Below are 56,570 nucleotides of genomic sequence, written 5' to 3' on the forward strand. Positions count from 1 at the left end.
AACCAGCGGGTAACGAAGAGTTATCCACACCGGAATAGATGTACTACGCTGTCTCGGGGTGGGTCAGATTTAGATGAAATCGGTGGGTTAAGACTCGGTGGAAATCAACACCATGTTCCTTTCCTCGTTGTTTTCCTACGCGTTTTGGGTCCTGCGGAACACGACAACGTTCGCTCCCGCCGTCACGTTGTCGAGGCCTGCGGCATCGTTGCCATAGATCCTTGTGAGCGCTTCACGAATCGCTTGCTCCGACGCATCAGGCCGCTCGCTCGCCAAATGAGGACGGCGACCGACCACGCGTGCTGCACCAAACTCGTTGACCTCAACGAAGTCGCCGGGGCACGCTCCAATTGAGGCGAGCGTCTTTACGATTGCATCGCTGAAAGGCGATTTCACCATGCCTGTCGTCGGCGCTGCGACGCCATGTCCGAGCTTGAATACGCCGCTCGGTTCCGGCTTGCCGACGAGAGCCTTCGCCCACTTGAACATCAAACTGAGCTTCATTGCCGTTTTCCGTGTCACTCCTCGACGTCGCCGCTCGTGGACGACAGGCGCAAATGAGGGAAGCGCTCCAGCACGGTGATCTCGTTGATCGCAGCGGGATCTACCGTATATTCCGCTTCGCCAAGCCAATTGCTATGACGCCCTGGGCCAGCGATGATCGCCGACGCATCGACGGTGGCTGAAAGAAGGAGACCGCCGCCTTCGTAGAGGGCGTTTAGCCCGCGGCCAAACCTCGTACCCGTGTCCCTTTGCGAAGTCCAGCATAACCCGATCCGCCCGGCCGTAAAACGCTCAGTGCTTTCGCCCCGAAACAGCGTCATCGAACTGCCCGTGTAAGGCGGAAGAATCGCTCGAAGGAACTCTGATAGCAGGACATCGTTGCCTACGCCCTCGCGTATTCGAGCGCCGTGTGTTACCCAACGAGTATGACAAGCTTCGCGATTCGCCTCATTCTTCTGGCATTCAGCGGCGGTCAGGCGGAAGGCCTCGTGCCATTCCCCACTGGTTATCGGCCGAGACAAGCAGTCAAACATGGCATTGTCGTCAGTCAGGAAGGCTGCAACGATTGGATTTTGCTTCATGCGCCAGGTTTCCGATTCATGCAGAACCGCCCACTCCGGCTTCTAAAAGGCCGAGGGCTTCGACACTCGATTCGAGGTACCCAAAAAGATTCATCGCGATGTACTCGGGCAGTGCATCCGTGCGACATTCGCCGTTGCGAAACGTAGATAAGATCTCGCAGGACTTTGTTCTATCGACAAACCGAAAGTCCAGCACAAACGTGGATTCGCTTGACGCCCCAATCTCATCCTGACTCAAGGTAGGTGCCTCGTCAACGACTGTGTGATAGGGGTGTCGCGCCGGCAAGTCCACTACAAATCTCGGATCCGTGGTTCGCTGCATATCCGATCCGTCCCAATGTGTCTTGCTGTACTTGCTCAAACAAGACAGAAGCTGCAAAAACTTATCGAGTGGCCAGTGCGCAATGCGACGATCCCCGTCAAACATCGCGTACTTGATGCACACCCCGACGATCGAACCTTTCAGCGAGATGAAGCCGGTCTCGAAACTGGAGACGAGGTTGGGTTCGTCGCTAGCGAGGCGTTGTGTTCCGCGCTTTTGGATTTCCATTTCTTGTTTTCCGTTATCCGTGCGGCACCTTGCTCACGCCGAGACGGTAGTTGTTGTCGATCCACAGCCTCGCCCACTCGATGCCGCGCTCGTACGCTTGCCACCGATAGACCCGATTTCCCAGGTCAGTGAAAATGAACCGCTCGCTCCCACGAGAGACGATCACACCCGATGCGAAGAGTCGTTGCTTAGCAAAGCGAGTCGGCGAGGCCTCGATTTGCCAGCCCTCATGCTCCGCGAATCGGCTAATGCGTTTCATTGCTTCGTCCGCTCGTTTTCCGTCGTCTCACTGAAACGATTCGTGGAGCCGCGCTCGAGCGGCGATTTCGTCAGTGGTAAGCTGTCGAACGTCCTGCCCGTCGATCCGCCACTGGGTTTCATCGAAGAGGCGCGCGGTAAGCACGCCTTCACGCCCCAGCACCGCGAAACCTCGCGTTGCCTCTACGACTTCGGCAGCACTCGGATTGACCTCTCGGATCGCGGCATCGGCCTGTTCGATCCACTGTTTGTTTGGCTGTATCAGATTCATGCCGTTTTCCTATTCATCGGCGGCCGCGCGATCGAAAATCTCTTCTTCTATCGCTTGCTCACGCCCCGACAAGCTTGCGCGAGACAGCCCAAAGTGAGAACGATAGTCACGCGCGAGAGTCAGCGCCATCTTCGCTATGCGCCAAGCACGGGATTCAAGTACTAGGAGCCCTTCTTCGGTGCCAGTGTGGTAGCCGTCATTGGCTATTTCATCAATGTTTCGGTTCGCAGCTTCTATCTCGCGCGCTAAATCGCTGTATCGGCTCTCAAAGTCCAATGAGACACTGTCGTCACCAGTGGGGCGGCAGGGAGGAATCTTCGGCAACTGCAAGCTAACCTCGAACTCTTTAGTATTCGCTTTAACGAGGTGATAGCAGTCAATCGCAAAATCTTCCAACTGTTCGGCGTTTTGACGCACACTTCGTACCGCGCGCGCGCGCACTTCCTGATTACCTGTGTCCCCTCTTCCAGCGGTCAATTCGTTAGCGATGAATTGCTCATGCGCTGCTTTGAACTGCTTGAGCAACGCTGCGGTGTATTTGACCATGTCGCGATCAATCTCACGGCTATGGGCTACGCATAGCCAGATACCGTTACTGATGTCTCGCCGCTGTTCTTGCGACATGGAAGCATCGTACCGCCGCCCCCCCGGCGACGCGGCATGAATATGAGCGGCTTCGCCCACGTTTATATGAGCGGTCGGTGACTCATCGCTCGGTCCAGCTGTTATCGCGCGGCAACTCGGCAAGGAGCAACGATATCCCGCACGAAGGCCAAGAGATTTTTTTGTAGCGTCCGAGAATTCGGCCCCTTCTCGATTGTTAGCCACAGTCATATGTTTTCCGACTCAAATTAGCAAGTGAATTTGTGCGTTTCCACGTCGTGGCACTCTTCCTCGTAGGCATGGTCAAGCCACTTCAAGAATGACTGTTTCCCGCCTTCGAGTGCCAACGTCGCGGGCGTTTCCTTCTCGGAAGGAGCAACCGCTTGTCCTTGCGGCGTCATGTCATAGCCAATATCGACATAGTTTTCGTCCTCCCCACGCTTCGTTCCAATCCAGTAGGTAATGCTCACTGCGCGGGGCTCGCCCGTGGCTCCGTCATACCCGATGTCGTCTCCGCCCACGAGTGCCCGGTACTTGAACTTCGCGGGCCGTTTGGCCTGCACATAGACCAGAACTTGCGAAACCGTCGAACCGTCCGCGGTCTTGTGGATGTTCACGGTCTGCGCCCATGCCGCGGCTATATCGGGAGTCAATTCCTTAGCCTTGGCCGGTGCGGTGGTCGCCTGCGCCGTGGTTTGTCCGGTCGCATGGCTTTCCTTGTCGCCGCACGCGGACAGGAAGACCGCTGAAACTGCGACGCAAATGAAGAATGGCTTGCGTTGCATCAGATGTGGGAGAAATTTGCGCAGGTTGGTTTTCCGATCTCAGCAAACCGCATAGGCGTGCAGTGCGTCGCTGGCCGCGCGTTCGTACATCCACGCCTTATCGGGGCCGTCTCCGCACGTTCGGGCAATGACATTGGCTAGATGCGATACTGCACTACGCCCTGGCTCGCCCATTTCGGCCGCCATGAGTTCGACCAGAACTGCGGCGGCCGAATGCTCGTAATCTTGCGAGGGGATCGCGTTGCCGCGCGCATCCCCCGGCTTGTCTGGCTGTTCGCCGCAAGCTACGCAGATTGCCCGCGCTACAGCCTCCCGGGCACGTTTTCGCGGATCATCCACGAGATCTTTCCTGTACAGGGAATTTTGCTCGAACAACGGCCGCGAGCCGTTCATGCGACGCCCTATTGGCCGGAAAATTGCAGCCTGGAGGGGCAATCGCCCCTGCAGCGAAAAATTCACTCACTCCACATGATCGCAGCCGCTCCTTTGCCTTATTGCCCAAGGCAGCGACTATGGCGTTCGGGAACATAGCCAGCTGCGCGTGCAGGAAACGCGCTCCACACTCGCGTACAACACTGATCGGCACCGATCCGCCTTCCTTGCTTGCGGAACATAATACCGAGTCAGTGATCCATGTCCACTGCATCTGGGTATTAAAATCCGTATCTGGCCAGCACGCGTCGAGCAGCTCGCGCACGCGTCGGTGAAACAAATCCTTACCCGTCTCAAAAGCCTCCCAAGCATACCGAGCAGCCGATTCTTGACGCCCACGAGCAGAGCCGTCATCCATATGCGACTCGGAGTGGTGAGGATCACCCGGCTCTGCCATCACGAGCACGAGGCGGACCTCAGCCAGCTCCCCGATTGCTCCACAGTATCCACGCGGCACATGCCCGCGCTCCGGCGCCCAGGAGACCTTGTCTCGGCATCCACCCGCCAACCCCGCACACGGCTCATAAGCGGGCGCCAAGCGGTCTAAGAGATCCGAGGACGGCAGGACGCGGTTGGCACTCAGGGTCGACGGCATATAGATCTTTTCCTTTGTCTAGTTCGTCGCCGGCCGTCACAGAAGCGGGACGTTCAAGCTCGTCCCTTTAATATGCAGTTCGGTACTCCCGTAATCGACGAAGCCGGCGGTCGCATGTTCGAAGCCGTTTTCGCGAAACCAAGCAGCTGCTGCGTCCTGCATGCGGTTCATAAGATCGACGACCTTGTCCCATTCCGATGGACACGGTTGCTCATCGTTAAGGGGAAAGCCGTCTGAAATATTGGCGGCAGCTATCTTCTCCAAAATCTCTCGGGCTCCGTTGCTGTCAACCACGTGCCCGCTCTCTTCGCCGTCGCTCATTCCTTCAATCATTCTTTTCAACGCGACTGGTGCAAGAAAGCGGACAAAATATGCGGGGGGTTCCGTGGTGACGCTGGCCGTCTCGAACTGTGTCAATCCGTCGGCGAATGCAGCGTCAATGGCTGCTTGCCGGGAGGGAAAGCCCGACACCCACTTGCCAGCGGCGTTCTTAAAGACGTATGTCGCTTCCTTCATGGCGTTTTCCTATCGCTTCCAAACCCATATCACAAGGGCGGCAAGTGGACCGCAGTTCACCACTGCCCAAATTGCGACGAACCCCATCTTGCCCCGAAGCGTGCCGCATTCGTTGCGCATCCCGATCACGAGGATTGGCCCGCTGACCAGAATCCAAATCAAAAACGCGGCGATCGGGAGGATCATCGTTTTCCTATTAGAGACCGTATTTCGCCGTCAGCTCCGCGATACGTTGAGTGTCGGCTCGGTGTTTCGCGAGCGCTTCCGGCGAAACTTCATCGAGCCGGACTTTCCCGCATGCGATCGTCGTATCCCATTCGGTCGCACGTTTCACGCGCTGCATCAGTTCGCTCAGCTCTCTGCGCATCGTATCGAACATCGTCTGCTCCTGCTTTTCATGAGCCGGCCGGGCCGGCAAATCTTCCATTGGACCGATACCGGTTGATCAGAGCGGTATGATCGGGATGTTCCAGCCGAGAAACGCTGCCCGGCCGGGCGCCTCCGCAACACCGTGAGGCAGACGATCGTCGAAGATGAACCAGTCACCCGCCTTCGGCTTGTGGCGGACCGTTCCTTGTCGGAAGGTCAGACCGTCGTTATGCAGTACAACCATCAGCACCAGGCCCTCGTCGTCCGTGTGCATGTCTACGGCTGCGGTCGCTACGAACTGTTCATCACGGCCCCGGTAGCCGCTGTCAGCGTGGCAGTAGCCGAGCGCAGCGAGATTCGGAAGCCACGGGGCGCCGTCGCGCTTGGCCCAGGACGGGATTGCGAAGGTCTCGACCTGATCGCTGAAGTCGCTTTCCTCGGCGGCGGTGTAGAACTCGCCAGCCAACTGATCAGAGAGACGAATGACGTGCGCAGGCACTTGGACCGTGCCGAGAACGGCGCCGAGCGGCCGGGTGCCGGTGGAGGAGCGTGCCGGCGGCCTGCGCAGATCGGCGTCAGCGAGTCGCATGGTGTCTTTCCTGTTCGTCATGCACTCAAGCGCAGAACGTGAACTGCAGCGCTGGGTAAGCGGGAGTACACCGCATCGTGGACAAACTCGGCAAAGCGGCGGATATCGCCGTCGAATCGGCCCGTCGCGCTATCTATGGCCCGTTGGAGTGGCGAACCCTTTCCAACGGCCGAGAGATTGCAGCCACTCAGACGATCGAACTCGGCGACCAACTCCGGCGTTCCCGCGGCTTCCATCAAACAGCGCGAGAATGCCGGATCGGTGCACGCTGCCGGGAATGGCAGTCGCACGTCCGGCAGCGACTCCAACTCAGCGATGACTTGTTGCTTGTGCATTTAGCGTTTTTTCCTACTCGATTATCGTCTGCAGCCGAGCGAGCGCATCCTCAACGACCTCCGCCGGGGCGCGCTCGATCTTGCGTGCACCGCGCGCTTCCAGATCGAGCATGCGCACCATGTTCACCAGGGCCACGCCCTGCGTCTCGGTACCCGAACCTGAGAGCGGCACGGCGAATCCTGCGAAGCGCGCAAACTCTCCTCCTTGAGTAATCGGCGCAACGAGCGCTACACCTAACGTATTGAACGCGGCCGGAGACAACACGAGCGCGGGACGGAAATCGCCCTGCTGTTCACGCCCGATGGTCGGGTTCAGGCTCACGCGCACGATGTCGCCCCGCTCAAACTTGACCCGCCTCACCATGCTTCACGCCCCACCGGCATGACCTCGCCCCATGCAGCCATGTCGGCGGGAACAGGAGCTTTCACATCGCATTGAGCGACTAGATCTTCCAGTGCGTACTTGCGGCGTGCAGGGGTCAGCAAAACACCGTCAGGGCGGACGTCCGCGTTAAGAGAGCCGCCCACAGAGGCATGCATCTGCTCAAGCAACACTGCGGGCAGACGAACCGCAGCGCTATTGCCCCATTTCTGAATTTTAAGTTCCATAACACGCTCCAAATGTTGATCCATTGTAGAAACATCTCAGCAAGACGTCAAGGAATTGCGTATCTACTTTGGATCAACATGGTTCACGATGTTGGATACTGCGTCCACACTGACTTATCGACCTGGTGGAGCTAATCTTGAGGGGAATCAGTGGGCGCCCGCGAAGGGCATTGACGCTGCAAACGCTGTCAAATCGCGCTCTCCAGAATGCGGCGGAGAACCGCCCCATCTACCTCGATATAGCGACGCGTATCGTCGATCGACTCGTGGCCAAGCAACAGTTTCACCTGCTCAATCGTCGCACCCCGACCGAGCAACCGGGTTGCGAACGTGCGTCGACCGCTGTGGCTGGACGCCCTGAGCCCAGCGGCTTTGTAGAGGCTCGTCACGTACGCTTGAAGAGAATCCGCCGCCCAGTAGTCCATCGGCTCTCCGTCAGCCGAGATCCGTATCTTGCGATTCAGCGCATACGGATAGCCCTTGCGGCTGAGGATCAGTGGAATGTCAGGATTCAGTCCACGAAAGCGAGACCTGTCTAGAGTGGCCCCCAGCTCGTGCGCGACTCGGTACTCCAGGTACCGCTCAATCGCATCGACCAGCTTGCGGGCAGAAAAATAGACGGCGCGCTGGCGACAGCCCTTGGTAATTGCCGCTCGAAGAGAGACCTCCGTGCGGAGCGCACCACTGCGGAACATGACGTCGGCCACCGTAATTTGGGCGACCTCAGTGATCCGCATGCCGACGCTTAGTCCAAGCAGAAGAATCACGGCGTCGCGCGCCGGATGCCTGCTGGTCGCTTCAGTGACGCGCAATAGATGACGGATCTGGCCGGGCGACAGAACGGCGGCTCGTTTTATGACGTTGGGCATGATGGCTCTCTGAACAAGATGGAAATCGGGATCATTCAGAGAGAAAACCGTGCAGGCTCTTTTTCAAACCTACCACACCGTCCTACAAGGCAACCTCGGAAAATTCGGCGCGGCGCCGACCATCCATTACCATTCCGTCCTATTGCAATTACTCGAAAACGATCGTGACCGCTGAACTACCCGACCTACAGGCTCAACTCCGCGAATTGAATATTCGACTCGCGGACGTGAAGAAGGACGAGAAGCAGGCGTATTTGGCCGGCGTCCAGGAGCGCGTTGCGCTCTACGGCATCACCGAAGATGAACTGCTGCGCGCGGCGGGCCTCCGGAAATCGCGCAAACCCCGGGCTCAAGCGAAGTACTACGACCCCTCTTCTGGTAAGCAGTGGTCCGGATTCGGGCCGCGACCGAAATGGCTGGAAGGTAAAAATCTCGACGACTACCTAATCGAGCGTGCGGCGAAACCGTGGTGGCCCGGAGAGAACGCCTGATGTCTCGTCCCCGCGACGATCTTGCGGGGAAGATGTTCGGCGGTCGGCCGAACGTCGCGACAGCGCTGGGCCCCTGCTCAAAACTTGCGGTACCCTGTCCCGGAACGGTTGCTTATGGGGGACGGCAATGTGCTATTCCGCAAAGATCCAAGCCAACTATCGAGAGTACGTGCGGCGCTATGGTGCCGACATGGACATCGAGACGTTCAGGCGCATCTTCTTCGCGCGCGCATCCGGAGCCGACATCAAGATCCCGAAGGCGGTCGACGCCGCGTTCGCCGGTGTCGACGACGAAATCTCGGCCGCTATCGCCGCGTATCGGAGCCACTGGACACGGAAGCTGGAGACCGATCTGTTCGAGCAGCGAGCGCGGCTCGTCGCGGCCGAGAAAAAGCTCGCCGTGAAGATTACGAAGAAGGCCAGTGAGGACGTCCGGATCGCCACGAACAAGATCGATGCGGCAACGCGCGGGCTCGACGATCTTCGCCGGCAGGACCTGCAGGAGCGTGATTCGCGAATCTTCCCCGGCTGGTATGCGCCCGTGCTGATCGAACTCGACGGCAAGCGTCTGGTCGTGCCGATGCGATACCGATGCAGGCTGCCGGGCTGGACCGAGGCGGACGAGAAGCAGAAGCCGGGAGTTTATAACGCCAGAAAAACAAGCCTCGCCACGGTTTGGCGTCAGGTGTTTGGCTTCACGCACGGCATCGTGCTCGCCGACACGTTCTTCGAGCACGTCGACCGAGACGGGAAGGACGTCATATTGCGTTTCGATCCAACGCCACCGCAGCAGATGCAGCTCGCGTGCTTGTGGACGCGCACCGAGATTCCCGGTGCCGATGACCTCTGGTCGTTTGCGGCGATCACCGACGATCCGCCGCCCGAAGTCGCGGCTGCAGGGCACGACCGGTGTGTGATTCCGCTGAAATCCTCGAACGTCGACGCCTGGCTGGCGCCGGATCCATCCCGGCGTGCGCAGCTGCGCGAGATCCTGGCCGACCACGAGCGGCCGTACTACGAGCACCAGCTCGCAGCGTAAACGCGGGGGTTGGAGGGACGGTTATCTCTGTCATATACTGTACAAATATACAGTATTTTGCGTAACTGACCCCATGCACCCCGCCCTCGCTCATCCAGAAGCAATCCACTCGGGTTTATGGCGAGCCAGCCAACTGGCTCGCTCAAGCATCCGCGGCATCGACACGGGCCATCCGGAACTGACCGCCGAACTGCCCGGCGGCGGCTGGCCGGTCGGCGCGCTGATCGAGCTGCTCGCGCCGCAGCCTGGAATCGGCGAGCTGCGGCTGCTGGCGCCGGTGCTCGCGCGCGCGGCCGGCAAGTCGATCATGCTGATCCAGCCGCCGCATGCGCTGCAACCGCTGGCGCTCGCGTACTGGGGCATCGACCCGTCTGGGTTCGTGACGCTGCCGGCGCCGCGCACGGCTGATGCGCTGTGGGCCGCCGAACAGGCGCTGCGCGCCGGCACATGCGCTGCCGTGCTGCTCTGGCAGCCGCACGTCCGAGCGGACGCATTACGGCGGCTCAATCTGGCCGCGCAGAGCGGCCAAGCGCTTTTCTATCTCTTCCGGCCGGTCGCCGCCTCGCGCGACGCGTCGCCCGCACCCTTGCGGCTCGCGCTGGCGCCCAAGCGCGACGGCATCGACGTCACGTTCGTGAAGCGCCGCGGACCGGCACGCGACACGCCGCTGTTCGTTCCCCTGTCCCCTTCGCCGATTTTGTTGAACCGCCATGCAAGTCTGGATCGGCGTGCATCTGCCGCACCTCAACCTCGAAGTGTTCCGGCCGCGATCGCCGGCGCCGTCGCCTGACGATGTGCGCGGGCTCGTCGTGCTCGAGGGCGGCCGAGTCGTGGCGCTCGATCGCGCCGCGCGTGCACTCGGCGTCGTCGCCGGCATGCGCCGCGGTGGCGTGCTATCGCTCGCGCCGGACGCGCAGATCCGCGAGCGCGACGCCGCGCGCGAGCGCGAGCTCGTGCTCGGCGTTGCCTATGCGCTCCTGCAGTTCACGCCGAACGTCGTCGACGCCGAGGAGGCCGTGGTGGTGCTCGACGTGACGGCGAGCCTGCGCCTCTTCCACGGCATCCGCGCGCTGCGCCAGCGCGTGCGCGACGTGGTCGCGTCGTTCGGTGTCACCGCGGCGATATCCGTGGCGTCGTCGGGCCCGGCCGCGTGGATGGTTGCCCGCGGCCTGCGCGGCGGCCTCGCGCTGTCCGCGCGATCGCTGCGCCGCGCGCTCGCGCGCGTGCCGCTCGTTGTGGCGCCGGACGCCCGGCGCTACGCGAACTGGTTTGAGGATCTCGGCTGCGAAACGCTGGCCGATCTGCAGCGCTTGCCGCGCGCCGGGCTGAAAAAGCGCTGCGGCACGCAGCTGCTCGACTGGCTCGACCGAGTCGCCGGCACCGCGCCGGCCGCCTACGACTGGCTCGAAATGCCGCCGTCGTTCGACACGCGCGTCGAACTGATGGACCGCGTCGAGCACGCCGAGGCGCTGCTGTTCGTCGCGCGCCGGCTGATCCTGCAGCTGACCGGCTGGCTCACCGCGAAGCAGCTGGACGTCGCCGCGTTCGCACTGCTGCTCGAGCACGAGCGCGGTCGGGACGCAATCGCGCCGACCGAGATTGAAATCGCGTTGGGTGCGCCCACTCGTTTCGAGGAACACCTCACGCGGCTGGTCAAGGAACGGCTCGGCCACGTCGAGCTCGCCGGGCCGGTGATTGCGGTGCGCCTGGTTGCTCGCAGCGTGCAGGAAGCGGCCACGCCGAGCGATTCGCTCTTTCCGGAGCCCGGCGGCACGCCGCAGGATCACGCGCGGCTGCTCGAACTGCTGACTGCGCGGCTCGGCGCCGAGAACGTGCTCGTCCCGGCTCCCATGGCCGACTACCGTCCGGAACCGGCCGCACGATGGGTGCCGATGCGCGGCGCGCCGAAGCCGGCGCCGCTGCCGGCGGATCTGCCGCGCCCGGCCTGGTTGCTTGCCAAGCCTGTGCCGCTGCTCACGCGCAAGCATCGGCCGTTCTACGGCACGCCGCTGCGCATGGTATCGCCCGGCGAGCGCATCGAAGGCGGCTGGCAGGACGGGCAGACCGTGACGCGCGACTACTTCGTCGCCGAGGACGACAACGGCGTCTGCTACTGGATCTACAAGGAGCGGCCGACGGCCAGCGACGAGAGCGAAGCGCGCTTCTTCCTGCACGGCCTGTTCGGTTGATCCACCATGAACGCCGGCAATTTCGGCGCCCTGCCCGCCTACGCTGAACTCCAGGTCGCCAGCGACTTCTCCTTCCTGCACGGTGCGTCGCGCGCGGAGGAATACGTGGCGCGCGCGGCGCAGCTCGGGTACAGCGCGATCGCAATCACAGACGAATGCTCGCTCGCGGGCGTCGTGCGCGCGCACGTCGAAGCGAAGGCGGCGAACATGCCGCTGATCATCGGCTCGCACTTCCGGCTGACGGCCGCCGACGGCTGGCCAGCGCTCGCCTTCACTGCGCTGGCGATGAATCGCGACGGTTATGGCAACCTCTGCGAGTTCATTTCGCTCGGTCGCATGCGCAGCAAGAAAGGCAAGTACCGGCTGGCGCCACTCGATCTCGAACACCCGGAAGCGCCGTACACCCACCTCCGCAGCCTGCCCGACTGCATTGCGATCCTGTCGCCCGACTTCCCGGCCAACGAGCAGCGCCTCGACGCGCAGGTCGAATGGTTCGCGCGCGTGTTCGGCGGTCGCGCATGGGTCGCGCTGACCCTGCACGCACGCGCGATGGACGACATCCACCGCGGCGTGGTCGAGCGCGTCGCCGCGCGCCACGGCGTGCCGGTGGTGGCCACCAGCTGGCCGCTCATGCACGTGCGATCGCGCAAACCGCTGCAGGACGTGCTGACGGGGATCCGGGTCGGCCGGCCGGTAACGGAGTGCGGGTACGAACTCGCGCCGAACGCGGAGCGTCACCTGCGATCGCGTCTGCGGCTCGCCAACCTCTATCCCGCCGGCGCGCTCGAGGAAACCGTACGCGTCGCGCGGGGCTGCACGTTCTCGCTCGACGACCTGAAGTACGAGTATCCGGATGAACTGGTACCGGCCGGCACCGACCCGGCGACGTACCTGCGCGAGCAGACCTACATCGGCGCGCGCCGGCGCTTTCCCGCCGGCATCCCAGTGGACGTCCAGGCGCAGATCGAACACGAGCTGCAGCTGATCGCCGACCTGAAATACGAGGCGTATTTCCTGACCGTCTACGACATCGTGCAGTTCGCGCGCGAGCAAGGCATCTTGTGCCAGGGACGCGGCTCGGCTGCGAACTCGTCCGTCTGCTACTGCCTTGGTGTGACCGAGGTCGACCCGTCGCGGCAGTCGATGCTGTTCGAACGGTTCATCTCCAAGGAGCGCAACGAGCCGCCGGACATCGACGTCGATTTTGAGCACCAGCGTCGCGAAGAGGTCATGCAGTACATCTATCGCAAGTACGGCCGCGATCGCGCAGCGCTGACGGCCGCCGTCACGACATACCGGCCGCGCAGCGCGCTGCGCGAAGCCGGCAAGGCGCTCGGCGTGGATCCGGCGATCGTCGATCGCGTCGCGAAGCAGCACCACTGGTTCGATTCGCGCGCGGATCTGCTGCAGCGGTTTGCCGAGGCCGGCCTCGACCCCGACGCGCCGCTGAATCAGCAGTGGGCCGCATTTGCCGCGCAGTTGCTCGGCTATCCCCGTCACCTGTCGCAGCACTCGGGCGGCTTCGTGATCAGCCGCGGCAAACTCACGCGGCTCGTACCGGTCGAGAACGCAGCGATGGAGGATCGCTCGATCATTCAGTGGGACAAGGACGACATCGAGGCGCTCGGCATTCTGAAGATCGACGTCCTGGCGCTCGGCATGCTGTCGATGGTGCGCCGCGCGCTCGACATGATCTCGGAGAAGCGCGGCGAGACATTCGAGTTGCAGGACATCCCGCCCGAGGACAAGGCAACCTACGACATGCTGTGCGACGGCGACAGCATGGGCGTGTTCCAGGTGGAATCTCGCGCGCAGATGTCGATGCTGCCGCGCCTGCGGCCGCAGTGCTTCTACGATCTGGTGATCGAAGTCGCGATCGTGCGGCCGGGCCCGGTGCAAGGCGGAATGGTGCATCCGTTTCTCCGCCGGCGCCAAGGGCTCGAGCCCGTCACCTTTCCGTCGGAAGGCATGGAGAAGGCACTGGCGCGCACGCTCGGCGTGCCGATCTTCCAGGAACAGGTGATGCAGGTCGCGATGCTGGCCGCCGGCTTCTCCGCCGGAGAGGCCGACCAGCTGCGCCGCGCGATGGCGGCATGGAAGCGCAAGGGTGGACTGGAGCCGTACCACGAACGTCTGGTCAGCGGCATGCTCGAGCGCGGCTACGACCGCGAGTTCGCCGAATCGATCTTCGCGCAGATCAAGGGCTTCGGCGAATACGGCTTCCCGGAGAGCCACGCGGCCAGCTTCGCTCTGCTCGTCTACTCGAGCGCATGGCTGCGGCGACACGAACCGGCCGTATTTCTGGCCGCGCTGCTCAACAGCCAGCCGATGGGCTTCTACACGCCGTCACAGTTGCTGCAGGATGCGCGACGCCGCGGCGTTGAAGTGCTGCCGGTCGACGTCAATGTGAGCACATGGGATTCTGCGATCGAAGGGCCGACGACATCGGCGCCCGTGCGCCTCGGCTTCTCGCTGCTGCGCGGCATGCGCGAGGACGTCGCCGGCCGCATCGAACTCGCGCGCGCAGCGCGACCATTCGTCGACGTCGCGGACCTCGCGCGCCGCGCGCGGCTCGATCGGCACGACCTGCAGGTGCTCGCGCGCGCGAACGCCCTTCGCTCACTCGCCGGCGGCAACCGACGCGCGGCGCTTTGGCTCGCGGCCGCTGCCGTGCCTGATCGAGATCTGCTACGCGGCACCGAACGCGACGACGCGGTGCCGGCGTTGCCTCAAGCATCGGAGGGTCACGAGATCGTGACGGACTATCGCGCGATGGGATTCACGCTCGGCCGACATCCGCTGGCGCTGCTGCGCGATCGCCTCGCACTCGATCGCCTGCAGTCGGCCGAGCAACTGGCGACGTTGCGCAGCGGCCAGCTCGCGCGCGCGTGCGGAGTGGTCACGGTACGGCAGCGGCCGGGCACGGCGAACGGGGTGTTGTTCATGACGCTCGAAGACGAGACGGGCCAAGTCAACGTAATCCTCTGGCCCGGTCTGTTGGAGAAGTTTCGGAAGGAAGCGCTCGGCGCCGCGTTGCTCGCGGTCTACGGCGTGTGGCAGGCCGAAGGCAAAGTGCGCCATCTGATTGCGAGCAAACTCGTTGACCGGACCGAGCTGCTCGGGGCATTGCCAACAACTGCGCGGGAGTTCTGCTGACTATCGTCGAGGGGGTTGAGCGTCAATCGAATCACATTTGAGCGAGACGCTCTACCACCTTGCATCCCATCAGTACGGAGGAGTTCCGCTCGCCTCGTACCGTAAGCGCTTCCATTGCTGCTTTGCACTGATGCGCTCAAGAATTGCGCACGACGGGCACCAGTGCCCTCCATTCCTCACACTTGCCGGCCGCGCCTGCCAGACGTGGCCGCGGTGGCACTGCCACGTCAGTTTAGTTTCTTTATCGACATACTCGGTCGACAAACATACGCCGCCTCGCTGCGCCGCCAGCGTGCGCATGTCTTCGATCGTCAGCCGGCGAGCGTCCACCGCGCAGCGCCTGCACCAAGTGCCATTAAGCACGTTCTGCCCCGAGGTTTGCCACTCATGGCCTACCGCGCACCGGAAGCGATACTTTGCCGCCTGCCCTCGATAGTCCGAAGTCAGGCACTCCCCATTGCGATTCCGTGCAGCCGCCTGGAGTCGTAGCAAGCCATCCGGATCAGTTTGGGCCTCCGCGCGCGCCGAGCGGGCGCATGTCAGACACCACCTCCCGCGCATGACCTCATGCCCTTCTGCTTTCCAACGGTGTCCGTGTGCACATTCGAATGGATACCGGTCGCGACCAATCGTGTACCGTTTGGCGAGACACTTTCCACCTTGGGCCTCCGCGATTGCCTGCAACTGGGCGAGGCCATCGGCCTTGCGCTGGCGTTGTGCGGAGGCTTCGTGGGCGCAGGCCGGACACCAACTCCCCTCGCTGACTTTCCGGCCTTGTACCTCCCATACATGTCCGGCATGGCACCGAAGCCGATATCGTGACTGCAAACCGGTGAAGGGACCGTTCAGTAATTCCCCGCCTCGCTCGGCAACCGTCGTGAGCCATCGGTCGCGCAAGGCATCGGCTTCGCACGAGGCACAGACTACCCGCGTCGCTTCTCGATACAGCAGCGGCGAGGCCGATCGCTCAAAACGATGTCCGTTCTCGCAGGCAAACCAGTAACGAGCCTGATAGCCGACCCATTCTTCCGACAGGCATTGCCATCCTAAGCTCGCGGCGACTTGCTTTAATTTTTCGAGTCCGGACGGCTCGCTAGTGGTTGTCATTGCCGCACCTCGTTCAGTTGACTTCCCGGTAAAGGCGAGCATTCGTCAGATTCGGCGAACCGACCCAGCTTGTCCCACGCCTGAAGATAGCGGTATTTCGGAACGCCTGCGACGAGCGCATCCATCCTCAGGAGCAACTGTTCGATCGGCCCCAACCGATCGGTCGGCAGACTCCATTCCAGCTCACTCGTCGCAGAGTCGATACTCTGTTGCAGGAGCGCTTCGGCCGCGAGAAAAAGTGCCAAGTCACTGTCAGAAACATCGGGCTCAACAATAAAGTAGCCGAGGTACAGCACCCGCAGCAACGCAATCATCGTCTCCGACGTGCCATGCCCGCTTCGGATAGTCGCAAGCGCGAGATGATTCTCTAGCGAAATGGCGCGGACATGGGCGGCCGACAGAGGAAGTAACTCTGCCTTCGTTCTCACCCGACGCGCCGAGCGTTGATGCGGCATAAATTTTCGATCGTTTATTGTTGAATCGTCGCGCCCTTCATCAGGCCACCGACGAACTGCGCGCTTGCTTTCTCAAGCGCCAACGCTTGCAGCTGCTGGCGAATCGTCGCCTGAGCCTGATTGAAGGACGGCACTTGGGTCGGTCGCTTCGCATCGAGCTTCACGATTGCGCGTGTCCCATCGACCGGGATCGATTCTGGCGTAACCGCGCCGGCAGGAAGTTTTTCGAGCGCCTGCGCGATTGCGGCCGGCAGACCAGACGTTTTGCCCTCCGTTGCCGGCGTCTTGAAGCTCACCCACGGCAGTTCACCGCCGGCATCGCGACTCGACGCGATGCTGTATTGTCGCGCGAGGCTATCAAACGATTTGCCCGCTTTGAGTTCGCTCAGCACCGTCGCGGCCGTCGCTGCATCGCGGACCACGATCAAGCGAGGTTTGTACTCGTCCTTTCCAAGCGAGGCCACGATCTCGTCGTAGCGCGCCTTGACCTGCGCATCCGTGACCGGCTCCGGCTTCACGTTGTCCTTCAGATACAGCTGCGTCTCGGCATTCGCCTTTGCCACCTGCATTGCAGTCTGGACCTCCGGCTTGCTGCCGTAGCCGGCCTTCTCGGCGGCCTGCTGGATCAGCACGCGCGCGATCAGCTGATTCTTGATCGCCTGGCGTACCTGCGGCGTATCCGGCTGGCGCGAGGCCCGTAGCACCGCATCGACTTCCGCCTGCGTGATCGCGGTGCCGTTAACGGTTGCTACGGTGCCGGCCGGCGACGTCGACGAAGCAGGTGTTTGAGCTTGCGCGACGCAGGCGATGCCGAGGTAAAGCGCCGACGCGGCGATAAAGGTTTTCCAGTTCGAGTGGCTCATCTACATTGTCCAGTTCAAAGTGCCAAGTACAAGGGTCGCCTTCGGGCCGAGGGCGGCCGGCTGCGCCAGTGCGCGTCCGACCGTGAGCTCGCCCGAGAGCATCTGTTTGTGCCACTGCCATTGCGCGCGTAGCCCCGCGCCCGCACCGGCCAGTGTCGAAAAACCCGGGAAAGAGACGAGGCTGGCTTTGCCCGCGTCGACGAACACATATGGTTCGATTCGTCCGTCCCTCCATGCCGGCGCATTCACCCACGCCAGCTCGTTGCGCGAATAGAAACCGCGATCGCCAGCGATCTCCCCGGAGCGGAAGCCGCGAATCGTATCCATGCCGCCGAGGTACAACTGCTCCGACCCGAACAGTGCCATGTTCGTATATTGCCCGCCCAGCACGCCCCGATAGGCGACCAGCGCAGGACCGATCTTCGGCAGCGGCAGCGTGAACGCGGCCGTCGCATCCACCTTCGTGAACTGGCTGTGCGCTTCGTCGCGCGTGATGCCGTGTGGATCGTGATTCGCGCCGAACCACGGCAGTCCTTGCGACAGCCCGCCGTTGATCGTGAAATTGCCCTGTGCGTCGTTCATTACGAATTTGTGCAGCCAGTTTCCAGCCAGCCGTAGCACGGCCACGCGCTGCGGATCCAGGTCGATGCCATTGACCTCGCGGTCGGTGCGGCGCCAGGACACGGTGGCATCCACGCTCGTGATGTCGCTCACGCTACGGCTCACTAGGTAATTCCAGCCGAAGATATGCGACAGCGTGCGGCCGTACTCGAGCGCGGTCGTGCCGATCACCTGCTGGTATTCCGAATCGGAAATCGTATAGCTGAACGTATGGCGGCCGAACGGCACCGCGAACGAACCGACGATCGCATTGCTGTCGAGGCTGTCGAGAAAATTGACGCTCAACGACTCTTGCAGGCCGAGCAGGTTGTCGGCCTCGACGCCGGCGCGATAGCGCGTCACGCCCGTGGCCGAGCTACCGTAGTTGTCGACGCCCAACGTGTAGTACAGACGATCGCCGGGCTTGTTGCCGATGTCGACGATTGATTCGCCCGGATTCTGGCCGGGCAGGATCTGCACCGTGGCCTGATTGCGGCGCAGGCGGTTGATCTGCGCGACGCCCTGGTCGATGTCGGGCAGGCGCAGCGGATCGCCGGACGATACCGGAAATGCGTTCTCGTAGCCTGCGTCCGTGAGCCAGCCGCCGCCGGCCGACGCTTCGCCCGCCTTGAGCCGGTGAATCGGCTTGCCGTTAACTGTGAATGCTTCGATCGTGCCGACCTGAATCGTGATCTTCAGCGTGCCGCTGGCCAGATTCTGCGGGCCGAGCAGCGCGCGCGTCGTCACCAGACCGTTTGCGACGAATACGTCCGTGATGCGTTTGAGCAGCACGTTGATGCGGTGTGAGCCGAGCTCGTGGCTCGCGAACGGTTCGACAATCGCGTCGAGCTGCTGGGCCGAGATCCCGCGAGGCGGCTTGAACGGCTTGCCGTCGGGCGCTTGCAGCACGATCTGCTTCACGGTAAAGGTCGGTCCTGTCTCGACGATCGCATCGACCGGCGTGTCCACCGGGATGTCGAGCGTCGTCTCCGGCGTCGGGGCGACCGTAATCGACGCCGGCGGCTGGTCGAGTTGCCGCTGGCGCGCCTGTTCCCGCTGCTGCTCGATGATCAGTTGTGCCGGATCCTGCACGGGACGGCCGACTGGCGGCGTTTGTGCGTGCGTCGGTACATGGAATGCAGCAAGGCTCGCGACCAGCAGTGGCAGCTTGAGTCGGGGGAATGCGCGTCGTTTCATCGTTGTTGTGCGTGCAGGTGCCCGAGCGTTGGCGCTGCGGTGCTCATGATGTCGCGCTTCACTGCGGCTAGCGTGAGCACGAAAGCGATGAACACGACGACAGCGACCCCCAGTCGATTTTTTGTTTGATAGTTCATCCGTTACCGCCACCACCACGTCGTCAGGCCCAGATGCTGATCGCTCTGGACGGGCGTGCGCGACGGCGCGCGTACGGTCGTGATGCCGCCGGCCGCCGTGACACCCTTCCCGCCGTTGAACGAGCCACCCTCGATCACGCCGTCACCGGTCAGCGTCACGCTGCCGTTCGCGGTGAAGCCGCCGCCGATATCCATCGCGATGATCTGCGCCCACGTGCTCCCGAAAAATGCCTTGAAGCCGCAGTGCTGGTTGATCGCCGAGTAACCCGTCACGCCCTGGGCGTACGTGACCTGTGCGTCAACCTTGATGTCGCCGTTCGCGAAGACGTTGCCGCCGACGTTGCGGGCGACCGTGCCGGCCTTGATGCCGATGTTGCCGCCTGCCTGGATCGTGCCGCCATATGGTGTGACGTTGCTCGATGCATCGGCGTGGCAGAAGATCCAGCAGCTGCGCGTATAGCTCGCCTGGCCCGTGAATACAGCGGCGTTCGTGAAGGCGTTTTGTGCCGTGATGTTGACGTCGCCGTCGTTCGATTGAACGATCCCGCCGGAATTTGTGAAGTTGCGGCTGGTGATCGTCACAGGGCCGTGCACAGCGGCGATATAGGCAAGCTGATCCGGGTTTCCGACCGTCCCGTAATCGACGTTAAACCCGCTCGTCGTATGCGTGAAGAATAGGAAGCTGCCGCCGCGATCGGAATACGCGGTGGGCTGGCCACCGTTCGCGCCGCCCGTATGGTCGATGATGTTCTGCACGTCGCCGGCCGCGGTGAGGCTCACCGCGCCGTTCGACAGGATGCGAGCGTTGTCATTGATGATGTTGCCGCCGGCCGTCAACTTCGTCTGGCCATTGGCCGCAAACATGATCCCGAGGTTGTTCGCGCTCGAGCGATTCGTGATGTCGCCGGCGGCAGTGAGGACAACGTCGCCGCCGGTCGTCGTGCCGTCGCTTGCTGTCGTGCCCGCCTGAATCACGCTGCCGGTGTTCGTGATCGCGCCGCTGCTCGCCAGATTGACCGTGTTGCCGGCGCTTAAGGTCGTCGGGCCCGTCGCGTCGTCAGACAGCGCGATATCGCCGGCCTGAACGTTCACATTGTTCGCGGCGCTGACTTGCGCACCCTGCAACGAGACGGTCCCAGGCGTTGTGAGTGCGAGATCGCGCTCGGCCTTCACGGAGCCGTCTGCAATCGCAATATCGCCGGTCGCCGTGACGACGACGTCGCCGGCGTTCGCATAGATCTTGCCGAGGCTGTGCACGCCCGCGCCCTGGTCGGTGACGATCAGCTGCACGCGGCCCGCCGTCAGGCCACCGGCCGCCGTGATGTCGACCGCGACGGCGTTGCTTTTGGTGCCCGGCGACGACGTACCGATCAGCCAGTCGTGGCCGTTGTCGGACGGCGAGAAGCTCGTGTCATAGGTTGCAGTGCTGTCGCCGGCGATCGCGCGGATGCCGCTCGTCGAGCTGGTGAAATCGTTGGTCACCGGCCCGTTGATGCTCAACTGCTTGGCGATCAGGTCGAGGTTCACTAGCGTGCCGGAAAGCCCACCGGGACCGATCGTGATTGCGCCGCGGTCGGTCGTCAGCACGACGTTGCGCTGTACGACGCCCGGCGCGAGCGTGAGATCGGTAAAACCGACCTGTCCCGTTGAAAGCACGACGTGGCCCGTGTTCGTGAAGCTGCCTCCGTCGACCGTCACCCCGTTTGGATTCGCCAGGATCACATTCGCGCGCGGACCGAGCACGTTGATGTTGCCCTGGATCAGCGACGGGTTCGTGCTCGTGACCTGGTTGACGATCGTGCGCGCGTTAATGCCTACGTTGTTCAGGTCGGCGCCGGCTTTCGAAACGTTGAAGGACGAGTAGGTGTTGTTCGAAACGCCACCGACGGCGGGAGCAATGTTGACGGTCTGGCGACCTACGGCATTCGTAGTAACAGCCGTTGTAGTCGCCCCATCCGCGACAATGCCTGCTGCTCGAGGCGAAGAAACTACACCTGCCCACATCAACGCGAGACTGAGTTGCAGCAATTTGATTCGCACGTGTTCCCCGCCTCGCATCTCGTCACCCTTCGCCAGTTCAAAAGTTCATTAGCTACACGCCCGGAAGGCATTCATCAACGCCACGCCGAGATCAGGACTGTCGAGATCACATTCAACCGTCTGCTCTGGCAGGCCTGTGCCACCGCCGTTCTCATAATTCGACGACGGCTCCATCCTGACACGCGAGCCTTCACAATTTATGCCTACCGCTTTCGCTCCTTTCGCTAGCGTTTTCCAGCTTTTTACGCCAGCAGCTTCCAACATCGGCTTTTGAATATCCTTCCATTCATTTTGTGCCGGATGGCGAACCCCATCTTTGGAGTTGGCCAGCGCTTCCTTCAAACTAGCGGTCAGCTTCTCGACATCGTTCTCGTCAACAACAAAGACAGGACCTACACCAATCCATACGCCCGACGTAGTCTTGGAATACCCGTCGATCAATATCTTCCCTTTTCTGAGAATGGCTGTTGCTCGTTTCATGGTTGTCACGGGTGAACGATTACATTAACGGTTACGCCTTTCGACGCACCGTACTGAATCGCTTGATTAATAACCTGCTGCTGAGCAGCGGAACCAGCGTTAGGCACGACGAGATCCAAGCTCCTGCCGGTGATTTGAGCCGGATCGATCGTCACTCGCGCCCAACCCTGCTGGCTTGTTCCATTGTACGCCGCGACCTTATCGATGTAGCCATTTACCGTCCGCGTCAGGGTTGAAGTGTTCTGATATGACGTTGCGTTCACATCCAGACTCTTGATACTTGTAGCAATACCGTTCTCGAATCTATCGATCACCGGCATATTCGGCGGAAGGTTTTGTCCCAAATTCTGTTCAATGGTTACACCTCGAGCAAACGGACGGCTATTCCAGACACTGGTGATTTTGTCGCTGATTGCTTGCCCGAGGTTTTCGATTCTCGCGAAAGTGCCCTCGACGGACTCGACAACCCCTTTCTCGAATGCTGCCGCAGCCTCGCCCGTCGTCATCGATCCGCCAGCACTGCCGCCGCTGAGGCCACCGACACCATTACCCAAGCCACCCTCAAGGGGGATCAGGTCCTTGCCATGGGCAATATCTTCCGGATTCGTCGCATTGTTGATCGCCTCGCTTGTTGCAGCGTTGGCGCCGGCTACGCCGTTCTGCCCAGCAGCATTCGCTGCGAGTCCGCCCAGCAATGTCGTGGCAGTGACAATCGCAGCGATTTGATCAGGGCGCAGATTCTGCACGCCACCGGCCTGGTCGACCAGAATCGATCCGAGCACCGCGCTCGTAGCCGCACCGATGGCTCCGCCGCCGCACCCTTGGCCCAGCGCGGCACCCGAGGCACAGCCAACCACGGCGTGCGCCAGCACAAAGCCGAGCGTGTCCTTCGCGAGGAGCGAGTCGGAATTCGTGGAGGACAGTCCGATCGCATTGTTGGCGACCGCCGCGACGTCATTGACTGCGCTCGTCAGCATGGCGGTTCCATAGCTACCGCCATTGATCGCCGTCGTGATCGCGCCATTCACCACGGCACGTCCGGCAATCGTCGCCGCCGTATTGCCAAGGTTTGTCAGCGTCACGCTCGTGTCCGCCGCGACCGCCCCGTTGCCGAGGTTGTTGAACCCGTTCAGGTTCAGCGCCGAGTCGGCAAACTGCGTCAGGTAGGCCGTGCCTACCGCCTTCGCCAGCGCGCCGAGGCTCACGCCCCCGTTTGCGATCTCCTGCTGCATGATCGACGTCGCGAACGCTCCGCCGACCGGGCCGAGCACGTACGAGAACGCGACCGCCATCGCTGCCTGGAACACCGCCGCGACGCCGCCGTTGTGGCCGTCCGACTGGTACTCGCTATTCAGGTGGTCGTTGACCGTGCTCTGTTGGAAGTTGCCGCCGAGCTGTGACTTGAGCTGCGCGAGCTCTGCTGCGGTGCCCGCCTGGTCGATCGCACCATCGGCTCCCAGCTTCTGAATCTGGCCGCCGATGTTGTTGATCATCGCGGCGTTGTTCGCGAAGTTCGCCGCGCTCATGAAACCGCCCTGCTGCAGGACGGTGCCGGTCGTGCGCGTGTAGCCGTCGTCACCGGCTTGCGCGTAGTACGAACCGATGTCGACCGAACGCTCGAGGTTCGTGATGCGCGCTCCCGGCGTCGACAGCGTGCCGGTCGCCGTGATCGATCCCGTATTCGTGATGTCGTCCGGACGGCTCGCGTCATGGAACGCCAGCGTCACGTCGTGGCCGCTGATCACCCCATCCGGATTGACCGCGTTATAGCCTTGCGGCAGATACACCTGCGGCATCAGCGCTTCGACGGTCGGGCACACGGCGCCGCCCGTGGCCGTACATCCCGGCTGCGGCACGGCCTGCTCGACGTACCAAAGCATCGGCTTGTCGAGCGATGCCAGCTGCTCCGCCGACAATGCCACGCCGACCTTCAGGTCATGCGCCTTCGCATAGTCGATCGCGTTCGTGTATAGCGCGTACTTTTCCTGGTCGACGACGGTCGTCTGATACTTGTTGTCGTACGTGAGCCCGTCGATAAAACTCGCCTTGCCCAGACGCTGGAGCGCTGCCGTCTGCAGGGCCTGGTTTTCGTCGAACGGGTTGTAGTAGAACGGCACGCTGCCCGGCTGCAGGTTGCTCGGCAGCTGGCTAATCAAATACGACGGCCCGATCCCGCCGACTACTTGCGCTGCCGGGTTGTTGATCAGGTATGCAACCGACGACGACGCCCCCGCAATGGTTTGAACCGATACGCCGCTGGGTGAACCCGGCTTGCCGACGTTCGCGGTTTGAATGCCGCTCTGGACCGGACCCGAAACCTGACCGCCCACGTTCGACGCCTGCGCGGCCGCGGTCGCTGCCTGCCCCGCGACACCCTGCGCCGTTGTTGCCACGGCAGGCACACCGAGCGGGGCGAGCGACACGACCTGCGTCGGCGCAACACCCGGCGGCGTATACACGTTGCCCGTGTAGCCGTTCACCAGATGCAGGCCCGACATCGCGATCGTGTTGCCGATGATGTTGCCGCTGTTGACGATGTTGCCTTGCGACTGCACCGTGAGCGTCGGCGCTTGGATCAGCCCGTAGATCGTCCCGATCGGCGACGGCGGGCTCAGCGGCTCATTCGTACCGGTCCACGCACTGCCCCAGATCTGCTGACAGCTCGCGAGGTCCGTACAGCCGTAGTTGTCGTGCCAGACGTACGAGCCATTGATCACCTCATTCGAATGCGAATGCCAGTACGCATTGAGGACCTGGTCCTGGTTCGTCAGTGCATTGGCCGACGACAGATTGATCGTCGCGGCCTGTCCAGCAGTCACGACGCTGCCGGCGTTCAGCATCGAACCGGCCGTGACGCCCAGATTGCGCCCAGCGTTGATGATCGACGGCGGGCCCGACTGGTTGTCGACCATCGCCTCGCAGTCCGGTGTCGCGCCGGTCATCGAGCAACCATACGTCGACTGCGCACCATAGTTCTCATGCGCCTTGACGGGATCGGCGATCGTGTTCGTCAGCGCGTTCGTGACGATCGTCAGATCGCGGCCGGACTGGATCGTGCCGGACGTATTCGTTACGCTCGACGATTGCGTGGCGTTGCCCGTCGTCGTCCCGGCCCCGCCGATCGTCACGTCCTGACCGCCGACCAGTTGGCCGAGATTGTTGCTCGTGGTATTGCTCGCGATTACAAGATCGCGCCCCGCCGACACCGTCGCGTAGCTCGGCGTGCCCGGCGTGTAGACCTGGCTCGTGTACGGATTCGGGTTGAAGGTCGAGAAGCCGTGATTGCAGTCGGCATCCGACACCCCGGCGGCACAGCCTGCGTTCGTCACGAGGGTCGACGTACTGCGTCCCTGGTTCGTGAAACTCGCCGCGTTGATGGTCACGTCGACCTGCCCCGCGATGGTTCCGCCGTTAGTCAGGTTGCCGCCCGACACCGTCACGTTGTTGCCCGCGGCAATCGTCCCCGGCGAAGGTGGCGCTTGCGTGACGGTGCTGACCTTGCTCGGCGCAACGACCGAGCTGTTCACCGTAAAGGTGTTGTCCGGCGCCAGCGCCATGCCGTCGGACGTGTGGTACAGCAAGCCGGATCCTGGGATCGTGATCGCGCCCAGCTTTTTCAGTTGCGCGATCAACGTGTTCAGTTCCTGCTGGTTCACCTGCTCGACCGACTTGCCGAGCGTGGTCGACGGCGCCGGTCCGTTGTCGAGCGACTGCACGTTCAGGTTAATGTTGTGGCCGGCCGTGATCGTGCTGCTCTCGTTCGCCAGGCTATTCGCGGTAATGCTCAGGTCATGACCGGCTGCCATCAGGCTCGGGTTCGTGACCGCCTGCGAACCCGTTACCGTCAACGAAATGGTCGGCAGGTTCAGCACGATCGGTGTGCCTTGCTGCAGGCCCGAACCCTGGTGGGCTGCCGTGTTGTCGACGACGTAGATGTTTCCGGAATCCGGATAGTACGAGTACGCGCCCTGCGGGTCGCTCTGGAAATCTTTTGCCGGCAGCAGGGTGATCGTGCCGGTCGTATAGTCCGGATTCAGGTCGGACAACGGGCCCTGCGCGCCCGGCCAGCTTTCGACAGTCTGAACGCCACCGCTGCCGCCGTAGTCGCGCACCGTAAAGACCGTTTCGCTGCCAAGCAAGATCGCGTTCAGCATCGCCGGATCCGAGACGATCGTCGTCGTGCTGTTGCCGGCACTGCCCGCGTTCGGCGATACGGCATTATTGTTGACGCTCGCGGCCTGGATCGTCATGTCGTTGCCGGCGGTGAACTTGCCGACGACATTGGTCAGCGTTCCGCTCAGGTTCGCCGTTACGTCATGGCCGGCCTGGGTCGTGGCATTCGAATTGTCGTAGCTCGCGCCCGTGAGGTGCAGGTCGTTCGCCGCTTCGACGGTGCCCTGGTTGATCGTTGCGCCGTCGAGCTGGGCGTCGACGTTCGCATGCAGCGTCGCGCCCTTTTGATTCGTGAAGCTGCCCGACGTCGAAACGTTGCGGCCAGTGATCGAGCCGCTGTTGCTCGTGACGCCGTTCAGCGCGATGTCGCCTGCGCTCGTGATCGAGCCGGTGTTGCTGATATTGGACGAATTGACGACCAGCGTTTGGCCCGCGACGTTGGCCGTACCGAGATTCCATGTACCGGTGTTCGTCAGTGACAGCGGATTGAGCGTCAGCGTTTGTCCGGCCAGCATCGTGCCGCTCGTCGCGGCCAGCGGATCGAAAGGCAGATTAGGCGCGGTGAAAATGACATTGCGGTGGGCAAGGACACTTCCCGACGTACCGTCGAACGCGCCGGCACCGCCATTCACCGTGACGTTCACATCGCCTGTCGCCGCGCTCGGGTTCTGGACGTCGCCCGCGAAAATCGTCCCGCCACGGTTGCTCAGCGTCGTGGTCGTCAGATTCAGCGCGTTCGTCGCCATCAACGCGCCGGCATTCGTGACGCTGTTGCCGGCCGTCACGTTCACAGTCGGCCCATACACGGTGCCGCGGTTCGAGATGTCGGTCGCACTGATGGTCGCGGTCTGCAACGACGACAGGCTACCCGAGTTCGACACGCTCGTACCCGACACATTGAGGTTACCGGCCGCCATCTGCGTACCGACGTTCGATACCGTGCCACCAGAAAGCGTCGCGTCGCCCTTGAACGCTGCCGTGCCGCCCGTCGTCAGGCTTTGCGTGCCGGTGATCTGCGTCGTGCCGCCCACTACGGCATTCGCGGTTGTCACGTTCGCGCCGGACAGCGTCGCGTTGCCGCCCACCGACAAAGCGGGTGCGGTCGCACTGAACGGCTGGTTAAGCTGCCCCGCTGACGTGTCGAGATTGTTGGTGGCAGCGGCAGTCAGATTGCCGCCGATGGCAACGTTTTGCGTCGTGATGTTGGCCGCCGTGAGGCTCGCATTCTTCGAGACGGTGGTCGAGCCGCTCAAGCTCAGGTTCTGGCCGGCGTTCAGGTTAGCGTTGCCGGCGGTCGATATCGGGCCGCTCGCGGTCAGATTGCCGGATTTCGCGCTGACTGTCAGGTCGCCTAGGCTTTCGACACTGCCCTGCGTGCTGACGTCGGTGCCGGCCGTGATCATCGTCGTGCCGCCCGACAGCGCGTTATCAGTCAGCGTCGCGCTGCCGTTCGTTGCATTCAGCGTGCTATTGCCGACCGCGGTTGTCGCGGCGACCGACAGGTTCTGGCCCGCCGTTACGCTCAGATTGTTACCGGTCTGGATCGGGCCCGAGACGCTGACGTTGTTGCCGGCTTTGAGCGTCGTGTCATTCGCGACGCTGATCGCACCGGTGCCGTTGATGTCCCGCCCCGCCGTCACGTTCGCATCGCCTGCGTTGTTGACCGAAAGGCCGCCGTTCAGGTTTGCGTCGCGCGTAGCGGCGATAGTCGCGGTCTGGCCGCTCTGAACCGTACCGGCGACAGTAACATCCTGGCCGGCCTTGATGTTCACCGCGCCGGGAGTCGATACCGCCCCGGCGACAGTGACGCTGCCGGCACCCGAGCCGATGGACGCGTTGCCACCGCTGTACACGGTGCCGCCAAGATTCACCCCCTGCTGGCCCGTTGCGGTCAGCGCGCCGAGCGACGCCACATTGCCTGTCGTCGTCAGCGAGCCCCCATTCGCTACCAGCGTCATGTCTCCGATCGATGCGGCCGTGCCTTGCACGTTCGTGTTGCCGCCGGCGGTGACGCTCAGCGCTGCGCCGCTGGTCACGTTGCCATTGACGGACGCGGAACCGGTCTGCGCGGCAATCGTCGTCGCCCCAACGCTGGAGACCTGCCCATTGATGGTTGCGTTACGTGCGCCCGCGAGCGCAACTGCGCTGCCTCCCTGCACTGCGCCGTTGACGGTCAGATCACGCCCCGCCTTGGCCGACACCGTGCCAGGCGCACTCAATCCCCCTACCGTCAGGTCGCCGTTCGTGGTCTGCAGTGCGATATCGTGCGCGGAGAGCGAGCCGATCGACATCGACTGGCCGGCCGTGAGATTGGCCGCGCCGTTCGCCGCAACCGATGCGGCATTCAAATTGCCGCCCGCCGTCATAGACACGTTCTGCCCGGCCGACACGGGCCCCGGCGCCGCGATGTCGCCGTTCGAATTTACCGTGTAATTTTGGTTCGCCAGCCCGGTCCCGCTGATGGTCGTGTTGCCCGCGCTGCCCAAATTAACGTTCTGATTGGCAAACGTTTGACCGACTGCGATATCGCCGTTCGAGTTCACGACTACATTGCCGGCCGTCGCCGAGAGCGGGCCCTGCGTGTTCACACCCATACCGGCCGCAGTGGACACGATATACACGGTCCCCGATGTGACGGATCCATATTGGCTTGCGTCCACCGCGACGGTCCTGCCGATCGCAGCGGCCGTGTTGGTTGCGCCGTTCGCGGCCGTGCCGTATGTGATGCCGGTCGCGTCCGATGCAGTCGGCGTGACGAGTTGATTGCCGGTGACTACGTTGACACGCTGATTGGCTCTCAGAGGAGCGTTGATCGTGACACTTTGACCGACCACATCAAGGTTGCCGACCGTACCTTCCACCCCAGCGCCCGGCGTCCCGTCATTGCCTGCCGGCCCGTTGATCGAAATATTGCCGGAGCGAACGTCGTACGCAACGGCACCTGCGTGCGCAAAATCGGTTGCCGTGCCGCCGACGCCCGTGAGAAACTGCGGCGTGCCGGTTGTGAGCGTCAGATTCGTCACGTTCGTGACGCTCAACCCATTGACGCTGACTCCATTCGGTGAGGCCACGACAACGGCAGCGGGCGAGCCGAAGACCTCCAACGGGCCATACAATGAGGCCGCTGGCCCGGTCGATGTGACCTGATTGATAATGGTCGTCGCCGGCCGACCATTCAAATTCGGATTCGCGCCAAGCGTGCCGCCAAGCAGCGGCGTCCCCGCCACCGTGCTGTTGTTCAGCACGAGACCTTCAGGTCCTACGTTGAACGACTGATACTGTCCAACGCTAATGCCATTGGAATTCGCAGTGGGAATATTAATAGCCGGGACGCCCGTGCTGGTCTGCGTGATCGTCGGCTGGAATGGAATCGGAGCACGTGGATCGACGATCGGCGCCGCCTGTGCCGTTTGCTCGGTGAGAAAGACCAGCGGACTGAGATACATCACGCACGTCATCACCCACGCAGTGGCCTTGACCCAAAGCGCGTGTCCATCGCCACTCGCTGGAGCGTGGTCGAAAATAATCGCTTGTTTGGCCGTTTCTCGCTGAACGTGCCGTTTCTCGATATCGCGCATGACGCGGCGCATGGTAGGTCTCTCTCGGAATTTGCCCCGATATTCCCACATCCAATTACGAAAGATGGTCAAAAATTGTCATGCCAAACCAGTTGGCATACTAGTATTACTATTTGCTTTCTATTGATATTTTCCGAAATATTAATGGCGTTCCTTCGTTGAATGAATTTAACAAATATAATGCTGGATCTTAAAATTAACTCATAAAGGTTTCGAACTGTTCCACATACCGACAACAACAGTGCACCAGCCGTTTCGCAGCCGATGTGATGACGGATGGGACCCGCTCGACACCTCAATCAAGAGCCGTCGCGAATCGTCAAAAAGCGGAATGGCATCAGAAAAGCGTGAATGCTTACGAACCTGACGACCCAACGCCCTGTGTTGCATCAAACTGACGGAACTTGACTTCGTCTTGACTCGCGTAAGGTGGTCCATAGCAGTTTCCCCGCCCAACGGGGACGACGCGCGGGAGATTTACGGTATGCCGAAACCGAAGCGGCGGCCAAATACCGTGACGACGAACCCGGTGCAATGTGGAGCGGTCGCGGCCGCCCGCCCACATGGATTGTTGGCAAGGACCGCTCGCTCTTTGAAATTCAGCCGGACAGCGTTCGGTCTTGAACGCCAGCGAAACGCTGGATACATTCACGTGTTTGATGCCTCCCACTCCGTGGATTCCGAGTGGCGCGCGGCTCCTTTCTCGCACCGTTGTTTGCCATGAACCTCGCCCCAGCTGTCGATTGCAATGATCCCGCCTTCGACCCAATCCAATATGAGCACGCGCTCGAACGAGCCGCGGACGATCTGCGACGCATCGTGGCGTCGCTCGTCGATCGCTATTTGAGCGACGGTCTTGCCCACGCAATGAGCTGGTCGGTTTTGCTCGAGATCGAAGAACAGGCCTTTTCGGATCTGGCGTTTCAGAGCCGCAACGACCGCGCAGTCATCGACACGCTTCCGCGCATCGGTGCGCAGACCATGCCGGGTATCAATCTCAGAGGGTTGATCGACTGGAACCACGCGGACCCGTCGCTGCCGATTGTCTACTGCTGCGTCAGAGAGCGTTTAATGGCCGCTCGCGCATCCGAGGCAAATGATGCAGTCGCTTGAGCGCTTCGCGGTCGACATGGGCTCGCCTCCCCTTCTGAAGACCAAGGACGCGAATCGTAGATTCGCGTTATGCTTCGGGGTAGCCAATATTCAGTATATAAGGTCAAATGGACGAGACGACTCTCTGGCTGTCGGCCCCGACGCAGGCATACCAGCAATGGCAGCGCACCGAAGCGGCTGGCGCCGACCGTCGCGCCTTCTCGCCGCGGTCGATCGTTCAGCACGAAGCCATGTTCGAGCGCTTCATGCGCCATCTGATCGCCGCGAAACGGTCGCTGGCCACCTTCGGGCCCGACCACCTCGAGTCGTTCTTCGCCGACCTCGATCGCCGGTGCAGACCCGGGACCACGACGCGCCTGCGGTACCAGAAGCTCCTCGACCGGCTCGGCCGGCATCTGGTCGACGTCGGTGTGCGAAAAACCAATCCCGCGGCCGCCTACGCCTTGACGCAGACCTGGCCGGAGGACGAACCCGTGCCCATCTACCTACTCGAGGCCGATGATCGTCGACTGCAGGAAACCATCATCGCGGTCGATGGACTCGACGATCGTGCGTTGCGCAACCGCGCAATCGTCGGCTTACTGCTCTCGACGGGTATTACCGCGCAAGAGATCCGCCAGGCGGCCGCCGATGACCTCGATCTGACGCCGGTGCGCACACACATCCTGATTCCCAAACGGGGCGCGCGCGAAGCCCGCCGCGTCAACGTCGACGCGTTTGCGGTACCCGCGCTCGTACGTTGGCGAAGCTGCGCGGCCGCCGCCGGCAGTCCGTTGCTATTCCCATCGCCGCGTGCCGGCGGTCCCATGACCGACGAGATGCTCGGGCGCATCGTTCGGGACGAACTCCTTGCGATCGACGTTCGGCTCCCCGATATGAGCCCACGAACCCTACGCAACACGTTCGCACGACGCTTGCTGATCGCCGGCCGCGACAACGACGACGTCATGAAGATGATGGGACTCTCAAGCCAACGGACCGTGATCCGCATCCGCGCGACGCTGCCCCGTCCTCTATCTGCCGACGTGCCTTGACTTCGTTGCCGCCTCGATAACCTGAGAAAGCCAGCACATTCGCTGGCTTTTCTGTTATTGGAGCACCGCTATGGACTACGAAACGCATTACGCTGACCTCGTCTACCTCGTGAACGGCGATCTCGCGGCCTGCCGATATAGGTTTTTCCTGTTCCACACCAATCCCAAGCAGGTGATCGTGCAAATCGACAATCACCACGGTCCGAAAGACGTCCTGGTCGAGGATCATCGAACCCGTGACGCGATCCTCAATCGAATCGCCGATCGTGAACTCACGGGGATTCCATTCGAGATGCTATGTGTAGCGCTAACCAACGATGGCTCACACCAGATCCTCGCCGTCGAACCGGATCTCGAAGATTACGTGCACCGCGGCTTTCCCTACGAGCGTTCGCCTGAACGTGCCGCACGGGGCCGCCATGTCGAACGAATCTCGATCGATTCGCGTAACCTTGTCGTAGGGCGCGCGCGTATCCATACCGCGCATGCCATACCGGCGCCGGTGGCCGCAGATCTCGCGTCGGTCCTCGACCGTCCTATCGAGAGGTAACGCCGCTGCCCGCCGACCGTTGAAGGCAACGCATCGCGTCCATCCAGGATGCATTGTCCCGTGCGGCCGCGTATGCACAGTCCGCGTGGCCATGCAGAGAAAGCTCCTCCGTAACGGTCGTGCTGTATACGCCTGATATGGCGCGTCGAAGCAAAAAAAAGCCCGGCATCATGCCGGGCTTGGTTCAGGAAGATTCACGTCACGCCGCCTGCGAGAACAGGTCGACAGGCGCAAAATTCAGCATCGTGAGATGTTCCGTGTTCGAGATCGCGTGATCGATGAGATGCCGATCGAGCTCAGACGGCGTCAGGTTCAACCTTTCGGCCAGATTGGCGAAGTACTGCCCGCGCTTCGCCATCTCCTGATATCTACCTGCCATGCCGGCCGGCAGGTTCAGGATGCCCTCGTTTAGCCAGAAGCGGGCCGACTCCATCCCGGTGTGTTGCTGTGCCTTCACATACCAGGCAGCGTCGAAGCTGCAGGTCACAAAAGCGCAAGCCGCCTCGCTGTCCGCCTCGAACTGATCGCTCTCTTCGAAATAGACGATCTGCTCGCCGGACTTTGTGTGTGCGTACCGACTTGCACGATCCGAATGGCGATAGCGGTTCCACTGCTCCGCGGCGTAATCACGAAGCCCGTCGGTAGGCACCTCTGCATCGTACTCGCCGACGAAGAACCACCCGTGGTGCGGGATATCGACCTTCGGCAGCGGATCGAGGACCGGAATATGGTAGCGACGCCCCAGGTGATGCACGTCGAACCAGATCGACAGCGCCGGAAAGGCGTGCGGCGCATAGTGGTGCATCGAGAGATAGAAATCGATCGCCACCAGCTGCGCCGGCGTGACCATCTCGAACTGCACGTCGCAGAGCGCCCGGTTTTCCGGCGTGTCCGGTATCTCGCCCGAGGCCAATGCCCCCTCATGCCGCTCGGCGCGCTCGAGCTCGAGCACGTCGAGCGTCAGCAGGTACTGCAGCAGCCGGACCCGTTCGAGATACGACAGGACGTCCGGCTTGACTGCCAGGTACCCTGCCTCGCTCAGCTTCCGGCCGACGAGCTCGCGGCGGGCAAGGTCCCACTGCGCCGCGACGAGATAGTTCCGAAAGCGGTTCAGCCCTTCCAGATGCTGATGGGCAGCCTCCCTCACCATCGATTCCATCGAGCGATCGCGCTCACCGGTCACGCAACAGAACGCGCACCCGAATCGGGAGCCGCACGCGGCGCGCGCGCCGCCCTCTCCGAGAATCACACCGCACGTCCCCTCGTTCCCTGCGCGATACAGATCCGACAGGCGCCGAATCGACTCGCTGGATACCGGCGATGGAAAGGGACGGTCAGAATCATCCGCAAAGAGCGAGAGCATCGTCCATACGCAGTCGGTGGACCACTCGGCGATCGGCGAAAACGTAAGAAACCCGTCCGCATTCCGAACGGGCTTCAGCGCATTTTCGTTACGCGCAGCCATGGCCGTCGCACGACTGCCGCTTTCACCGAACCTGTTGCCGAGTACGGTGACGACTTCGCCGCTGCCGCCGGCGGCCGCCGACCGCTCAAGCGAGACCCGCAGCCGGTTCTGCGGGTCGACCTTCCAGTCGGCGGCGCACGCACGGATTCGCCTCCCGTTCTTCACCCCATTTTCCGGGGTGCGTGGAAGCGTGCCACGCCCAATTGTCGCGACAACAAACTGCGACGACAATGATGGCTTCGCGACGTGCACCGATACCGGGGTGTCGGCATCCGCATAGGCGTCCCGAATCTCGTCCAGCATGACCTGAAGGTGCCAATGCATGCTGGGATTTTCGATGGTCGTGTCAGCGCTTGTCATGAAATGCTCGCGCGACGCCTCCGCGCCAGCGCGCCGCACCGCCTCGAGCATGAGAATCGCCGTACAGGTCGAGTCCTTGCCACCGCTCATCGCGTTCGAAAGTGTGTAGCCCTGACGAATCAACCCGACAAGCGCGTCGATTGCCGACTCCATCTTCACCAGAATGTCAGAAAACATGTGCTGCTCCAGTAGCGCGGGAACAGCCCCACGCGGGAGCCGGTCCCGCGTGGGTTCAGAAAAACGAAACAATCAGGGCGCGCGATACAGTTCGCCGCGCGCCGACACCGTTTCCCAGTTTTTCAGGTACGCATCGGCGACGCGACTATCACCGCGCAACACGATGACGTTCTCCGCGTTGTACCGCGCCTGCTGCGAGTAGTTGTAGCTGCCCGTCTCGACGGTCTCGCCGTCGACAACGACGTACTTCGAGTGCTGGATCGGATAGACGCTCACGACGCGCACCGGGATGCCCGCATAGGCGAGACTCCCCAGCGCGGCACGAGCGCGGCCGCTGCGGTCCTCTTCAAGATTGTTGCGGTAGTCCACTGTTACCGCGACAACAACGCCGCGGCGTTGTGCCGCGATCAGCGCACGAACGATGGCCGGCGAGGTGAACGAGTACGCCATCACGCGAATCGAGCGCTGCGCCGAGTCGATCGTTCGAATGGCCAGCTGCTCGGCGCCGCCGTTCGGCGAAAACGCCACATCGATCTCAGCCGCGTGTGCGCGCCCCGCACATGCAACGGCGGCGAAACAAAACAACGATGCCACTACGGTAGCAAACAGGATCTGCTTTTTCATACAGTCCTCAAATGGGGTATACGGGCAAAGGGCCCGCTCTCTTTCGAAAGCGAGCCCGCCGATGTAGGGGTTATGGGTTATCGCAGCGCTTGTGATGCCCGATCGGGAAGGTAAGAACTCGACCATCCTTGCAGATGACAAAGTCCGTCTCCTCCTCGATCCGGCGCTGCACTGTGATGGTCGGTCGCCAGATCGACCGCTGGATCTCCGGTTGGCTCGCCGGAATCGGGCCATGGGCTGCGATCAGAAGCATGATGAGATTCGGCATTGCCGCTCTCCTCGCTCAGACCGCTTGCGACGGGGTCGCCGTCACCGACAACGTGACCCAGCGACCATCGATCAACACGTCGCGCAGCTCTGAGCCGTTCAGCGTGTAGACGTACTCGCGACCTACGCGCGGACGCGCCGGTCGACTTGCTGCCGGGATACCGTTTGCGACTTTCGATTGAGCCGATTTCAGCTGCATTGCGTTCCTCATAAAAAAGAAGGCGAGGAACGCCCCTGCGGGGACATTCCCCGCCAGGGTTCAAAGGTATGGACGCCGCCCTACTGGGCCAGCGCTGTTACATCGATCACCGCATCGGCTTCGGCGATCAGCTCGGGCGTCTGCGAGATGAAGAACTCCCGCCCATAACCGCCCTGCTTCAACACCTCCCGCTTCATCCTCATGAACTGCACCTTGCGTTGCGGATCCAGTGGGCCATCCGACTCGTCGCTGAACAGCGACTGGTACGGCTGGCTCGCGTTCCCCGCGATATACAACGCAATGCCGCGCGTCAGACACTCGTTGATCCAGACCTTCTGACCGCCGGACATCACTCCGACGGACTTGCTGCTGTCGCTATCGGCGTCGTGCACGAGGATTTCGAAGCCCTCACGTAGCTCGCCGTTCGCAAGCGCCCGCTGTGTCTGGATCTCGACCGTGAACCGCGTGCCGTAGCATGCAAGCAGCAGATCGTTCACCGTCTTCGTCAGGGCGGGACCCGCATCGTCGATCGTCAAGGCAATCACGCCGTCGTTGCCGAGGGCTTTCGCCACCAGCTTCCAGTGCGCGATCTCGTCCGAGAGGCGCGCCGCCAGCGCCTGCGTTGCCGCAAGGCCGCCGAGTTCAGTTTCCAGCGAACCGAGCTCGGTTTCGCGTGTCGCCTGACTGCGGATCAACGCTTCGATCCGCGCGTCGAGCGCCGTACCTGCCTCGCGGCGTGCTGCAATCTGCCGGTCCACATCAGCGATTGCCTGCGTGACGTCTACAGCCCCGAGACGAGCTATTTCCGTCTCGATCCCGCGCGACAGCACAGTCAGCCGGCCCAATTCCGTCTCACGACGTTTCTGGGCTTCGCTGTCTTCGATATCGAGGGCGCCAAGCTCAGCCCGCGCTGTGACGAGCCCCGCATCTGCCGCATCCAGCAACGGCTTGCGAGCGGCCAGGTCCGTCGCACGCTGTAACGCCTGTCGTGCCGCCGTAATGCCGGCGTTCACCTGCTGAAGTTCAGCGCGCTTCGCGGACAGCAATGCGATCGCCGGCGCGAGCCCATCCCGTTCGTCTCTCTGCGCCTTGTAGCGGGTGCGGAGGTCCTTCAGGGAAACGGTCTGAACGTGCGCCTGTTGTGCGGCATTCCGCGCTTGCGCGAGCAACGGACACGTCGCGTGAATCTCCATCCCGGCGCACGGCACCGACTCAACGACAGCCGCTTGCCCCTGCAGGTTCTTCAGCAACTCGGCCTTGGTCGCGCCTTCCGATTCCAGACCGGTCATCGCAGACTGAAGCGTCGCCAGCCGAAGCTGCTTCGCATCCATGTCGGCGATGGCCTGCTGCAATGGCCCAATCTGCGCTTCCAGTTGTGAGAGGCGAATTTGCGCTTCGTCCCTCGCGGCAGAGGCACCGAGAATGGCATTGCGTTGCTTCACCACCGCTTCGTGGCCCGCCATCGTTGTGCGGATTGCGGCGCGGCGTTGCGCGAAACGTTGCCGATCCGCTGCCGTCTCCCGTTCGATGCCCTGCACGGACGTGGCCAGCTCGTTGCGCCGTACGCCGAGTTCGCGCAGTCGTGCTTCGACACCGGCGTTCTCGCCGTGCTTTGCCACGAGCGTTGCCCGCTGCTGTGTCAGCCCGGCGAGTGCGGTTTGCACCGACTCACGGTCAGCACGCGCGGCAGCAATCGCCACGGCATCCGCCTCAATCGACTTGCGCATCTGGTCGACACGCTCGCGCTTACCGGCAAATGCCACGACGTCTTGCTGTACGGCATCCAGACGCCTGGTAAGTAGTTTGGCGACGTCGGCCGCCTTCCCGGCCAGCGCACGTAGGTGGTCGATCTTGAGCAACTCGGCGAGCAGCGTCTTGATCTCGCTCGCGCCGTAGGACGCGAGCGGCCGCCGGTTCTGTGCGGAAAACACGCTGGTAAAAAACGATTCCAGCGAGCCGCAGATCGCTTCGACACAACGGTCGTAGGTCTCGCCCTTACCGTCCGAAACCGTGCCGTCCGGCAACGTCACCGGGCGCCACTCCCCATCCATCGAGCGATAGAACAGGAAGTAGTCCGCCTTGCCGGCTTTACCCGGTTTGCGAAACGCGAAGGTCGAGCGATAACGGATACCGTCGTGCTCCCACTCGAATTCCTTGCGCGCATGGACACCACAGATGTGATCCCAATAGGAAAACGCATCGACGGACAGCTTCGATGCGCGCGACGGCATGATCCGGTACGGATGCAGGTTATCCATGATCGTCGTTTTCCCGGCGCCGTTCGGGCCGGTCAACGCGATCAGCCCGCGCGGCAAGGATTCGAGATCGAGTTCCACGCTGTCGCGCTTCATTCCGTCTCGCACCCCATAGAACCCCTCGAGAACCAGTCTCAGCGGACGCATGATTCGACCTCCGAGAGCGGAATTTCATGCAGGTATTCCGATGGCAGGAACGGAATGTCCTCGTCGTCGATCGGCAGAATCGGCTCCGGTCGGATCACCTTGGTGCCAAGCGTGCCTGCCACGCCTTGCCGGGCCGTGTCGCAAAGCTGCGCGAACGATGCGGAGGCCTGCTTGATCAGTCCATCCCAGTCAGTACAGCCGGTCAGGATCTGGAGCTCGCGCGCCGACCACTGACTGGCGTACCCCGAATTGAACGACCAAAGCAGGTTCTGCATCTGGACGTCGGGCACCACAGCGACTTCCGGGGCATCGACGTCGGTCGAATGCACGAGCACGAGGAAACTTTCACGCTGCGCAATCGTGACGCCGCGGCCGGAGCCGAACGGCTGATGGAACAGCGCGGCCGTGCATCCGCCGTGGTCGACGAGACACTTCTGCAACGTCTTGGCGTCGTTCGACGCGGCAAACTGCTGGACCCAACGGGCGCCGGCGGGATAAAGGCCAAACATGGACACACTCCTCTGAAATGGACGGAGTGCGCCCGGTAGGGATCGCTCCCCGCCAGGGTAGATAAGAAAATGGATGCAGCGGTGCTGCGATCGATGCGCCAACGGCGCGGGGTGAACCTCGTTTCGATAGCCACGGTGGCTATCGGAACACGGCTGTGCTCAATGTTCGGCGTCGTGCTGACCGTCGAGACAGGCAGCGCTCAGGCCGCGAACAGATCATCGTTAAGCCATGACAACGACGGCTTCGATTCAGGCTCCGGCGTAGCTTCGATACTGGCGGCGGCCAGCGGGACGATGTTCGTCGTACCGCCGGGAATCTCCGGCACCTCCGTCGAATCGCCAACCTGCGCAATTCGATCAAGCACCGATGCCGCGATCGCTTCCGCGTCACCCGTCTCGAGCAGCTGCAGCCGCTCTAGAAGCGGGTCGGGATCGACCGACGTGAGCTCGCACCAGCGGGCGACCTTCGCATCGACCGTCACCACCTTGCTGATCCCCTCCGCGCGGCTTCTCATCACCGGCAGGATGCGCGGCTCGAGCTTCAAGCCGGCGGCCGACGCAAACATCGATTCGATGGCATTCCGGTCAACCAGCTGCTTGTGCTCCTCGTCGATCTGCCAGCGAACCCGGACGAACTTCCCGGCCGAATCCGCTGCGAGCGCCGCAAGCTGTGCCTCGTCGGGCGGACCGTCGAACGCAACGCATACCATCTCGCGCGAGGGCGTCGTCACCAGCTCGGCACGTGCTTCTGCCGCCAGAACATCCCATAACAGGTAACCTTTGTCGCCTTCTTCGCCATAGTGGAATCGCCCAATCGAGCCGGGATATCCGACCGCGCGCCCCTCGCGCAACCAGATCTGGTGCTTATGGATGTGACCCAGCATGAACGCAGCGCACTGCGCGTCGAACAGCGTGCCGAGGCTGAATTCGTGATCGAATCCCGCCATCGTCACCCCATGTTCGGTCGTGCAGCCGGCCACCGTGCCGTGCGAGACACCAATGGTCGGCACGCCGATCGCGCGCAAGCGGGCGTTATTCCTGCCCGCTGCCGCAAGGTACGTTCCGAGCACGTCAGGCAGTTCCGTCGACGCGGACATCGCACCGACCTTCAGTGCGAGATCAGCTTTGTTCATCGTCGGCAGACAGGTGAAAACCGCGTCCGGACAGAGTCCGTCGAAGTCAAGCATCTCCGCGTCGTCAAACACGGGACCGTCGGACGTCCGGAACTGCCTGCCAATCAGCGCAACCTGACCAATCCGATCTGCAACGAACACGGGATACCGCGCGCCCATCAACGCAAAGTTGTCGAGCGTGCCGGGCGGCTCATGCGAGAACGTACCCTGCAACATGATGACGGGCATCGCTTCGGCCAACCGGTGCACCTGTGTCGCAAGCGCATGCAGCGACGGGGCGTGGGCGTCGAGGCGATGATCGGTCGAGTCGCCCGAGATCACCGCCACGCGCGCGCCGCGCGAGATCGAATCGTCGACTGCGAACGAGAAACAGCGGTCGGCCTCGTCCAGATTCTCCGGCGAGTAATGCAGGTCAGAAAAATGGGCGATCTTCATCGCTGCCTCCAAAGTAAAAATGGCCGCCTCGCGGCAGCCGACAATTGATGAAACCGCCACGCGGCGAAAGAGAATTACTGCGGATACAGGACATCGCGCACCCGCATCAGCGTCTTGCCGAGCAGGTTCAGGCCTTGCCAGTTCGATGGGTCCGCGAGGCGCGGATCGGTCTCGCCGAGTCCAACACCCCAGATCCGATCGTACGGACTTGCCTCGACCAACACGCTAGAACCGGTATCTCGCAGAACTGCCGCGAGTTCCGCGTTTTGCCGGAATTTTTCCCGGCAGCCAACGAACATGATCGATTCGCGACAGCGTTCCCAGGTGGCGTTATCGAAACCGCGAACAGCACGTCCGAGCCGCTTCTGCTCGCGCGGCGATGACGCGACGAGAATCTTCGAAGCGGTGTCGTGATCCTCGAACAGCATCGCCTTCGCATACATCATGAATTGTTCGGTGCTCGTGAAAGCCACCTCGTGATAGCTGAAATGGCACGGGTGCCAATTGCTCAGCACGTCTGCGGCGCCGAAAAACGCCGTGATGTCGCCTATTCGGCGCATGAACTCCTCCGAAATGAATAGTCAAGAGATGGCCGCTTGCGCGGACGGTTTCGATGCGTGAATGACGCGGTCGAAAAGCACTTGAGCAAAGGGCTTTGCTGAAATGCTCTCGCAGTTGCTTGAAATAGGACCGCCAGCCCCGAAGGGCTGGCTAATGGGGAATGCGGCTATCCGCGATTGAACGACTCGACGGCTTCGCCGATCTCGCGATCGAGAACGTCCGGCGCATCGAGGGCACCGGTCAGCCGTCCGATCATCTTGTCGACGTCTGCGGGCCGTTCGGTCCAGCCGCGGCCGAACCTGACGTGTCCGTAGACACGAAACTGCTCGCGGCGCGCGTCTGCGTTCAGACGAAGACGCTGCAGCAGATCCTGTAGGCGATGCCGCTTCTCTTCGATTGGCTCAGCGCCTAGGTCATCATGCTCGTGACCCTGAGTGTCGCCGGACGCCTGCTCGCCGCTTTCATCAGTCGGACGCAGGGGAATTACCGTCCCGCCTGCACCGAGCAGTGCGGCCGCACCTTGGGCGACCTCGATCGCCGGCGCAGCTTCATCCGCACCGTCCAGCAGCGCCCCGATGTCGATATCCGCGTCGAGAACCGTCAACATCTGAGGCTGACGCACGGCCTCGCCGTTCTCGTTGATCCGCGTAATATCGAATTCCCGCTTCGAGAGCCAGAAGCGTGTGCCCGTGAGCCTGCCGCGCGCCAACTGCACCGTCTGCATGGCGGCGTAGGCCTTCTGCAGCACGTAGATCGAGTTCGTCGGAAGCTCGATCAAGCCGAGCCCTTTGATGTCGGGCACCGCGAACACGAAATGCGCGGAGAGATTGCACTGCCGGCTCTGGTACTGCGGGCATTGCTCGGGATCGCACACGCCGTCCGGGATCGCGTCGTCCTGCCGGAAGATCACATCCCGACCGCCGAAATGGCGCGTGGCTCGCTGGGCACGTGGATCGCGCTCGACCTTCGCGTAGGTCTTGCAGTACCGGATGCCGTCGGGACCATACTGCGAGAAGAACTTCCGGCCAGTGGTGCCCCACGCGGCCATTTCGTTCGGCAGGTTTTGCATCCAGTCGTTGAAGGCGAACAACACCGGGAAACGGTACAACCGCACGCCCTGGCCGCGATCCTCGCCGTAGAGCTTGAGAATCTCGTCGGCCACGTCAGGGTTGTTGAAGTCCGACCGGCGACACGTGAAGTAGTCGACATTCTTCGGCGCCAGTGCGTTGCGCAGCTGGCAGCGCGATTCGATCGCTTTGCCGATCGTCTCGAATGAGTCACCGGCGGCGACCATCGTTTCGTACAGCCTGACCGCCTCCGGATTGGTGCGGGCCTTGGACGTCAGCACCTTGATACCGGGCCGGATACGCCCAATCACCGGTGGGCGCATCGCACGCTCTTCGACCAGGCTGCGCACAGGGCCGCCCAGCATAGGGACAACAGCGTTCATGAAGGTTTCCTCGCAAGAAAGTAAATCGCCTGAGTGCGCATCGCGCTCGCTGACTGCTCGAGCGTGCTGGCGGCCGCCTCTCCGCGGCGTTCGGCGATATGGGAAAGAAAGATGCGGCGGTCGGAATCGCTGTACATCGCGACCTGAGCCACCTCGCACCGCTCGCGCCAGGCTGGCGACGCGGTATCGGCAGTTGCGCGCTCGTGCGCGATCGTGTTGCTGATCACGTTGGCGATGCGTGCGTCGAGACGGTTGGGAAGCATGTGAACCTCCGGGACAGGAACAAAACGACGAAAAAAAAGCGCGTCCCTCGGCAAGAGGAACGCGCTTTTCGGATTCGTGGAAATGACCCAAGCGCCACGTCCCTTCCGGGGACGTGGCGCTCAGGGAGCCGGTTGGCTCATATCGAGGACGTTAGGTCGTCCTCGCGCGGCATGGTCACGCCGCGCAACAGCCCATTTTCGGAAATACCACTCCGCCGCAGGATCACGGCTCAGTCGACTACGATCGTTCTACCCAGACTCTGGTCTGGAGAGAGACACCCGATGTCCGGACTCGAACGATGTCGCGGCGCAAATACATGCGGCCGGCGACGAGTTTTATGACTGAAAGATGGGAAGTGCTGGCTAGGCACTCATCAGCAGAAGATTCCACACCAGTTGCCCGCTGGTCGGAGCATGCCCATTGGCACGGCTTGTACAGAAGATGGACTTCGGGTTAGGAAGTCTAGGTCGATGCGTCGTTGACGCGAGAAGTAGAGTCAGTATTGCGGAAATTTGCGACCGCAAAGGGTGGAAAGCTCACGAAAAGAGGCCCGCTTTTGCCCGAATTGTTAAATCGGGTTAACCCAAAATCATCGATGAGAGAGACCACCCGAAAACATCATGTCCGCCGTTCTCGAAACACCGCACGACCCGCAGCGGGACGCGCCGCTGCTCGTACCATCGAACGACTCGCTGTCCCCGTCGTCAACGGGACTCAAGCCGATCCAGCGTCTGACGAGCGACAGCCGCATCGATCGAATCATCCCGGATACCGATGCCGTCACTGTGCTGCGCTACAGCTCGCAGTTCGCCCGCAATTTCATTCGCGGCGACTACAACTTCTGCGCGTCGAAAATCACCGTCGCGCGCGGGGGGAAAACGCATGCACTCGAGTCCGCGCTGCGCGAAACCTCGGACTGGCTGCGCAAGGCGCTGGTGTGGGTCGAAAAGCACGAGGCCCGGACGATTGCTTTCCCCGCCGAGCATATTGAACTGAAGGTCACGCGGCCGCTCGCCGGTCTTCTGGTCCGTTGCCTCACCCAATACGACAAGCTCTTTGTGGCGACGATGGAAGCCGTGCTCGCCGAAAAAATCACGGCGCAGGATCGGGCCACCATCCTCGCGAACGCCGAAGGGCGGATCAAGCACATCTCGCTCGTGTGTGTGCCCGACAACGATCGATACCAGGCAGACGGGACACTGCGCGATTGAAGGTTCATCGTCCGATGAACTTGACACGCTGCAGGAATGACTACGCTGACGACTACGTGCCCGGGTGCGATACACGGGCCGGTCTCGCGCGTCGACCGCGCACGCGTGGGCAATCTCGCAATCTCGTATAAGGGTTCCCAACCCAAGACGCCTTCACATGCGGAGAACCATGGACATCCGAGAAATTCAGGCACTGCACGCGAAATACGCCGCGCAACCGGTCGTGATCGACATCAACGGCCATGTCGAAGCCATGCCGGCACTCCCGGCCCCCGAGGGAAATCGCAGCCGGATCGCACTGCCCCGCCTCGGCCGACTCAAACGGCTGGTCAGGCCCATCGCCATTGCGGTGGCCGCCGCGGCGCTCGCCGCCGGCGGCGGTGTGAGCGCCGCCAAGTTGTGGCGGGCTCTGCGCGCACCATCGCACGCCGAGCTGACGCACGAAGCCACGCCGGCAGCTTCCCGCCCCGTGCCGGCCGCATCTTCCGCGCTCACCAGCGCTCATCCCCTGACGGCGGCCGACTTCGCTGGCTCGGCCAGCGCACCAACAAGTACGCTGGCGAGCGTCGATCCGCGCACGTTGACCTCCCGTCAGGATCCGCCACCCAGCAATCCATCGGCACGAGCGCAGGTCGCCCCGAGCGACCTGGACAACGCCGCGGCCGCACCGATTCGCGCGCCGCGGACCGCTGCGCCCGCCGTCGCTTCCGCAACAACGGAACCGGCACCGCCACCGGCTGCCCCGCCGAAGGCCGCTCCCCGGCATATCCGCCGCAGTACCGCGCGGCCGCACGCTGCTCCGGCAGAAAATGCCGAACCCGCCACGCCGGCGCCTGCGGCCAAAGCGCCTGCGGCATCCAAGTCCGCCGACGTCCAACTCTTCTAACGAGGCGACCATGAAACCTAAAACCATCAATGTGACGCTGCTGGCCGCCGGCCTGGTCGTTCAGGGCGATCTGATTCTCGATCACGGGATGAGCACGTTCGCGCTCGTGAGCGGCAGCATCGTCTCGACGGCCGGCCTCCTGCATATCGGACAAGGCGGGATAATCAAGGGGAAGGTGCAAGGCGAGATCGTACGCATCGACGGCGTGGTGGAAGGCGATGTACATGCCCGCGACATGCTCGAGATCAACGGCGTGGTGAAGGGCAACGTCTACTACTGCGGCACGATCCGGCTTGGGCCGCACGCCGCGCTCAACGGTCAGCTCAAACGCGTCCCGCGCGAACTGGTCATCGAAGCGCCGGCGACCGTTTCCCAGATCACCGAGACAACCAATACTGACGCCCTCCCGACGACATGAAAAAGCCCAAAAGAAGCATCTCCAACATCCTCCAGCACAGCGCTGTGCTGACGATCGCGATCATCTCGTTGACCGCTTCGTTCAACCTTGCTGGGAGTGGCATCGCACCACTGACGGGAGCGCCGGACAACCCCACGAGCAGAGCGATCGAGCACATCGTCGACGCTCTTTCTCATTGGTTGGCCCACGACGACGATGGCGTCGCAAATATCGTGTTACTGCAAGCGCCTATAGCACTCGTGACCTATCTCTTGGTCGTCGCTCTCCCGCTGGCCGTCGGTTTCGGGGTCATCGAATGCTGGCTGCTCGCGCAACCGGACTCACGCAGCGCACCCGAAGATGGCCAGTAAAGTCGACTTATCGCTATTTCCCTGCCCAAGGAAACCCAGTTGAAAACTACAATCCTAGCAATTGCAGTGATGTTGTCCGCAACTCAAGCGAACGCCGGTACCGATACCTCCCCCGCTATCGACATCACCTGGGTAAAGGAAGGACAAACCCTCGTTCGCGGCACGCATCGTTTCGTCAACACGTCCGGCGGCCTCGTTCCGTTTATGGCGACGTCCCAGCAACAGTTCCCCTACTCCACGTGCACGCTTGAAGGCAACACCCCGAGCTACCAGGCGAAGCAACTGGCCGTCGGCCGTATGCTCCTTTTGAAGCCACAGCGAACATCGCGCGGCACCATCTACTTGGACATTCAGGCCGAAGACACCGAGGTGCGGACCGTCAAATCCACGGACAATGGCTCGTGCACTTCCTTTGCCCCTGTAATTGGTGGCCTACCGCTCACCACCTTGTCAGTGGAACTGCCCGAAAGTGGCCCACTTACCGTTTCCTTCCCGGACGGCCACTACTCCTTGACGTTGAGGGTGGGAGGGGACCCGATGTAACCACACGGTGCTCGGCCCTGGATCCATCATTGCCCGGCCGCACCAAGCGGCCGTTTTTATTCGACCCCGGACTCGATCACGAACCGCGAAACAGCGTTCTTCTGGATCGACGTGATGACGAGCGTATCCCGCGCGCGCGTCATCGCCACATAGAAAAGCCGGCGCTCCTCGGATTCCGGGCTCTTGTCGTCCGGAACGACGCCCTCTTCCGCACGGCTGATCCACACGTGATCCCACTCCAGGCCTTTGGAGCCGTGCATCGTCGTGAGCACCAATACACCGTCGCCGGGCTTGTTGTTATCCCGCTGCAGGAACTCGATGCGCTTGGTAAACGGGCCGTTCAGGCGGCTGATCACGTCGTAGGTGCATTGGAGCGCACGGACGGCCGCGTCCCCTTTCGCGTAGCCGATCATCCATTCGAACACGCCCTCGAGCGCAAGCGAGTGGAATTCCCGCTCGCAGAGCGACTGCCATTCGGCCAGACGCTTCATGAAGGCTCGATACGCGGTTGCCGTATCCTCGGCCAGACCTAGAGCGACCAACTCCTGCTTCTGGCGTTGAATGAACTCGGCGCCCATGTCCTGATGGAGCGCGCGCAGGTCATGCGAACTGATCCCCATGTATCCGAGCACCGCGTCGACTCCGTTCTGCTTTCGACCTTCGACGATCTGGAGGAGATTGCACATCACTGCCGCTTGCGGCCGGTTGAGCACCGAACCGCCGGATGCTCGGTAGTACGGCACGCCGTGCGACCGGCAGACCGATTCGATTGGATCGAGGTTGCGGTTGGTGCGCGCGAGAATCGCACACGTGCGGCCTGCTGCCAGTTGCGCCTGCAGCCCCTCGATTGCGGCAACGGCATCTCCGTATTCGTCCTCGAAGCGCTGCGACGACACTGCGCCGCCGGCGCCGCGGTCCGCGTGCAGTACCTTCGGAATTCGGTCGACGTTGTTGCAAATCACCCGATCGGCCGCGGACAAGATCTCCGAGCGGCAACGGTAATTGCTGCCGAGCACGATCTTCTGCGCGTCGAACGTCCCGGAGAAGGTCTCCATGCCTCGGACGCCCAGGGCCGAGCGGAAACCGTAGATGCTTTGGTCGTCATCACCGACCACGGTGACGTGCGCGCCGGCGCGCGCGTGCAGCTCGACCCACCTATACTGAAGCGGATCCGTGTCCTGAAACTCGTCGACGAGCAGATCCGTGAAGCGATATGGACGGATATCGCCGCTTTCCATGCCGGCCACGGCCAGCCGCAGCATGTCCTGGAAATCGATCTTACCGTTGCGCTCGAGCGCCTCCTGATACGCGGCATAGAGCTTCGCTTCTGACGATCCCGGCTCAGACCGACCAAAGTTCGTCTTGATCCGCTCGATGATCGGCACGGCTTCCTCGACCTTCCATTCGAAGCCGAGCTCCGCGATCACGCGACCCAGCATGCCGAACCGATCGCCGTCGGACGCTATATCGTGGCGTGCACGGCCGGGCTGACCGATCTGCCTGAACGCCAGTGAATGGAACGTCCCGGCGATCAGCCGCCGTTTCGCGTCCGGCACGGCGATCGACAGGATCCGCTCGCGCAGTTCGACGGCCGCGTCCTTACTGAACGTCACCGCACCCACCACTGCGGCCGGATCCTCCAGGAGGCGCGCGGCCTTGGTCGCGATCGTCTTGGTTTTCCCCGCGCCCGGACACGCGATCGCGACGCAATGGCGGCGCAGGAGTGCCACCTCGCGCTGTTGGGGGTTCAGCTCGTCGAGCATGGCACTCACCGCGCCCCCTTATCGACCGCGAACGGTCGTCATCAGGCGCAGGTGCGTCATGTAGCCCCGCACGCCGATCGGATGGAACTTGCGCAGGAATCGCGACGTTTCCTCGTCGGCGTCCGACTGATCACGCACGCCGTTCCAGACCAGAAAATCGAAGTGGTCCATCACCTGATCGTACTTCAGCATCACGGTGAGCAACCGCATCGAGAAACGCGAATACGCCTCGACCGTGATGTCCAAGGACGGTTTCGTCACCGTCGGCGAGAAGACGATGTCGCCGCGTTCGCGCATCTCGGTCTCAGTGCGCTCCCGAAAACCGTGCGCCACTTCCAGCTGTTCATTGACGTACGTTTCGAGGTCATTCAGCTGCTTATCAAAAAAGTTCGTCACCGTCTCCTGATCGTCCGCGCCGAACGTCGTCCGGCCAAACCGCTGCATGTTGATGCTCATCCGATTCAGATACGGCCACCATTGCTCAAACAACGGCTTGAGCCGCGTGTGCTTCAGTCGGACGTCAGTCGACACGACCGCCGCGCCGGACAGTTGCTTATTCATCAGCTCACGGCCGATTTCGCGGCGGCGCTGAATGATGCGGACCCGCTCGGTCGGCGGTAGCTCGCGGAACAGCTTGCGCGTGCGCGCGACCTGCTCGCGCTTCTCGTCTGCCTCGGCGGCACTGATCATGCCCTCCCGCTGCAGCGTGGCCGCGTCCGATTCCATCTGCGCCAGCTCGTTTTCGAGCTCGACGTCGTCCGCACCGTCGGTCGTCGGGCGCCCGGCCGGGTCGATGGACGTGTTTTCGGTTCCGTTGGCGGTCGCAGTCAGGACCGGCACGTCCGTCGGATACTCTGCCGTCTTCTCTCGTGCCGCGTCATCGAGGACGTGCGTCTCGTTGTCAATCGTGGTCATCGTGGTCCTTTGGATGGTGAGTAACCGCACGCGCGGCATGCGTCTATTCTTGCGAGGTGGCGGGCCAGAATCGGCCCGAAACATGAACGATTTCTGCACGCTTTCGGCCGAGGTCGACGCGAAGTCAATCCAAACTATCCAACGTCTCAAATGAAAATGCCCCTCAACCGGTTGAGGGGCATTTGGCGGAAAGCTCCACAAATTCGTATCGCTTTCGGTTCTATTTCGTCGTGGCCTCCCACGCGTGTGGGCGAAAAACTGTCTTACCCGCACGAACCGAGCCAATCACCAACGTGTGACCCACGTCCGCCGTGTGAGGAATAATTCGAAACGGTGCTACTGGCCTCATCTCCGAAACCGTCCACGATGGGACGCCGGCGGCGACACAAACGTCTATCGGCGCGTACTCGCTATCGGTACCGACCTGGACAAATGAGAGATCGCTCGGAAGCACTTCCTCGGAATCGGCGCTCGAGACGCCGTCAATTCGGTCGATGAACGCGCGCGCATCAGGCTCGTCGACAAACGTCCGAGCAGTTTGCTTGGCCTTCACATGGGCCAAGATATCGCCCGACTCATGGGAAAAGAATGCCCAACCGAAGAAGCCGTTGTAGTCGAGTAACGTCCCTCTCGACGTCGAATGAATGATGACTCGCATTGTTCTCCTTTTCGAGGAACGTTTTTACTGGTAGGACGATGCCGCCTTCCAGAGCAGCACACCGAGACACCCAGCGATCGCGATCCAGTACGGTGCCAGTAACGGAATCGGCGCGATCAACACCGAGAACGCGACGCCGAACACCAGCAGAATGCCGTGCCCCGCCAGGTGGAACGAAACCGGACTTACGTAGCCAGCAGCAGCAGCCCGGATCTTCCGACGCACTGTCCCGTCGATGAACATGGCAATGCAGAAGGCCAACGTACCGAATAGCCAAAGCTTCATGATGGTGAGCCGGTAGACCACGCGATAAACCAGCCGCCAGAAATTGTGAACCCACGTGCTGGCCAGATTGGTCATCCCGCCGTCATCTGCTTCCGAACCGCGCGTGGTTTCGAGCGATGCCGCCACCACCCCGGTGTCCACGAAGTACCGCCTGAACAACCGGTTGGTGGTCGCCACGGCCTGATCCGCCCGATCCTCGCCGATCGTAGCCACCACCGAACGAGTTTCCGCCTCCGGAATCTCGAACAAGGATCGATTTGGCACGACCGGCATGATCGCGACGGCCACCAGTGGCACGAAGAAGAACCAGACCTTCACATGCCGGACAAACCGGCTATCCGCCATGGCTTCCTCCGATCAGCGCCAGCAGGGGCGCCATCGCCCGACAAGCCAGGTAGGCGGGAAACGCGACAAGACCAAACAACCCCACGTAGAAGTGAAGTGGGCGGCGATCGACGAACAGCGCGAGCGCATAGGCCATCGCGTTGCGCCCGCGAGCGAACTCGGCCGGTACCGGCGCGCTCGCATCATCCTGGGCAGACGCGGTCGACATCACACGGCGCGCGACGTCGTCATCAACCCTGGCCAGCGTCCGAATCAGAAAACGTGTGAGCGACATCGTAGCCCTCGAAGTAGAGTCGGAAATTCTCGCCTGTCAGCGCACGCGCGGCGAGCTGGAATGCGGCCGAGCGCTGGCTGATGTTCTCCGGGCAGCGTTCGTCGACGACCTCGGTCGGCAGATGTGCATGGCGTGCCTCGAACACCGTGACCGGCTCGAACATCGGTGACCACACATGGCAGCGCTCGCCGTCGCGCGCAACGTAGCGTCGGGCATAGAGCAGGTGCGCCGACGCAAACATGCCCTGCATGAACGCAACGTGCGGATCGCCGGTCTTTCGTACGCGCCTGACCCCATCGAGTCCCTCCGTGAGCATCTCCTTGACGAGCGGGCCGGACTTGCCGATGAATTTCTCACCGATGAAGTCGGCCACGCGCGTGCACGCGAGCTCCAGTTCCGGCGCCGGCGTGAACACTGGGATCAGGCGGGCCGAAAGCTTATGGTCGCGGATGATTTTTTTGAAGACGACAGACATGCTTTGGATTTCAGCCATTTAGGATTGGAATGCGGCCCTGATACACCGCGCCACCCGAAATCCGCATGAAGTACTGCAGGTTCGGTAGGCTCTGTATCAGGCGGGATGGAATCAGCGGTACTTTCTCCAGCTGGAGCGAGCGAGACACCGATCCCGTAAATTCACCGACGTGCGACTCGCTACCCGTGCTGGTCGAACTCGACATTACCAGGTTGCGAATCGCCGTCTCCCCGACCTTGTCGGAGAACCAGTCCGCCGTGTCGGTGTCCTCTAAGCGTAAGATGATCTGGTTGTTCAGATTGCCCAAAACCTGCAGCATTTTTGCGGCATTCCCGAGCTTCGCCTCGATGTCCGAGCGCGTCTGGAATGCGACGAACGCCTTGAAGCCTGCGCCGCGCCCCTTGTTCAGGATTTGGATCACCTGTTCGTTGATCGCCTCCGCGACCTCGTCGATGATGAGCACGACCTCAGGCGGGGTGTCGTAGAAGTTATAGATCGAGCCGCACACCGCCGACACGTCGGCGAGCAGCATCGACATGATCGCCTTCGCCACGATGCTGTTCGATAGCGAGTCGGCCCCCACGTGGAGCACCGCCTTCTGGCGAATGATCTTCTCGATGGTCCAGATCTCGCGCTCGTCCTCGAAGTCGTCAACCTTCGGCGCAAGCATCAGGCCGGTTTCGCCGGTCGCGAGCATCTGCAGCAGCGGGAGTGCCGACGCGATAATCCGCATGTAGTGTTCGCGGTCGTGTGTATGCGTCGAGATCAGGCCGTCAATCGCCTCGTGGCCGCGATCGAGTGCTGCGAACCGTGCCTGGTACAGCGCGACCATGCCGTCCACTTTGGAGACGCCGGGCTTGTTGGCCATTTTCACGGTGTCGGCTGCGACCTGCGTTTCCCAATCCGTCAGGCCCTGTTCGAGGAAGAAGCGCTTAAGCGCCTTCTCCAGCAGCGTTGCGATGCCCGACTGGGCATACTTGAGAATCGACCGCAGGTTCGGCTTGTCGCCGATGTACAGCTCGCCGTTTACCGAGCGGCTGATGAACAGGTACGCAAAATCACGGAACGGCCCCTCTTCCATCAGCTGCGCGATCCGGCTCGGGATCTCCGAAGGCTGCGACCAACTATCAAGCGGCTCCAGCCGAATCGATTCCGATGGCTTCGCTTGATTGAAGTAAAGGAACTTCCGGCCCGCGCGCTTGCACTCTCGCTCCACCCGCAGCTTCCATTCCTTGTCGTTTTTCGGATCGAAGTCGAGCAACACATCGCCGAGATGGATCACCTGGGTGGAAATGCACTCGTAGGTACGCGTCTTCCCAGCGCCGGTCGTGCCGCCCACCGCAGTGTGGCCACCCATCGCCTTGTAGTGGAATGGCACGTAGCCCTTCGCCGGCTCAACCCCGTGGATCCAAGAGACCCCTTGGGGCATGCGGTCCCGGATACTGTCCTTTGGGGCAAAGAGCCGTTCGATCATCTCCTCGAACTGACGTCCGGTTTTGGTCTTCGGCAGCCACTTCGGAAGGCCCGGGATGTCCGTCGACGGCATGCGCAGAATGTCATGCGCGATCTGGCAGTGCTTCTGCGTCCACTCAAAACCGGTGCCGAGAAACATCGCATTCGCTTCCGCTTTCATGCGCGACTGGATCGCGAGCAGCTTGGGCACCGCGAGCGTCGTCAGCCATTTCGTCGAGATGGCCATGCGGAATTTCAGCGCGCGCCAGACCTGCCCAGATCGAATCGCAAACGCCACCATGGCGATGAGCGCGAACGCCCACGCGTGCGGCATTCCGGACAGCGGCAACATGACGATCGCAAGCAGCCAGGCGAGGGCGGCCCTAAGCTCATAGACCGGCCGGAAATGATTGATGTAGCCGTTCATAGGTCTCGCTCCTGAATCAGCTCACCGGCGCGCGGTGCCAGCGTGACTTCCATCTGCTCGTTGGCAAGCAACAGACTGCGGCGACGCATGTGCTCGATCAGGGTATCGCTCGCGATCCCGTAGCTTCCGATCAGCCGCTTGGGCAGCACCAGGCCCAACTCGCTCCACCGCACCTTGGCCTTCCCCGCCTGAACGTCCTGACCGAGCGCGCGGAAGAAATCCACGATCATGCGCGGCGCGCCCTTGAGCACCGCATCGAAGGCTTCCGGGGATGGCTCGACGCGACGCTCCGATCCCGCGTGCGTAGCGACGGGATCGATCACGGCTGGCGGTTCGCCGGATTGCGCCGATTGCGCGACCAACTCGCGTGATTCAACAGGCGTCGGCGCGGCCAGTTGAGCTGTGCTTGACGACGGCGGCGAACTAGCCGCGCCGACCGCGCCTGCCGTCACCCCTTCCGCGACCGTTGCCCCTTGGGCGGCGGGGGGAGTGGGCGCGGCAGGCGTAATCGGTGGCGGTGCGCGTCCTGCCGCCGTCGGAGCAGCAGGTGCCGACGCGACAACCGTCGATGAGGCGGGCGTGACGGCCGGCGTCACCACCGGCTCGAGCTCGCCCGCGACGTGGATCGCGGACGGCACGGCAAACTTCACCGGTTCGAAAACGCCGCGCTGCGCTTTCCGGTCGAACTCGGCCGCCGTCGAAATCGCCTGGCGGACCACTCGGTGGGTCAACGATTCGACACCAACCGGACTTGCGGTCGGGTTGATCGCGCCGAACACCTCGGCCAGCACCTCCGCATCCAGACCCGACAGCAGTTCACTGCCGACTAGCGCCTGCGCCAGCATGCCCGTGCGCATCCGCTCGACGCCAAGCGGCGCCGGCCGGCGGGTTACCCGGTACGGTTGATCCCCGAGCCACGGCCCGACCGGCCCGTGAATCGACGGATTCCAGACCAGCTGATCGGCCTCGCGCACCACCTCGAAATGCCGATACGGCTCATCCAGCCACGAGCAGATTGCGGCGAGGAACACGCCATAGTTGTATTGCGGCTCGACGCGCCGCCGCCGTTCCGACGGGAGGTTTGTACCGAACTTCTGCCCGCCGGCCAGGCGCATCGCATAGAAGGCCGTCTCGATCGTGCAACGGAATGCGCCACCGGGCTCCCGGTACAGCTCCGGATTCAGCGGAACGGACGAGAACCAATCAGCGCAACGATGCACGAGTGTGAGCCACTTGCGGTCGAATTCCGCACGGCTGACTTCGTTGGCGCATTGCGCGATCAGATCGATCCGCCGTTCGTTGTTCGCGACCAGCACGCTACGTTCGATCGACTGAAACGGACGTGGCTCGATCATCATGCCAAGCCCTTCGTCGCAAGTTTCGTCAGGCTCTTGAACGCCCCACCGCTTGCATTCGCGCCACCGCCGAACATGGAGGCGAACTTCGGAACCTCGAACGACAGAATCAGGACGAAGAGCGACAGATCGAGCGTCAGCGATCCGGCATACGGTGTGGTCAGCCCTTTCGAGATCGCGTTGGCAAATGCGCTTGTGATCGTTGCCGTCACCAACCGCTGAAGGATCGCCGCGACGACCATATACATGCCCGCGCTGACCATGTAATCAAACCAGCTCTTGAAGTAGCCGCGTGTGAACTCCGACATCCCTAACGCCAGGGCGATCTTGCCCATCACGATGCCTACGGCCATCTGAATGGTGCCCAGCGAAATGAAGAACAGAAATACGAGAGACGCGATCATCAGAAAGCCCCAGGCAAACAACAATGGCACCAGATTGATCGCCAGCGCCACGTAGCTCCACCAATGCGCGGCCTGGAAGGCCTCGATCACCGCATCGAAGATCGATCCCGCGGCTTTCACCATTGCCGTCGGAAGTGACTGTGCGTCGGTGCCGGACACCGCTACCGCCATATCGTTGAACCATTTATAGAACCCGGGCGCCCAGGTGGCATACATCAGGAAGATCGAACAGAAGATGCCGAGAATCGCCAGGTCCTCAATCAGGGACTGCCACGCCGGCACGGGATCCCGGGTTGCCGCATAACGAACGCCCGCGAGTACGATCGTGATGCCTGCCAGCCCGCCGGCCATCTTGTTCGCGTACTGATCGAGCGGTTGGCTCAGCGTCACCGCGAGCTCGATCAGATCCTTCATGATCTTCGCGATCTCCTCGATCGCCGCCATTGCGCCCTTTGCGACCTCGCCCGGCTGGTAGCTCGAGCTCCATCCCGTGGTCATCGGCGGCCAATCGACCGCGTACGCACTCGACGCCGTGACGACGCCGATCAGCATCACCCCGAGCAGCGTCAAGGTCCCGCGGCGCAACCACTTCGCAGAATCGTTTGCCATTACCGCCTCAGAACCCGTATGCGGACCGCTCAGCCTGCTGCTTCGAAATGAAGCGGTTCGCGTCAGCCGCCTTCTCCTTGTCGTCTTCAACCTGCTGCGCATCCTTCTGCGAGTCGCGTTGCGCCTTCGCTGCGTTCAGTTGGAGAATGTCGGCGTTCTGGCTCGTCACGATGTCGAGGTAGTGCGTCGTGATCTCCGCCGTCGCCTGCGCGGTCGGCGACAACGAAAGTTGAGACTGCAGCTCTTGGCGGCGCTTGGCCAGATCGTTCGTGTGCTGCATGATGTTCGATCCCATCTGGAACAGATTGCGCACCACCTTGTCGTTCTGCTGATAGAGCGTGTTCATGTCGGCGAACCACTGCTCATTGGTCTTACCGGAGCGGCTCACCAACGTCTGCACCTGCGAAACCCATTGCCCCCCCTGCTTCAGGTCTCCGTACAGGCCGTTGAGGGTCCCGACCAGATCCTTGACTTTGTTGATGTCGCCGGTGATCTGGTCATACGCGGCCTTCCAGGCCACTGGATCGAGGTTCTTCGCCTGCAACAGCTGGTTCGCCATCATCTGGTACTGGTAGATGATGTTGGTGTTCTGGTAGATCTCGCCGCGCACCGCCTTCGCAGCCGTGATGACGTTCTGCGCGAAGTTGGTCGGATCGAACACGATCATGGCCGAGGCATGCTGGGCCGCGAACAGGGATGCTGCGACGATGGCGGCACGGAGGAGGCGCATTTTCAAGGGATCACCTATCAGTCAAGAGTCAACATTTCTTGGAGGTACTCTTCACGCCAGTGCGGCGAGCCGGAGTCGTAGTGTTTGTCGAGCACGCGTTGGGCGGCGCCGTCGGCGCGCAATACCGCGAGTGCTTCTTTCGGGAATTGCGCCTGCAGCATCCGCGCGTGGTCGGGCGTCACCCACAGGTAGTCCCGGTTGGGCACCGCATCGGCAATCATGTCGATCAGGTCGTCGGTCAGACCGAACACATCCCGGTACAGGTGCTTGTTGTTGCGCGCGTCCCGGTTCGGCAGGAAGAAGAAGTTCGGGATGTTCTCCTTGAGAATCTCGAAGTTCTTCACGCGGGCAAGCTGCCCGAGCGACTGGGTCGCCATCACGAGCGTCCCGTTCAAGCCGCGGATCGTGACGGCCCAGAGCTCCAGGCGCTGATAAAAGCGCTCGTACTGGAAGAAGAACCCGCACTCTTCGACCTCGATGATCGTGAAGCGCTTCCCGTCCAGCCATTGCGAGATGCGATAGAACGCGTAGTCCATAAAGAGCGCGGCGGCGACCGGGTACTTCTCAAACAGGTCGCCCATCTCGATCGCGATATCGTCCGACAGCGAGAACGCATCCTCGACGTGATCGAAGAAGCGACCGTTCTTTTCACCTTGCGTCCAGATCTGGAGCCGCTCACGCAGCTCGATCGGCAACAACGTGTTCAGCATCGACAGCGTCCAGAGCTCGCGGTCGTACTCGCCACCGCCGAGCGTTGCGACAGCCTGATAGATATCGGTCTGCTGCTGCGGCGTGCAGTGGAAGTCCTCATCCTCGATCGCCATCTGCACCCATTCCGCCACGTAGGTCCAGTGCCGCTTGTCCGCCAGCAGCGAAAGCGGGTTGACCGGCGTGGCTGCGCCGAACCGCCCGGTCGCATCGACAAAGCGACCATTCGCCATCACGGTCGGAATCCGAGTCGACCGGTTCTTGTCGAACTTGATCCGCCGCGGGTTGTGGCGCCCGGACTGCGACACGAGAAAGTTCAGGAAGATCGTCTTGCCCGCGCCGATCGGGCCGACCACGAGCGTGTGCGACTTGCCGCCCGGTTGGTGCAGGGTCACGCGCTGCAGCGTTCGGTGACGCGTGGGCAGAACAGTAAGGGGCCCAGTCTGCTCGCCGGTCTGTTGGGTCAGCCATTGGTTGACCGGACTGCCTTCCTCGACCCCGCGCAATGGCGCAATGTCGGAAACGCACGGTGTCTCGACGAATTGCAGGCGCTTTTGCTGATCCCACCGTCCGGGCAACGTGGTCGCCCATGCCGCCGGGATGTTGCGGGTCTCCAAGATGACGCCAAACCCCGCATTGCCGATGCGACCGACGACCTCGCGCGTGTTGTCGTCACACTCCTCGACCGTGTCCCCATAGACGACCACCGAGATGTTGGCGAACCCATACTGCGTCCCATCGGCCACCAGCTTCGCCAGCGCGTTTTCAGCCTCTTCGGCCAGGATTTCACGCCCCTTGTCGTTCTTTTCCGCCTCCTGCTTTTCATCCTTCGAGAAGAAGCTCTTCAG

Annotated in this window: 57 protein-coding genes (1 of these 57 running past the window's edge); 15 read left to right on the forward strand and 42 right to left on the reverse strand. The window is 62.1% G+C overall.

Annotated features, from left to right (window positions below):
* Positions 1-135: 135 nt before the first annotated feature.
* From FFS49_RS29165 to FFS49_RS29210, 9 genes are all read right to left on the reverse strand, one after another.
* Positions 136-504, reverse strand: coding sequence for a hypothetical protein (locus tag FFS49_RS29165; protein ID WP_105816789.1), 369 nt, complete (start codon positions 502-504; stop codon positions 136-138).
* Between the two features lie 14 nt (positions 505-518).
* On the reverse strand, positions 519-1,085 hold the full coding sequence (locus FFS49_RS29170) for a hypothetical protein (RefSeq protein WP_105816788.1): 567 nt from the start codon (positions 1,083-1,085) through the stop codon (positions 519-521).
* A gap of 16 nt (positions 1,086-1,101) precedes the next feature.
* Entirely contained in the window at positions 1,102-1,635 is a 534-nt protein-coding gene (locus FFS49_RS29175; protein ID WP_060091278.1) for a hypothetical protein, read from the reverse strand.
* Positions 1,636-1,648: 13 nt separating this feature from the next.
* Positions 1,649-1,894, reverse strand: coding sequence for a hypothetical protein (locus FFS49_RS29180; RefSeq protein WP_060091280.1), 246 nt, complete (start codon positions 1,892-1,894; stop codon positions 1,649-1,651).
* A 27-nt stretch (positions 1,895-1,921) separates the two neighbouring features.
* Positions 1,922-2,164: a hypothetical protein gene (locus tag FFS49_RS29185; RefSeq protein ID WP_060091282.1), complete on the reverse strand. Its 243-nt coding sequence runs from the start codon at positions 2,162-2,164 to the stop codon at positions 1,922-1,924.
* 9 nt (positions 2,165-2,173) lie between these two features.
* Positions 2,174-2,788: a hypothetical protein gene (locus tag FFS49_RS29190; protein WP_137910121.1), complete on the reverse strand. Its 615-nt coding sequence runs from the start codon at positions 2,786-2,788 to the stop codon at positions 2,174-2,176.
* A 227-nt stretch (positions 2,789-3,015) separates the two neighbouring features.
* Positions 3,016-3,552 (reverse strand): hypothetical protein, encoded by a 537-nt coding sequence (locus tag FFS49_RS29195; protein ID WP_060091286.1) that lies wholly within the window; start codon positions 3,550-3,552, stop codon positions 3,016-3,018.
* A 39-nt stretch (positions 3,553-3,591) separates the two neighbouring features.
* Complete coding sequence (locus tag FFS49_RS29200; RefSeq protein ID WP_226285506.1) at positions 3,592-4,011, reverse strand: hypothetical protein; 420 nt, start codon at positions 4,009-4,011, stop codon at positions 3,592-3,594.
* A 604-nt stretch (positions 4,012-4,615) separates the two neighbouring features.
* Positions 4,616-5,095, reverse strand: coding sequence for a hypothetical protein (locus tag FFS49_RS29210; protein WP_060091289.1), 480 nt, complete (start codon positions 5,093-5,095; stop codon positions 4,616-4,618).
* Here FFS49_RS29210 and FFS49_RS42140 point away from each other — a divergent pair.
* Positions 5,094-5,540, forward strand: a complete 447-nt coding sequence (locus FFS49_RS42140) for a hypothetical protein (protein WP_155632561.1) — start codon at positions 5,094-5,096, stop codon at positions 5,538-5,540. The two genes, FFS49_RS29210 and FFS49_RS42140, sit on opposite strands and share 2 nt — an antisense overlap.
* Here FFS49_RS42140 and FFS49_RS29220 read toward each other — a convergent pair whose 3' ends face one another.
* The 5 genes from FFS49_RS29220 to FFS49_RS29240 all read right to left on the reverse strand — a co-directional run bounded on the left by FFS49_RS29220 (position 5,541) and on the right by FFS49_RS29240 (position 7,866).
* Complete coding sequence (locus FFS49_RS29220) at positions 5,541-6,053, reverse strand: hypothetical protein (RefSeq protein WP_060091384.1); 513 nt, start codon at positions 6,051-6,053, stop codon at positions 5,541-5,543.
* 17 nt (positions 6,054-6,070) lie between these two features.
* Positions 6,071-6,388, reverse strand: a complete 318-nt coding sequence (locus tag FFS49_RS29225; protein WP_060091291.1) for a hypothetical protein — start codon at positions 6,386-6,388, stop codon at positions 6,071-6,073.
* A gap of 13 nt (positions 6,389-6,401) precedes the next feature.
* The gene (locus FFS49_RS29230) at positions 6,402-6,752 is read right to left on the reverse strand and encodes a type II toxin-antitoxin system ChpB family toxin (RefSeq protein WP_060091294.1); all 351 of its coding nucleotides are present in this window, start codon (positions 6,750-6,752) and stop codon (positions 6,402-6,404) included.
* A complete protein-coding gene (locus FFS49_RS29235; protein ID WP_081071022.1) occupies positions 6,746-6,997 on the reverse strand; it encodes an AbrB/MazE/SpoVT family DNA-binding domain-containing protein in 252 nt (83 codons plus the stop codon). The genes FFS49_RS29230 and FFS49_RS29235 overlap by 7 nt, the downstream gene beginning before the upstream one ends.
* 188 nt (positions 6,998-7,185) lie before the next feature.
* Positions 7,186-7,866, reverse strand: a complete 681-nt coding sequence (locus tag FFS49_RS29240) for a site-specific integrase (RefSeq protein ID WP_060091296.1) — start codon at positions 7,864-7,866, stop codon at positions 7,186-7,188.
* A gap of 164 nt (positions 7,867-8,030) precedes the next feature.
* On the opposite strand from FFS49_RS29240, the gene FFS49_RS29245 reads away from it, so the two are divergent.
* From FFS49_RS29245 to FFS49_RS29265, 5 genes are all read left to right on the forward strand, one after another.
* A complete protein-coding gene (locus FFS49_RS29245) occupies positions 8,031-8,357 on the forward strand; it encodes an H-NS histone family protein (RefSeq protein WP_081071013.1) in 327 nt (108 codons plus the stop codon).
* A gap of 127 nt (positions 8,358-8,484) precedes the next feature.
* Positions 8,485-9,396 carry an SOS response-associated peptidase family protein gene (locus tag FFS49_RS29250; RefSeq protein WP_060091298.1) on the forward strand — a complete coding sequence of 304 codons (912 nt, stop codon included), beginning with the start codon at positions 8,485-8,487 and terminating at the stop codon, positions 9,394-9,396.
* A 73-nt stretch (positions 9,397-9,469) separates the two neighbouring features.
* Positions 9,470-10,186 (forward strand): translesion DNA synthesis-associated protein ImuA, encoded by a 717-nt coding sequence (imuA, locus tag FFS49_RS29255; RefSeq protein WP_060091300.1) that lies wholly within the window; start codon positions 9,470-9,472, stop codon positions 10,184-10,186.
* Positions 10,107-11,585 (forward strand): DNA polymerase Y family protein, encoded by a 1,479-nt coding sequence (locus tag FFS49_RS29260; RefSeq protein ID WP_171026854.1) that lies wholly within the window; start codon positions 10,107-10,109, stop codon positions 11,583-11,585. The genes imuA and FFS49_RS29260 overlap by 80 nt, the downstream gene beginning before the upstream one ends.
* Before the next feature lie 6 nt (positions 11,586-11,591).
* Positions 11,592-14,741, forward strand: a complete 3,150-nt coding sequence (locus FFS49_RS29265; protein WP_060091303.1) for an error-prone DNA polymerase — start codon at positions 11,592-11,594, stop codon at positions 14,739-14,741.
* A gap of 1,103 nt (positions 14,742-15,844) precedes the next feature.
* Here the strand turns inward: FFS49_RS29265 and FFS49_RS29275 are convergent.
* The 7 genes from FFS49_RS29275 to FFS49_RS29300 are packed head-to-tail and all read right to left on the reverse strand — an operon-like array spanning position 15,845 to position 29,443.
* On the reverse strand, positions 15,845-16,303 hold the full coding sequence (locus FFS49_RS29275) for a hypothetical protein (protein WP_060091305.1): 459 nt from the start codon (positions 16,301-16,303) through the stop codon (positions 15,845-15,847).
* A 14-nt stretch (positions 16,304-16,317) separates the two neighbouring features.
* Positions 16,318-17,166: a peptidyl-prolyl cis-trans isomerase gene (locus tag FFS49_RS29280; protein WP_105816786.1), complete on the reverse strand. Its 849-nt coding sequence runs from the start codon at positions 17,164-17,166 to the stop codon at positions 16,318-16,320.
* Positions 17,167-18,963, reverse strand: a complete 1,797-nt coding sequence (locus tag FFS49_RS29285) for a ShlB/FhaC/HecB family hemolysin secretion/activation protein (protein WP_226285505.1) — start codon at positions 18,961-18,963, stop codon at positions 17,167-17,169. It lies immediately after the preceding gene.
* The gene (locus FFS49_RS42145; protein WP_171026855.1) at positions 18,960-19,100 is read right to left on the reverse strand and encodes a hypothetical protein; all 141 of its coding nucleotides are present in this window, start codon (positions 19,098-19,100) and stop codon (positions 18,960-18,962) included. Before FFS49_RS42145 ends, FFS49_RS29285 begins: the two co-directional genes overlap by 4 nt.
* Before the next feature lie 3 nt (positions 19,101-19,103).
* A complete protein-coding gene (locus FFS49_RS29290; RefSeq protein WP_105816791.1) occupies positions 19,104-21,140 on the reverse strand; it encodes a filamentous hemagglutinin N-terminal domain-containing protein in 2,037 nt (678 codons plus the stop codon).
* A gap of 48 nt (positions 21,141-21,188) precedes the next feature.
* Positions 21,189-21,620: a hypothetical protein gene (locus FFS49_RS29295; RefSeq protein ID WP_137910122.1), complete on the reverse strand. Its 432-nt coding sequence runs from the start codon at positions 21,618-21,620 to the stop codon at positions 21,189-21,191.
* Positions 21,621-21,625: 5 nt separating this feature from the next.
* The gene (locus FFS49_RS29300) at positions 21,626-29,443 is read right to left on the reverse strand and encodes a filamentous hemagglutinin N-terminal domain-containing protein (protein WP_249362361.1); all 7,818 of its coding nucleotides are present in this window, start codon (positions 29,441-29,443) and stop codon (positions 21,626-21,628) included.
* A gap of 357 nt (positions 29,444-29,800) precedes the next feature.
* On the opposite strand from FFS49_RS29300, the gene FFS49_RS42995 reads away from it, so the two are divergent.
* The 4 genes from FFS49_RS42995 to FFS49_RS29320 all read left to right on the forward strand — a co-directional run bounded on the left by FFS49_RS42995 (position 29,801) and on the right by FFS49_RS29320 (position 32,068).
* Positions 29,801-29,995 carry an H-NS family nucleoid-associated regulatory protein gene (locus FFS49_RS42995; protein WP_081071016.1) on the forward strand — a complete coding sequence of 65 codons (195 nt, stop codon included), beginning with the start codon at positions 29,801-29,803 and terminating at the stop codon, positions 29,993-29,995.
* A gap of 60 nt (positions 29,996-30,055) precedes the next feature.
* A complete protein-coding gene (locus FFS49_RS29310; RefSeq protein WP_226285503.1) occupies positions 30,056-30,484 on the forward strand; it encodes a DUF2471 family protein in 429 nt (142 codons plus the stop codon).
* 107 nt (positions 30,485-30,591) lie between these two features.
* Positions 30,592-31,518, forward strand: a complete 927-nt coding sequence (locus FFS49_RS29315) for a tyrosine-type recombinase/integrase (RefSeq protein WP_060091312.1) — start codon at positions 30,592-30,594, stop codon at positions 31,516-31,518.
* Between the two features lie 70 nt (positions 31,519-31,588).
* Positions 31,589-32,068 (forward strand): hypothetical protein, encoded by a 480-nt coding sequence (locus FFS49_RS29320; RefSeq protein ID WP_060091314.1) that lies wholly within the window; start codon positions 31,589-31,591, stop codon positions 32,066-32,068.
* 199 nt (positions 32,069-32,267) lie between these two features.
* On the opposite strand, the gene FFS49_RS29325 is transcribed toward FFS49_RS29320, so the two are convergent.
* From FFS49_RS29325 to FFS49_RS29370, 10 genes are all read right to left on the reverse strand, one after another.
* On the reverse strand, positions 32,268-34,070 hold the full coding sequence (locus FFS49_RS29325; RefSeq protein WP_060091392.1) for a phosphoadenosine phosphosulfate reductase family protein: 1,803 nt from the start codon (positions 34,068-34,070) through the stop codon (positions 32,268-32,270).
* 72 nt (positions 34,071-34,142) lie between these two features.
* Positions 34,143-34,835, reverse strand: a complete 693-nt coding sequence (locus FFS49_RS29330; RefSeq protein ID WP_249362214.1) for a phospholipase D family protein — start codon at positions 34,833-34,835, stop codon at positions 34,143-34,145.
* A complete protein-coding gene (locus FFS49_RS29335; RefSeq protein ID WP_081071017.1) occupies positions 34,765-34,962 on the reverse strand; it encodes a hypothetical protein in 198 nt (65 codons plus the stop codon). The genes FFS49_RS29330 and FFS49_RS29335 overlap by 71 nt, the downstream gene beginning before the upstream one ends.
* 15 nt (positions 34,963-34,977) lie before the next feature.
* On the reverse strand, positions 34,978-35,160 hold the full coding sequence (locus FFS49_RS29340) for a hypothetical protein (protein ID WP_081071018.1): 183 nt from the start codon (positions 35,158-35,160) through the stop codon (positions 34,978-34,980).
* Between the two features lie 80 nt (positions 35,161-35,240).
* Positions 35,241-37,562: a hypothetical protein gene (locus FFS49_RS29345; RefSeq protein ID WP_060091320.1), complete on the reverse strand. Its 2,322-nt coding sequence runs from the start codon at positions 37,560-37,562 to the stop codon at positions 35,241-35,243.
* Positions 37,550-38,071 (reverse strand): hypothetical protein, encoded by a 522-nt coding sequence (locus FFS49_RS29350; RefSeq protein ID WP_060091322.1) that lies wholly within the window; start codon positions 38,069-38,071, stop codon positions 37,550-37,552. Before FFS49_RS29350 ends, FFS49_RS29345 begins: the two co-directional genes overlap by 13 nt.
* Positions 38,072-38,271: 200 nt before the next feature.
* A complete protein-coding gene (locus FFS49_RS29355) occupies positions 38,272-39,639 on the reverse strand; it encodes a DNA repair exonuclease (RefSeq protein ID WP_060091324.1) in 1,368 nt (455 codons plus the stop codon).
* A gap of 74 nt (positions 39,640-39,713) precedes the next feature.
* Positions 39,714-40,199, reverse strand: coding sequence for an NADAR family protein (locus tag FFS49_RS29360; RefSeq protein ID WP_060091325.1), 486 nt, complete (start codon positions 40,197-40,199; stop codon positions 39,714-39,716).
* 167 nt (positions 40,200-40,366) lie between these two features.
* Positions 40,367-41,650, reverse strand: a complete 1,284-nt coding sequence (locus tag FFS49_RS29365; protein ID WP_060091328.1) for a hypothetical protein — start codon at positions 41,648-41,650, stop codon at positions 40,367-40,369.
* On the reverse strand, positions 41,647-41,913 hold the full coding sequence (locus tag FFS49_RS29370) for a hypothetical protein (RefSeq protein ID WP_060091331.1): 267 nt from the start codon (positions 41,911-41,913) through the stop codon (positions 41,647-41,649). The genes FFS49_RS29365 and FFS49_RS29370 overlap by 4 nt, the downstream gene beginning before the upstream one ends.
* A gap of 621 nt (positions 41,914-42,534) precedes the next feature.
* On the opposite strand from FFS49_RS29370, the gene FFS49_RS29375 reads away from it, so the two are divergent.
* The 5 genes from FFS49_RS29375 to FFS49_RS29395 all read left to right on the forward strand — a co-directional run bounded on the left by FFS49_RS29375 (position 42,535) and on the right by FFS49_RS29395 (position 45,322).
* Positions 42,535-43,125, forward strand: coding sequence for a hypothetical protein (locus tag FFS49_RS29375; protein ID WP_060091332.1), 591 nt, complete (start codon positions 42,535-42,537; stop codon positions 43,123-43,125).
* Between the two features lie 169 nt (positions 43,126-43,294).
* Positions 43,295-44,011 carry a hypothetical protein gene (locus FFS49_RS29380; protein ID WP_081071025.1) on the forward strand — a complete coding sequence of 239 codons (717 nt, stop codon included), beginning with the start codon at positions 43,295-43,297 and terminating at the stop codon, positions 44,009-44,011.
* Positions 44,012-44,021: 10 nt separating this feature from the next.
* The gene (locus tag FFS49_RS29385; protein WP_060091334.1) at positions 44,022-44,429 is read left to right on the forward strand and encodes a polymer-forming cytoskeletal protein; all 408 of its coding nucleotides are present in this window, start codon (positions 44,022-44,024) and stop codon (positions 44,427-44,429) included.
* Positions 44,426-44,779 (forward strand): hypothetical protein, encoded by a 354-nt coding sequence (locus tag FFS49_RS29390; protein WP_060091336.1) that lies wholly within the window; start codon positions 44,426-44,428, stop codon positions 44,777-44,779. Before FFS49_RS29385 ends, FFS49_RS29390 begins: the two co-directional genes overlap by 4 nt.
* Before the next feature lie 39 nt (positions 44,780-44,818).
* Positions 44,819-45,322 carry a type II and III secretion system protein gene (locus tag FFS49_RS29395; protein ID WP_137910123.1) on the forward strand — a complete coding sequence of 168 codons (504 nt, stop codon included), beginning with the start codon at positions 44,819-44,821 and terminating at the stop codon, positions 45,320-45,322.
* 56 nt (positions 45,323-45,378) lie between these two features.
* Here FFS49_RS29395 and FFS49_RS29400 read toward each other — a convergent pair whose 3' ends face one another.
* From FFS49_RS29400 to FFS49_RS29450, 11 genes are all read right to left on the reverse strand, one after another.
* Positions 45,379-47,085: an ATP-dependent helicase gene (locus FFS49_RS29400; protein ID WP_060091341.1), complete on the reverse strand. Its 1,707-nt coding sequence runs from the start codon at positions 47,083-47,085 to the stop codon at positions 45,379-45,381.
* Between the two features lie 18 nt (positions 47,086-47,103).
* The gene (locus FFS49_RS29405; RefSeq protein WP_060091343.1) at positions 47,104-48,000 is read right to left on the reverse strand and encodes a hypothetical protein; all 897 of its coding nucleotides are present in this window, start codon (positions 47,998-48,000) and stop codon (positions 47,104-47,106) included.
* Positions 48,001-48,220: 220 nt separating this feature from the next.
* The gene (locus FFS49_RS29410; protein ID WP_060091345.1) at positions 48,221-48,658 is read right to left on the reverse strand and encodes a hypothetical protein; all 438 of its coding nucleotides are present in this window, start codon (positions 48,656-48,658) and stop codon (positions 48,221-48,223) included.
* Positions 48,659-48,682: 24 nt separating this feature from the next.
* On the reverse strand, positions 48,683-49,288 hold the full coding sequence (locus tag FFS49_RS29415; protein WP_060091347.1) for a DUF4400 domain-containing protein: 606 nt from the start codon (positions 49,286-49,288) through the stop codon (positions 48,683-48,685).
* Positions 49,278-49,562, reverse strand: coding sequence for a hypothetical protein (locus FFS49_RS29420; protein ID WP_060091348.1), 285 nt, complete (start codon positions 49,560-49,562; stop codon positions 49,278-49,280). Before FFS49_RS29420 ends, FFS49_RS29415 begins: the two co-directional genes overlap by 11 nt.
* Entirely contained in the window at positions 49,519-50,037 is a 519-nt protein-coding gene (locus tag FFS49_RS29425; protein WP_060091395.1) for a hypothetical protein, read from the reverse strand. Before FFS49_RS29425 ends, FFS49_RS29420 begins: the two co-directional genes overlap by 44 nt.
* A 10-nt stretch (positions 50,038-50,047) precedes the next feature.
* Positions 50,048-51,916, reverse strand: a complete 1,869-nt coding sequence (gene traD, locus FFS49_RS29430; protein ID WP_060091350.1) for a conjugative transfer system coupling protein TraD — start codon at positions 51,914-51,916, stop codon at positions 50,048-50,050.
* Positions 51,913-53,274 carry a TraI domain-containing protein gene (locus FFS49_RS29435; RefSeq protein ID WP_105816784.1) on the reverse strand — a complete coding sequence of 454 codons (1,362 nt, stop codon included), beginning with the start codon at positions 53,272-53,274 and terminating at the stop codon, positions 51,913-51,915. The genes traD and FFS49_RS29435 overlap by 4 nt, the downstream gene beginning before the upstream one ends.
* Entirely contained in the window at positions 53,271-54,284 is a 1,014-nt protein-coding gene (locus FFS49_RS29440; protein WP_060091352.1) for a type IV secretion system protein, read from the reverse strand. Before FFS49_RS29440 ends, FFS49_RS29435 begins: the two co-directional genes overlap by 4 nt.
* A 7-nt stretch (positions 54,285-54,291) precedes the next feature.
* On the reverse strand, positions 54,292-55,014 hold the full coding sequence (locus tag FFS49_RS29445; protein ID WP_105816783.1) for a type VI secretion protein: 723 nt from the start codon (positions 55,012-55,014) through the stop codon (positions 54,292-54,294).
* Between the two features lie 17 nt (positions 55,015-55,031).
* Positions 55,032-56,570 carry the 3' portion of a VirB4 family type IV secretion system protein gene (locus FFS49_RS29450; RefSeq protein ID WP_060091357.1) on the reverse strand. 939 nt of this gene lie beyond the right edge of the window, so 1,539 of the gene's 2,478 nt are visible here — the last part of the coding sequence; the start codon falls outside the window, past its right edge; the stop codon is at positions 55,032-55,034.

The sequence above is a fragment of the Burkholderia sp. 4NA327C6 genome (assembly GCF_005502655.1).
Classification (GTDB): domain Bacteria; phylum Pseudomonadota; class Gammaproteobacteria; order Burkholderiales; family Burkholderiaceae; genus Burkholderia; species Burkholderia contaminans.

What these genes read in the sequence shown, in the direction of transcription:
- FFS49_RS42140 (WP_155632561.1), top strand. Translation starts at nt 5,094, where the DNA reads ATGGCGTTTTCCTATCGCTTCCAAACCCATATCACAAGGGCGGCAAGT.
- FFS49_RS29240 (WP_060091296.1), bottom strand. Translation starts at nt 7,866, where the DNA reads ATGCCCAACGTCATAAAACGAGCCGCCGTTCTGTCGCCCGGCCAGATC.
- FFS49_RS29435 (WP_105816784.1), bottom strand. Translation starts at nt 53,274, where the DNA reads ATGATGATCGAGCCACGTCCGTTTCAGTCGATCGAACGTAGCGTGCTG.
- FFS49_RS29360 (WP_060091325.1), bottom strand. Translation starts at nt 40,199, where the DNA reads ATGCGCCGAATAGGCGACATCACGGCGTTTTTCGGCGCCGCAGACGTG.
- FFS49_RS29195 (WP_060091286.1), bottom strand. Translation starts at nt 3,552, where the DNA reads ATGCAACGCAAGCCATTCTTCATTTGCGTCGCAGTTTCAGCGGTCTTC.
- FFS49_RS29410 (WP_060091345.1), bottom strand. Translation starts at nt 48,658, where the DNA reads ATGCGAGTCATCATTCATTCGACGTCGAGAGGGACGTTACTCGACTAC.
- FFS49_RS29275 (WP_060091305.1), bottom strand. Translation starts at nt 16,303, where the DNA reads ATGCCGCATCAACGCTCGGCGCGTCGGGTGAGAACGAAGGCAGAGTTA.
- FFS49_RS29350 (WP_060091322.1), bottom strand. Translation starts at nt 38,071, where the DNA reads ATGTTTGGCCTTTATCCCGCCGGCGCCCGTTGGGTCCAGCAGTTTGCC.
- FFS49_RS29185 (WP_060091282.1), bottom strand. Translation starts at nt 2,164, where the DNA reads ATGAATCTGATACAGCCAAACAAACAGTGGATCGAACAGGCCGATGCC.
- FFS49_RS29320 (WP_060091314.1), top strand. Translation starts at nt 31,589, where the DNA reads ATGGACTACGAAACGCATTACGCTGACCTCGTCTACCTCGTGAACGGC.
- FFS49_RS29440 (WP_060091352.1), bottom strand. Translation starts at nt 54,284, where the DNA reads ATGGCAAACGATTCTGCGAAGTGGTTGCGCCGCGGGACCTTGACGCTG.
- FFS49_RS29420 (WP_060091348.1), bottom strand. Translation starts at nt 49,562, where the DNA reads ATGTCGCTCACACGTTTTCTGATTCGGACGCTGGCCAGGGTTGATGAC.
- FFS49_RS29370 (WP_060091331.1), bottom strand. Translation starts at nt 41,913, where the DNA reads ATGCTTCCCAACCGTCTCGACGCACGCATCGCCAACGTGATCAGCAAC.
- FFS49_RS29190 (WP_137910121.1), bottom strand. Translation starts at nt 2,788, where the DNA reads ATGTCGCAAGAACAGCGGCGAGACATCAGTAACGGTATCTGGCTATGC.
- FFS49_RS29230 (WP_060091294.1), bottom strand. Translation starts at nt 6,752, where the DNA reads ATGGTGAGGCGGGTCAAGTTTGAGCGGGGCGACATCGTGCGCGTGAGC.
- FFS49_RS29355 (WP_060091324.1), bottom strand. Translation starts at nt 39,639, where the DNA reads ATGAAGATCGCCCATTTTTCTGACCTGCATTACTCGCCGGAGAATCTG.
- FFS49_RS29380 (WP_081071025.1), top strand. Translation starts at nt 43,295, where the DNA reads ATGGACATCCGAGAAATTCAGGCACTGCACGCGAAATACGCCGCGCAA.
- FFS49_RS29260 (WP_171026854.1), top strand. Translation starts at nt 10,107, where the DNA reads ATGCAAGTCTGGATCGGCGTGCATCTGCCGCACCTCAACCTCGAAGTG.
- traD (WP_060091350.1), bottom strand. Translation starts at nt 51,916, where the DNA reads ATGAACGGCTACATCAATCATTTCCGGCCGGTCTATGAGCTTAGGGCC.
- FFS49_RS29170 (WP_105816788.1), bottom strand. Translation starts at nt 1,085, where the DNA reads ATGAAGCAAAATCCAATCGTTGCAGCCTTCCTGACTGACGACAATGCC.
- imuA (WP_060091300.1), top strand. Translation starts at nt 9,470, where the DNA reads ATGCACCCCGCCCTCGCTCATCCAGAAGCAATCCACTCGGGTTTATGG.
- FFS49_RS29390 (WP_060091336.1), top strand. Translation starts at nt 44,426, where the DNA reads ATGAAAAAGCCCAAAAGAAGCATCTCCAACATCCTCCAGCACAGCGCT.
- FFS49_RS29325 (WP_060091392.1), bottom strand. Translation starts at nt 34,070, where the DNA reads ATGTTTTCTGACATTCTGGTGAAGATGGAGTCGGCAATCGACGCGCTT.
- FFS49_RS29210 (WP_060091289.1), bottom strand. Translation starts at nt 5,095, where the DNA reads ATGAAGGAAGCGACATACGTCTTTAAGAACGCCGCTGGCAAGTGGGTG.
- FFS49_RS29250 (WP_060091298.1), top strand. Translation starts at nt 8,485, where the DNA reads ATGTGCTATTCCGCAAAGATCCAAGCCAACTATCGAGAGTACGTGCGG.
- FFS49_RS29295 (WP_137910122.1), bottom strand. Translation starts at nt 21,620, where the DNA reads ATGAAACGAGCAACAGCCATTCTCAGAAAAGGGAAGATATTGATCGAC.
- FFS49_RS29425 (WP_060091395.1), bottom strand. Translation starts at nt 50,037, where the DNA reads ATGTCTGTCGTCTTCAAAAAAATCATCCGCGACCATAAGCTTTCGGCC.
- FFS49_RS29335 (WP_081071017.1), bottom strand. Translation starts at nt 34,962, where the DNA reads ATGCCGAATCTCATCATGCTTCTGATCGCAGCCCATGGCCCGATTCCG.
- FFS49_RS29285 (WP_226285505.1), bottom strand. Translation starts at nt 18,963, where the DNA reads ATGAAACGACGCGCATTCCCCCGACTCAAGCTGCCACTGCTGGTCGCG.
- FFS49_RS29415 (WP_060091347.1), bottom strand. Translation starts at nt 49,288, where the DNA reads ATGGCGGATAGCCGGTTTGTCCGGCATGTGAAGGTCTGGTTCTTCTTC.
- FFS49_RS29220 (WP_060091384.1), bottom strand. Translation starts at nt 6,053, where the DNA reads ATGCGACTCGCTGACGCCGATCTGCGCAGGCCGCCGGCACGCTCCTCC.
- FFS49_RS29280 (WP_105816786.1), bottom strand. Translation starts at nt 17,166, where the DNA reads ATGAGCCACTCGAACTGGAAAACCTTTATCGCCGCGTCGGCGCTTTAC.
- FFS49_RS29225 (WP_060091291.1), bottom strand. Translation starts at nt 6,388, where the DNA reads ATGCACAAGCAACAAGTCATCGCTGAGTTGGAGTCGCTGCCGGACGTG.
- FFS49_RS29235 (WP_081071022.1), bottom strand. Translation starts at nt 6,997, where the DNA reads ATGGAACTTAAAATTCAGAAATGGGGCAATAGCGCTGCGGTTCGTCTG.
- FFS49_RS29340 (WP_081071018.1), bottom strand. Translation starts at nt 35,160, where the DNA reads ATGCAGCTGAAATCGGCTCAATCGAAAGTCGCAAACGGTATCCCGGCA.
- FFS49_RS29365 (WP_060091328.1), bottom strand. Translation starts at nt 41,650, where the DNA reads ATGAACGCTGTTGTCCCTATGCTGGGCGGCCCTGTGCGCAGCCTGGTC.
- FFS49_RS29345 (WP_060091320.1), bottom strand. Translation starts at nt 37,562, where the DNA reads ATGCGTCCGCTGAGACTGGTTCTCGAGGGGTTCTATGGGGTGCGAGAC.
- FFS49_RS29175 (WP_060091278.1), bottom strand. Translation starts at nt 1,635, where the DNA reads ATGGAAATCCAAAAGCGCGGAACACAACGCCTCGCTAGCGACGAACCC.
- FFS49_RS29180 (WP_060091280.1), bottom strand. Translation starts at nt 1,894, where the DNA reads ATGAAACGCATTAGCCGATTCGCGGAGCATGAGGGCTGGCAAATCGAG.
- FFS49_RS29165 (WP_105816789.1), bottom strand. Translation starts at nt 504, where the DNA reads ATGAAGCTCAGTTTGATGTTCAAGTGGGCGAAGGCTCTCGTCGGCAAG.
- FFS49_RS29385 (WP_060091334.1), top strand. Translation starts at nt 44,022, where the DNA reads ATGAAACCTAAAACCATCAATGTGACGCTGCTGGCCGCCGGCCTGGTC.
- FFS49_RS29375 (WP_060091332.1), top strand. Translation starts at nt 42,535, where the DNA reads ATGTCCGCCGTTCTCGAAACACCGCACGACCCGCAGCGGGACGCGCCG.
- FFS49_RS42145 (WP_171026855.1), bottom strand. Translation starts at nt 19,100, where the DNA reads ATGAACTATCAAACAAAAAATCGACTGGGGGTCGCTGTCGTCGTGTTC.
- FFS49_RS29265 (WP_060091303.1), top strand. Translation starts at nt 11,592, where the DNA reads ATGAACGCCGGCAATTTCGGCGCCCTGCCCGCCTACGCTGAACTCCAG.
- FFS49_RS29315 (WP_060091312.1), top strand. Translation starts at nt 30,592, where the DNA reads ATGGACGAGACGACTCTCTGGCTGTCGGCCCCGACGCAGGCATACCAG.
- FFS49_RS29400 (WP_060091341.1), bottom strand. Translation starts at nt 47,085, where the DNA reads ATGCTCGACGAGCTGAACCCCCAACAGCGCGAGGTGGCACTCCTGCGC.
- FFS49_RS29405 (WP_060091343.1), bottom strand. Translation starts at nt 48,000, where the DNA reads ATGACCACGATTGACAACGAGACGCACGTCCTCGATGACGCGGCACGA.
- FFS49_RS29445 (WP_105816783.1), bottom strand. Translation starts at nt 55,014, where the DNA reads ATGCGCCTCCTCCGTGCCGCCATCGTCGCAGCATCCCTGTTCGCGGCC.